The sequence below is a fragment of the Roseburia sp. AF15-21 genome, assembly GCF_003479505.1.
Taxonomy (GTDB): domain Bacteria; phylum Bacillota; class Clostridia; order Lachnospirales; family Lachnospiraceae; genus Roseburia_C; species Roseburia_C amylophila.
This window is the reverse complement of sequence record NZ_QUHG01000008.1, coordinates 1-57,671: the sequence shown is the minus strand read 5'-3', so window position 1 is coordinate 57,671 and position 57,671 is coordinate 1. Positions and strand designations below refer to the sequence as shown.

At 39.3% G+C, this 57,671-nt stretch carries 60 protein-coding genes (1 of these 60 running past the window's edge); 7 read left to right on the top strand and 53 right to left on the bottom strand.

Annotated elements, in window-relative coordinates; translation table 11 throughout:
• On the bottom strand, positions 1-561 hold the 5' portion of the coding sequence (locus DWW33_RS11420) for a peptidoglycan recognition protein family protein (protein ID WP_117947436.1). The gene continues 228 nt to the left of window position 1, outside the view; 561 of the gene's 789 nt are visible here — the first part of the coding sequence; it begins with the start codon at positions 559-561; the stop codon falls past the left edge of the window.
• A gap of 222 nt (positions 562-783) precedes the next feature.
• Between DWW33_RS11420 and DWW33_RS16155 the strand changes: the two genes are divergently transcribed.
• A complete protein-coding gene (locus DWW33_RS16155; RefSeq protein ID WP_022244007.1) occupies positions 784-918 on the top strand; it encodes a hypothetical protein in 135 nt (44 codons plus the stop codon).
• Between the two features lie 21 nt (positions 919-939).
• Here the strand turns inward: DWW33_RS16155 and DWW33_RS11415 are convergent, their stop codons facing one another.
• The 30 genes from DWW33_RS11415 to DWW33_RS11280 all read right to left on the bottom strand — a co-directional run bounded on the left by DWW33_RS11415 (position 940) and on the right by DWW33_RS11280 (position 32,600).
• Positions 940-2,322: an MATE family efflux transporter gene (locus tag DWW33_RS11415; RefSeq protein WP_158577490.1), complete on the bottom strand. Its 1,383-nt coding sequence runs from the start codon at positions 2,320-2,322 to the stop codon at positions 940-942.
• On the bottom strand, positions 2,312-2,761 hold the full coding sequence (locus DWW33_RS11410; RefSeq protein ID WP_117842012.1) for a winged helix-turn-helix domain-containing protein: 450 nt from the start codon (positions 2,759-2,761) through the stop codon (positions 2,312-2,314). The genes DWW33_RS11415 and DWW33_RS11410 overlap by 11 nt, the downstream gene beginning before the upstream one ends.
• A gap of 94 nt (positions 2,762-2,855) precedes the next feature.
• Complete coding sequence (locus tag DWW33_RS11405) at positions 2,856-4,148, bottom strand: C40 family peptidase (protein WP_118639563.1); 1,293 nt, start codon at positions 4,146-4,148, stop codon at positions 2,856-2,858.
• A gap of 124 nt (positions 4,149-4,272) precedes the next feature.
• On the bottom strand, positions 4,273-4,410 hold the full coding sequence (locus tag DWW33_RS15715; RefSeq protein WP_158577489.1) for a hypothetical protein: 138 nt from the start codon (positions 4,408-4,410) through the stop codon (positions 4,273-4,275).
• Positions 4,411-4,628: 218 nt separating this feature from the next.
• Positions 4,629-5,615: a Gfo/Idh/MocA family protein gene (locus DWW33_RS11400; RefSeq protein WP_118639562.1), complete on the bottom strand. Its 987-nt coding sequence runs from the start codon at positions 5,613-5,615 to the stop codon at positions 4,629-4,631.
• Positions 5,612-6,958: an MATE family efflux transporter gene (locus DWW33_RS11395; RefSeq protein WP_118639561.1), complete on the bottom strand. Its 1,347-nt coding sequence runs from the start codon at positions 6,956-6,958 to the stop codon at positions 5,612-5,614. Before DWW33_RS11395 ends, DWW33_RS11400 begins: the two co-directional genes overlap by 4 nt.
• A 27-nt stretch (positions 6,959-6,985) precedes the next feature.
• Positions 6,986-8,266 carry a nickel pincer cofactor biosynthesis protein LarC gene (larC, locus tag DWW33_RS11390; RefSeq protein WP_118639560.1) on the bottom strand — a complete coding sequence of 427 codons (1,281 nt, stop codon included), beginning with the start codon at positions 8,264-8,266 and terminating at the stop codon, positions 6,986-6,988.
• Positions 8,253-9,008 (bottom strand): nickel pincer cofactor biosynthesis protein LarB, encoded by a 756-nt coding sequence (larB, locus tag DWW33_RS11385; protein ID WP_117698045.1) that lies wholly within the window; start codon positions 9,006-9,008, stop codon positions 8,253-8,255. Before larB ends, larC begins: the two co-directional genes overlap by 14 nt.
• A complete protein-coding gene (locus DWW33_RS11380; protein ID WP_118639584.1) occupies positions 8,987-9,871 on the bottom strand; it encodes a phosphatidylserine decarboxylase in 885 nt (294 codons plus the stop codon). The genes larB and DWW33_RS11380 overlap by 22 nt, the downstream gene beginning before the upstream one ends.
• A gap of 49 nt (positions 9,872-9,920) precedes the next feature.
• Complete coding sequence (locus tag DWW33_RS11375; RefSeq protein ID WP_118639559.1) at positions 9,921-10,604, bottom strand: CDP-alcohol phosphatidyltransferase family protein; 684 nt, start codon at positions 10,602-10,604, stop codon at positions 9,921-9,923.
• An 8-nt stretch (positions 10,605-10,612) separates the two neighbouring features.
• Positions 10,613-11,653 carry a lysylphosphatidylglycerol synthase transmembrane domain-containing protein gene (locus tag DWW33_RS11370; protein ID WP_118639558.1) on the bottom strand — a complete coding sequence of 347 codons (1,041 nt, stop codon included), beginning with the start codon at positions 11,651-11,653 and terminating at the stop codon, positions 10,613-10,615.
• Complete coding sequence (locus DWW33_RS11365) at positions 11,643-12,344, bottom strand: phosphatase PAP2 family protein (protein WP_158561831.1); 702 nt, start codon at positions 12,342-12,344, stop codon at positions 11,643-11,645. The genes DWW33_RS11370 and DWW33_RS11365 overlap by 11 nt, the downstream gene beginning before the upstream one ends.
• Positions 12,345-12,501: 157 nt before the next feature.
• The gene (locus DWW33_RS11360; RefSeq protein WP_118639557.1) at positions 12,502-13,860 is read right to left on the bottom strand and encodes an RsmF rRNA methyltransferase first C-terminal domain-containing protein; all 1,359 of its coding nucleotides are present in this window, start codon (positions 13,858-13,860) and stop codon (positions 12,502-12,504) included.
• The gene (locus DWW33_RS11355; RefSeq protein WP_330419826.1) at positions 13,838-14,884 is read right to left on the bottom strand and encodes a class I SAM-dependent methyltransferase; all 1,047 of its coding nucleotides are present in this window, start codon (positions 14,882-14,884) and stop codon (positions 13,838-13,840) included. The genes DWW33_RS11360 and DWW33_RS11355 overlap by 23 nt, the downstream gene beginning before the upstream one ends.
• Positions 14,836-15,009 carry a hypothetical protein gene (locus DWW33_RS16235; RefSeq protein ID WP_330419825.1) on the bottom strand — a complete coding sequence of 58 codons (174 nt, stop codon included), beginning with the start codon at positions 15,007-15,009 and terminating at the stop codon, positions 14,836-14,838. The genes DWW33_RS11355 and DWW33_RS16235 overlap by 49 nt, the downstream gene beginning before the upstream one ends.
• A complete protein-coding gene (locus DWW33_RS11350; protein ID WP_022243993.1) occupies positions 15,009-15,521 on the bottom strand; it encodes a shikimate kinase in 513 nt (170 codons plus the stop codon). Before DWW33_RS11350 ends, DWW33_RS16235 begins: the two co-directional genes overlap by 1 nt.
• Before the next feature lie 61 nt (positions 15,522-15,582).
• Complete coding sequence (gene aroD / locus DWW33_RS11345; protein WP_118173257.1) at positions 15,583-16,356, bottom strand: type I 3-dehydroquinate dehydratase; 774 nt, start codon at positions 16,354-16,356, stop codon at positions 15,583-15,585.
• 15 nt (positions 16,357-16,371) lie between these two features.
• Positions 16,372-17,247, bottom strand: coding sequence for a shikimate dehydrogenase (aroE, locus tag DWW33_RS11340; protein WP_118639556.1), 876 nt, complete (start codon positions 17,245-17,247; stop codon positions 16,372-16,374).
• Positions 17,248-17,848: 601 nt separating this feature from the next.
• Positions 17,849-20,437, bottom strand: coding sequence for a translation factor GTPase family protein (locus DWW33_RS11335; RefSeq protein ID WP_118639555.1), 2,589 nt, complete (start codon positions 20,435-20,437; stop codon positions 17,849-17,851).
• A 41-nt stretch (positions 20,438-20,478) separates the two neighbouring features.
• Positions 20,479-21,807, bottom strand: a complete 1,329-nt coding sequence (locus tag DWW33_RS11330) for an AAA family ATPase (RefSeq protein WP_118087599.1) — start codon at positions 21,805-21,807, stop codon at positions 20,479-20,481.
• A 29-nt stretch (positions 21,808-21,836) separates the two neighbouring features.
• Positions 21,837-23,132, bottom strand: a complete 1,296-nt coding sequence (locus DWW33_RS11325) for a vWA domain-containing protein (protein ID WP_022243988.1) — start codon at positions 23,130-23,132, stop codon at positions 21,837-21,839.
• A 48-nt stretch (positions 23,133-23,180) separates the two neighbouring features.
• Positions 23,181-24,131: a leucine-rich repeat domain-containing protein gene (locus DWW33_RS11320; RefSeq protein ID WP_158577488.1), complete on the bottom strand. Its 951-nt coding sequence runs from the start codon at positions 24,129-24,131 to the stop codon at positions 23,181-23,183.
• A gap of 53 nt (positions 24,132-24,184) precedes the next feature.
• Positions 24,185-25,468: a M14 family metallopeptidase gene (locus tag DWW33_RS11315; protein WP_118639553.1), complete on the bottom strand. Its 1,284-nt coding sequence runs from the start codon at positions 25,466-25,468 to the stop codon at positions 24,185-24,187.
• 220 nt (positions 25,469-25,688) lie between these two features.
• Positions 25,689-26,120, bottom strand: coding sequence for a flavodoxin (locus DWW33_RS11310; RefSeq protein WP_118639552.1), 432 nt, complete (start codon positions 26,118-26,120; stop codon positions 25,689-25,691).
• Between the two features lie 12 nt (positions 26,121-26,132).
• Entirely contained in the window at positions 26,133-26,750 is a 618-nt protein-coding gene (locus DWW33_RS11305) for a DUF3793 family protein (protein ID WP_118639551.1), read from the bottom strand.
• Between the two features lie 215 nt (positions 26,751-26,965).
• On the bottom strand, positions 26,966-29,227 hold the full coding sequence (locus DWW33_RS11300; protein ID WP_334294611.1) for an ABC transporter permease: 2,262 nt from the start codon (positions 29,225-29,227) through the stop codon (positions 26,966-26,968).
• An 8-nt stretch (positions 29,228-29,235) separates the two neighbouring features.
• Entirely contained in the window at positions 29,236-29,934 is a 699-nt protein-coding gene (locus DWW33_RS11295; protein WP_117698032.1) for an ABC transporter ATP-binding protein, read from the bottom strand.
• Positions 29,935-30,123: 189 nt separating this feature from the next.
• On the bottom strand, positions 30,124-31,998 hold the full coding sequence (locus DWW33_RS11290) for a heavy metal translocating P-type ATPase (RefSeq protein WP_118639549.1): 1,875 nt from the start codon (positions 31,996-31,998) through the stop codon (positions 30,124-30,126).
• A 10-nt stretch (positions 31,999-32,008) separates the two neighbouring features.
• Positions 32,009-32,227 (bottom strand): cation transporter, encoded by a 219-nt coding sequence (locus tag DWW33_RS11285; RefSeq protein ID WP_117947447.1) that lies wholly within the window; start codon positions 32,225-32,227, stop codon positions 32,009-32,011.
• A 13-nt stretch (positions 32,228-32,240) separates the two neighbouring features.
• On the bottom strand, positions 32,241-32,600 hold the full coding sequence (locus tag DWW33_RS11280; protein ID WP_117698030.1) for an ArsR/SmtB family transcription factor: 360 nt from the start codon (positions 32,598-32,600) through the stop codon (positions 32,241-32,243).
• Between the two features lie 178 nt (positions 32,601-32,778).
• Here DWW33_RS11280 and DWW33_RS11275 point away from each other — a divergent pair, with 178 nt between their 5' ends.
• Both DWW33_RS11275 and DWW33_RS11270 read left to right on the top strand, forming a co-directional pair.
• Positions 32,779-33,717, top strand: coding sequence for a tyrosine-type recombinase/integrase (locus tag DWW33_RS11275; RefSeq protein WP_118639548.1), 939 nt, complete (start codon positions 32,779-32,781; stop codon positions 33,715-33,717).
• A gap of 280 nt (positions 33,718-33,997) precedes the next feature.
• Positions 33,998-36,928 (top strand): hypothetical protein, encoded by a 2,931-nt coding sequence (locus tag DWW33_RS11270; protein WP_118639547.1) that lies wholly within the window; start codon positions 33,998-34,000, stop codon positions 36,926-36,928.
• On the opposite strand, the gene DWW33_RS11265 is transcribed toward DWW33_RS11270, so the two are convergent.
• The 9 genes from DWW33_RS11265 to DWW33_RS11225 all read right to left on the bottom strand — a co-directional run bounded on the left by DWW33_RS11265 (position 36,925) and on the right by DWW33_RS11225 (position 46,101).
• Positions 36,925-39,147 carry a glycosyltransferase family 4 protein gene (locus DWW33_RS11265; protein WP_158577487.1) on the bottom strand — a complete coding sequence of 741 codons (2,223 nt, stop codon included), beginning with the start codon at positions 39,145-39,147 and terminating at the stop codon, positions 36,925-36,927. The two genes, DWW33_RS11270 and DWW33_RS11265, sit on opposite strands and share 4 nt — an antisense overlap.
• Before the next feature lie 357 nt (positions 39,148-39,504).
• Complete coding sequence (locus tag DWW33_RS11260; RefSeq protein ID WP_118639545.1) at positions 39,505-40,905, bottom strand: hypothetical protein; 1,401 nt, start codon at positions 40,903-40,905, stop codon at positions 39,505-39,507.
• A 24-nt stretch (positions 40,906-40,929) separates the two neighbouring features.
• Positions 40,930-41,442, bottom strand: a complete 513-nt coding sequence (locus tag DWW33_RS11255) for a hypothetical protein (protein WP_118639544.1) — start codon at positions 41,440-41,442, stop codon at positions 40,930-40,932.
• Between the two features lie 4 nt (positions 41,443-41,446).
• The gene (locus tag DWW33_RS11250; protein ID WP_118639543.1) at positions 41,447-42,406 is read right to left on the bottom strand and encodes a hypothetical protein; all 960 of its coding nucleotides are present in this window, start codon (positions 42,404-42,406) and stop codon (positions 41,447-41,449) included.
• A 33-nt stretch (positions 42,407-42,439) separates the two neighbouring features.
• On the bottom strand, positions 42,440-43,732 hold the full coding sequence (locus DWW33_RS15575) for a hypothetical protein (protein ID WP_147404725.1): 1,293 nt from the start codon (positions 43,730-43,732) through the stop codon (positions 42,440-42,442).
• Positions 43,733-43,760: 28 nt separating this feature from the next.
• Positions 43,761-44,228 (bottom strand): hypothetical protein, encoded by a 468-nt coding sequence (locus DWW33_RS11240; RefSeq protein ID WP_118639541.1) that lies wholly within the window; start codon positions 44,226-44,228, stop codon positions 43,761-43,763.
• Between the two features lie 112 nt (positions 44,229-44,340).
• Positions 44,341-44,979 carry a hypothetical protein gene (locus DWW33_RS11235; protein WP_118639540.1) on the bottom strand — a complete coding sequence of 213 codons (639 nt, stop codon included), beginning with the start codon at positions 44,977-44,979 and terminating at the stop codon, positions 44,341-44,343.
• Between the two features lie 138 nt (positions 44,980-45,117).
• The gene (locus tag DWW33_RS11230) at positions 45,118-45,606 is read right to left on the bottom strand and encodes a hypothetical protein (protein ID WP_147404724.1); all 489 of its coding nucleotides are present in this window, start codon (positions 45,604-45,606) and stop codon (positions 45,118-45,120) included.
• A 69-nt stretch (positions 45,607-45,675) separates the two neighbouring features.
• Entirely contained in the window at positions 45,676-46,101 is a 426-nt protein-coding gene (locus DWW33_RS11225; RefSeq protein WP_118639538.1) for a hypothetical protein, read from the bottom strand.
• A gap of 366 nt (positions 46,102-46,467) precedes the next feature.
• On the opposite strand from DWW33_RS11225, the gene DWW33_RS11220 reads away from it, so the two are divergent.
• Positions 46,468-47,571 carry a CPBP family glutamic-type intramembrane protease gene (locus DWW33_RS11220; RefSeq protein ID WP_118639537.1) on the top strand — a complete coding sequence of 368 codons (1,104 nt, stop codon included), beginning with the start codon at positions 46,468-46,470 and terminating at the stop codon, positions 47,569-47,571.
• A gap of 82 nt (positions 47,572-47,653) precedes the next feature.
• Here DWW33_RS11220 and DWW33_RS11215 read toward each other — a convergent pair whose 3' ends face one another.
• The 5 genes from DWW33_RS11215 to DWW33_RS11195 form a co-directional block, all read right to left on the bottom strand.
• Entirely contained in the window at positions 47,654-47,923 is a 270-nt protein-coding gene (locus tag DWW33_RS11215; protein ID WP_118639536.1) for a Fur family transcriptional regulator, read from the bottom strand.
• Between the two features lie 18 nt (positions 47,924-47,941).
• Positions 47,942-48,079, bottom strand: coding sequence for a FeoB-associated Cys-rich membrane protein (locus tag DWW33_RS11210; protein ID WP_117699280.1), 138 nt, complete (start codon positions 48,077-48,079; stop codon positions 47,942-47,944).
• A 28-nt stretch (positions 48,080-48,107) separates the two neighbouring features.
• Entirely contained in the window at positions 48,108-50,273 is a 2,166-nt protein-coding gene (feoB, locus tag DWW33_RS11205; protein WP_118639535.1) for a ferrous iron transport protein B, read from the bottom strand.
• Positions 50,274-50,433: 160 nt separating this feature from the next.
• Positions 50,434-50,655, bottom strand: a complete 222-nt coding sequence (locus tag DWW33_RS11200; RefSeq protein ID WP_022242378.1) for a FeoA family protein — start codon at positions 50,653-50,655, stop codon at positions 50,434-50,436.
• Between the two features lie 19 nt (positions 50,656-50,674).
• Positions 50,675-50,887, bottom strand: a complete 213-nt coding sequence (locus tag DWW33_RS11195) for a FeoA family protein (protein ID WP_117699278.1) — start codon at positions 50,885-50,887, stop codon at positions 50,675-50,677.
• Positions 50,888-51,106: 219 nt separating this feature from the next.
• Between DWW33_RS11195 and DWW33_RS11190 the strand changes: the two genes are divergently transcribed.
• Entirely contained in the window at positions 51,107-51,469 is a 363-nt protein-coding gene (locus tag DWW33_RS11190) for a metal-dependent transcriptional regulator (RefSeq protein ID WP_117699268.1), read from the top strand.
• 2 nt (positions 51,470-51,471) lie between these two features.
• Here DWW33_RS11190 and DWW33_RS11185 read toward each other — a convergent pair whose 3' ends face one another.
• From DWW33_RS11185 to DWW33_RS11160, 6 genes are all read right to left on the bottom strand, one after another.
• Positions 51,472-52,146, bottom strand: a complete 675-nt coding sequence (locus DWW33_RS11185) for a YoaK family protein (RefSeq protein ID WP_118639534.1) — start codon at positions 52,144-52,146, stop codon at positions 51,472-51,474.
• A 66-nt stretch (positions 52,147-52,212) separates the two neighbouring features.
• A complete protein-coding gene (locus DWW33_RS11180; RefSeq protein WP_118639533.1) occupies positions 52,213-53,199 on the bottom strand; it encodes a Panacea domain-containing protein in 987 nt (328 codons plus the stop codon).
• A gap of 458 nt (positions 53,200-53,657) precedes the next feature.
• On the bottom strand, positions 53,658-54,116 hold the full coding sequence (locus DWW33_RS11175; RefSeq protein ID WP_118639532.1) for a DUF600 family protein: 459 nt from the start codon (positions 54,114-54,116) through the stop codon (positions 53,658-53,660).
• A 54-nt stretch (positions 54,117-54,170) separates the two neighbouring features.
• Complete coding sequence (locus DWW33_RS11170; protein ID WP_118639531.1) at positions 54,171-54,509, bottom strand: hypothetical protein; 339 nt, start codon at positions 54,507-54,509, stop codon at positions 54,171-54,173.
• 599 nt (positions 54,510-55,108) lie between these two features.
• A complete protein-coding gene (locus tag DWW33_RS11165) occupies positions 55,109-55,300 on the bottom strand; it encodes a hypothetical protein (RefSeq protein WP_118639530.1) in 192 nt (63 codons plus the stop codon).
• A gap of 120 nt (positions 55,301-55,420) precedes the next feature.
• Positions 55,421-56,128: a PoNi-like cognate immunity protein gene (locus tag DWW33_RS11160; RefSeq protein ID WP_118639529.1), complete on the bottom strand. Its 708-nt coding sequence runs from the start codon at positions 56,126-56,128 to the stop codon at positions 55,421-55,423.
• A 14-nt stretch (positions 56,129-56,142) separates the two neighbouring features.
• Between DWW33_RS11160 and DWW33_RS16010 the strand changes: the two genes are divergently transcribed.
• Together DWW33_RS16010 and DWW33_RS16005 are read left to right on the top strand one after the other, a co-directional pair.
• Entirely contained in the window at positions 56,143-56,412 is a 270-nt protein-coding gene (locus tag DWW33_RS16010; protein ID WP_330419823.1) for an IS110 family transposase, read from the top strand.
• 161 nt (positions 56,413-56,573) lie between these two features.
• On the top strand, positions 56,574-56,855 hold the full coding sequence (locus tag DWW33_RS16005; RefSeq protein ID WP_243088649.1) for a hypothetical protein: 282 nt from the start codon (positions 56,574-56,576) through the stop codon (positions 56,853-56,855).
• Positions 56,856-56,899: 44 nt separating this feature from the next.
• Here the strand turns inward: DWW33_RS16005 and DWW33_RS11150 are convergent, their stop codons facing one another.
• Positions 56,900-57,190 (bottom strand): hypothetical protein, encoded by a 291-nt coding sequence (locus tag DWW33_RS11150; RefSeq protein WP_044927351.1) that lies wholly within the window; start codon positions 57,188-57,190, stop codon positions 56,900-56,902.
• Positions 57,191-57,223: 33 nt separating this feature from the next.
• The coding region (locus tag DWW33_RS11145) for a polymorphic toxin type 30 domain-containing protein (RefSeq protein ID WP_199650775.1) at positions 57,224-57,671 on the bottom strand (448 nt) is incomplete at its 5' end.

The following is a 57,671-nucleotide window of genomic DNA, read 5'->3' as shown; positions in this document are numbered from 1 at the left end:
TCTTCCGGTATCGTCCGGGATACAGCATTCGATGGAAATAGTATCACTGTTCCTGTCATTGGATGCATAGGAAATCTCTTTGCATGGGATGCATTGAATCAGTTCACCATCCAGTCCGATGACAAAATGACTGCTGGCATGTGTTTCATGGCTGTCCTTTAAGCCTTCAAAATAATCACGGTTCTGCTGCGCTGTGGTTCCCGGATTTGCAGTATAATGCACCACAATGCCATTTACCTGATCAATTGCAAGTCCCGGTCTGGAATAATCATTTATCGTAAGAAGCTGCACATCATAATCCGGCGGATTTTCTACCACTTTGGTAACGGCTGCCGGCACATCTGCTGCTGCCAAATGTTTTCCCCTTATCCAGCGGAGCAATTTCCCACCTAATACAAATATGAAAATTACTACAAGAACAATTCCTAAAAGCAGCAGCATTCTCTGAATCCGCACCTGCTGCTGTCTTCTTCTGCGCCGGTATTCTGCTGCTGTATGTGGTTTCTCATATGTATATTTTTTTCTTCCTGTTTTTCTCTTTCCTCTTCCGGTCTGTCTCATTTATTTTTATCTGCTCCTATATGCGTTATCTGTTATTTCATTCCTTATCATCATACACCAAATGTTCCTTACATTTTATTAACAAAAACTTAATTTTCTTTTATGGTAATTTTACACAATTTTTTCACATCTTTTTTGTTGACATTTACCAAAGGTAAGTATATAATACTAAATGAACAAAGAGGTTTGTTCAGATAATAAATTGCATAAGGAGGGATTTGTATGTTCTTAGAGCAGGATGCAGTGCTGGGTCTTTCCAGGTTCGTAGCAAAATACGAAGCATATGTAAGAGAGATGAAAGCACAGAAGAAAGAACCTGTTACCATGTTAGCTTATCTGGTAGAAATGGTTCAGTAGACCAGTTGACCAAACGGCGCTTCATAGCCGCCGCTTTCCGTCACTGGTCTTTTTTTTTGTTCTTTTTTTCTCACTCTTTTGGAAATAACAAAACACAAATGGAATGCTGATGATTGCAGTCAGCCCATCTGACAATGCCTGCGCAATCTCCACTCCCGCCAGTCCGATCCATTCCGGTAGAAGGAAAATCAACGGAAGAAATACAATTCCCTGACGGCACGCTGATAGAAATGCCGCCTTCCCCTGCTGCCCGATTCCCTGAAACAGCATATTACTTAAAATTCCTATCGGAATCAGCGGAAGAATCAGGCACTGGCTTCGAAAAGTAAAAATGCCGATTTGTGCTGCCATATCCTCTTTTAAAAAGAAGTTCATGGTCATCGGTGCGAAAAGGAATCCTGCCAGACCGATTCCTGCCGCCGCTATGGTGCTGCTCCATAAAGTAAAAATAAATGCCTGCTTTAACTTTTTTTTATTTTCAGCTCCAAACTGATACCCTGCCACCGGCTGAAAACCCTGACCATATCCGATAAAAAGGCTGAAAAATACCATAAATAACCGTCCGTCTACAGACATTGCTGCTACTGCCGCATCTCCATATCCTACCGCCTGCCGGTTTAACAATACAGCTGCCACGCTGGCAAATCCCTGCCTGCAAAGCGACGGCAGACCATTTTTTATAATGCTACCATAGTCCTTTATTTTAAAAAAATTTTTACTTTGTTTCTTTCCATTCAGTTTCATTCTGCCATGCCAGAAACAGCCTCCCAGTACCATTGCTGCCACTACCTGTCCGATAAATGCCGCTAATGCGGCTCCTTTTACTCCAAGATTTAAGACAAACAGAAACACCGGTGTCAGTATAATATCAAGAATTCCACCGGTTACCATTCCTGCCATGGATGCTTTCGCCCTGCCTTGTGCCCGAAGAAGCGTACCAAGTACCAGTGTCTCTATGGTAAAGGGTGCCGACAGCAATACAAAGAGGGCATATTCCCTTGCATATGGAAGCAGCTCTGTTGTTGCACCGGAAAGTTTCAGCAAAGGTGTCAAAAAAATCAGACCTGCCACCAGACTTATAAGTCCAAGCAGCAGCCCTGACATAATTGCCGAATTTGCAATCTGCTCTGCCTGCTCTTTTTCTTTCTTTCCAAGGAGCCTTGAAACAAGGCTTCCCGCTCCCATGCCAACAGTATAGCCCACTGCCTGTATCCATGCCACCAGCGCAAACGTAATTCCGACCGCTCCAGTTGCCCTGCTGCCAAGTCTTGTTACAAAGAAGGTATCCACGATACTGTAAGCAGAAATTACCAGCATACTAAGTACCGTAGGTGCCGCCAGTGACAAAATCACACGATGCACCGGTTCTGTTTCCATCCTCTGTTCCAGGCTCTTATTCTCCATGAGTGCCCTCACTGTCTGATGGAACATATTTATATCCGACTCCGTGCACCGTTATGATATAACGCGGCCGTCTGGGATTCTTTTCAATTTTCTTCCGGATACTCTTAATATAGGAATCTATGGTTCTGTCATAGCCATCAAAGGCATCCTCTAACGCATAAGTAATCAACTGGTTTCTGCTATATACCCGGTGGGGAGATTTCACCATGGTATATAAAATTTTATATTCATTAGGTGTCAGATGAATCTTTTTCCTGCCTCTTCTGATACAATGATTGTCTACTTCTAAGATGCAGGCTGTTCCAATTTCAATCTGACTTCCTGCCCGCCTGTCTTCTTCGTATACAATGCGGTAGCCCTCTTCTAAAAGCTGCTGGCAGAGTTCCTGGGGCATCCTTCCTTCTGACTCCTGAATGATAATGGTTCCCTTTGTTCCCATATATCTTCTATCCTTCCTGCTACAATCTTTTCTACTAATTTATAATCTTTTCTATTGTAGTCAGTATCTCCACGGATAAAAATTTTTATTCTCCTTATACAATTCTTCGGATAGAAAGAATCGTCCGGTAGCCTGCATTTGATACTTTAATTCCGGTCTTTGCTGAACTTGCATGCACAATCTGTCCGTTTCCGATATAGATTCCGATATGACCGGAATACCAGATTAAATCTCCCGGCTGTGCCTCTGCCAAAGATGCCACTGCGCTTCCGCAGGCTCCCTGCTCACCGGAGGTTCTTGGCAGATTAATTCCAAAATTCCTATATACACTCTGCACGAAGCCGGAACAATCCGCCCCATTTGTAAGACTGGTTCCACCATATACATATGGATTTCCTACAAACTGCAATCCATAATCTGCAATCTGCCTGCCTAAACCGGCATCAGATACAGACGCCCCTGTTCCGCTGTTTCCGGATGCAGCATTTCCAGATGTTGAAGCTTTAGATGTTGCATTCCCTGCTGTTGTATGATTGGTGCTCTGCTTCGCTGCTGCCTTCTTTTGTGCTGCTGCCTGCTGCTCTGCCGCTTTTCTTCTGGCTTCTGCTTCCTGTGCTGCTCTTCTTGCGGCTTCTTCTCTTGCTAACCGTTCTGCTTCTTCCTGAATGGATTCTGCATGGGGATATTCCGTATAGGTTTCTACATAATCTGCTGCTACATAGCCCTCCCCTTCCTCTGCATCAACCTTTAACCAGCCATCCAGTGTCTCTGTTACCGTTAGTATATCGCCTCCCGGTACCAGTCCTAATACGGCAGCATCTGTGGATGCTTCCGTACGCACTTTTAAAGTTGTTGTAGTTACCCGGGCAAGCTGTGTGCCAATTTCTTCCGCAAGTGCTCTTGCTTCTTCTCCCACACAGACATATTCTGCACTGACAAAGCCGCTGACTGAACCGGAAGTAATATAATACCAGCCCTCTTCTGCTGCCTCTATCACACCTACCGTATTACGGTAAAGTTTTCCAAGCACTTCTCCTTCTATAGACGGTTCTTTTCGAATATTCACATAGTTCGGTGCGATTGCAACCGCAAGTTCCGGCTGGTCTGCTGCCGGCATTTCCTCTTCTGCATTTCCAAGTGAAAGTTCTGCCACATCATTTATTTCTGCTTCGCCTGCTGCTTCACCTTCTGCCAGTTCACCAGCTCCTGTCTGTATCTGCTGCAGTGCATACTGCTCAGATAAAATGCGCTGCTCATTCAGTGCCCGGATTACGCCTGCACCGGATGCAGCTGGTGTCTCCATGGCATTGACATTGGTCCATAATGAAGTTGTGGTTGTCAGGATTGCGGCTGCAAGCCATAATTTTTTTACTGTTTTGTATTTCATATCTGTCTCCTTACCTATGTAATCATCAGGTATTGCAGAAGAGATATTCTATTTATTTTTACAAAGTAAGAAATAGCCGGGCAGCCCGGCAAGTACTAAGGCTGTATCATAACTGCAAGGGGCACTAAGAATTTCGGATTGTATTCTTTTTATCCGGCAAGCGGTGCAAATTCACATCCATGTTCATCTGCGTCTCGCCGGTACTTCCATGTACCGGCGTTGCCTGTTCCCATACGAAATTCCAAGTGCCCCTAACAGCCATGAAAATGCCTCCGCACTTTGCCGGACTGTCTGGCTATTGTTCATTTTCTAAAATAAATTCAAATAATTTTCTCTTCTCGCAATTTCCTATGTAATCATTCGCAAGTTGTTACGAACTTGTTACATCTTATTACATAGATATGGAGATAGTGTGGAGATGGAAGGATTACCTTCGTCAAATACAAATTAGTCAAGTACGATTGACTAAATCATACTTGACTAATTTTCATCACACGGAAATACAATTCCGGCATCCGCTCTTGCCCGGGTCAGTATCCGGCTGACCGCAAGGCTGTGGTCGAGCATTTCGTAGCAGGTTTCAGTGTCCTTTGATGCTATCTCATTTACAAAGGAAACAAACTCTGCATACATCCGGTGTGCATCTCCATTTCCATCATAGGATACCTCTCTTCCATCCCGGTAATGGATGGTCACTGCGCCGCAGACATTACACGGGCTGTTCTGGGCAATGTAGCCTTCACTTCCTTCAATGCGATATTCCGGCTGTCCCTGGCAGTCCTTTGCGCCTATTGCAACTGCCTGAAAGCCGGGATAAGATAAAATTGCAACACCGCTGGTGTCAATTCCTTTTTCCATGTTCGCGGTATAATGCACAGACTGCGGTTCTCCAAAGAAGCCTTCTAAATACTGGATATTATATAAGTTTAAATCCATCAAAGCTCCACCTGCCTGCTTTGCATCAAAAACAGGAATGTTTTCTCCATTCTGGAAACGGTCATATTTTCTGGAATATTGGCTGAAATTGCAGACTGCCATTTTAATTTTGCCAATCGTCGGTAACTGCTCTTTGATAAACTGATAGTTCGACTGATACCGTGTGGTAATAGCTTCAAATAAAAATACTCCCTGCTTCTTTGCAAGGGCACAAAGCTCCTCTGCCTGTCTTTCATTGGCTGTCATGGGTTTTTCTACAATAACATGTTTTCCACGAAGAACTGCTTCTTTTGCCATTTCAAAATGTAAAAGATTTGGCACAGCAATATAGACGGTATCAATTTCCGAATCCAGAAGTTTTTCATAATCACTTACTGCAAGCTTCATCTGATACTGTTCTTTTAGTTTTTCTGCTTTTGCTTCACTGCGCTTTGTTCCACAAATTCCATAGCAGGAAAGCCCTTTTACCTGTTTTAATACCGGAAGCACTTCTTCTACGATAGTTCCTGTTCCTACGATTCCAAGCTTCATTTCTTTTCTTCCTTTCCACGGATATACGGGTCTCTGTAATAAGATATGACAAGCTGTATACACATCAGGCACCAGATAACCGGCTCACAGATAATTACACCAAAATATTTCAAGATTGGGATAAACAATAGAACAAATGCAATTTTTCCTACCAGCTCTATCATGCTTGAAACCAGTGGCACTACCTTTTTGCCAAGTCCCTGTAACACATTTCGAAGTACCATAAGAATTCCAAGCACCGAATAAAACGGTGTATTCCAGCGGATATATCTGGCACCATTTTCAAGAACTACACTTTCGGATGAGCCGGAGAGCAATGCAATCAGGGAAGGTGCGGCAAATGCAACAATAACGGTAATAAATACTGCCCAGCCAACAGACAGTATCATGGCATACCGCACTACCTTAAGGATACGGTCGCGCTGGTCTGCTCCCCGGTTCTGGGATACAAAGGTTGCTGTTGCCATTGCCAGTGGCATTAATGGCAACGAACAAAAACTGTTTAATTTTCGTGCTGCTGTATGTCCCGCAATAATCAGATAACCCAGCTGATTGATGGCATATTGCAGGATTACTGTTCCTGTAGATACAATGGCTAACATAAAGCCCATGGAAAGCCCCTGGCCTGTCAGTTCCCGGTAAAGTGGTCCATCTACTTTAAAATGCTCCCGTGCCGGTATTAAAAGCTTACATTTTTTCATAATATAAAGGGCACATAATACTGCAGAAATTCCCTGTGCTACCACCGTTGCTACTGCTGCACCACGGATTCCCATCTGAAACTGTGTAATAAAAAGAACATCCAGTACAATATTGATAGCGGACGAAATAATCAAAAATGCCAGCGGCATAAAACTGTTTCCAATTGCACGAAGCAATCCGGACAACAGATTATATGCAAACATTACTCCAACACAGATTGTTACAATATAAATATAAGAATAGGATTCCTCAATGATTTCTGATGGTGTATGTAACAAAACCAGAAGCGGACGAAGTCCAATCTGTGCAATCAGCATTACACCAACCGTCACCGCTGCTCCAATTACCAAAGAGCCTGCAACTGCACGCTTTAACAAGTCTTTATCTCCTACACCAAAGCTTCTTGCCACTACCATGCTAAGTCCATTTCCAAAACCCAGTGCAAATCCTACCAGCAGTTCATAAACCGCTGCACATGCACCGATTGCTGCCAGCGATTCATCACACAGAAAATGGCCTACTATCATGGTATCTGCCGCATTATAGAGCTGCTGAAATAAATTGGAAATAATAAGTGGAATTGCAAATAAAATCAAAGATTTTAAAATATTACCCTCTAATAAATCTGTTTTTGTATGCATCCTTTTAACCTCATCCTTTTCATATCCTTATTTCAACTCCTGCAATACATCATCATATACCTTCTGAAAAGGAAGTCCTCTCTCTCTGCATACCTCCCGGATGGATTCATACTCCGGAGTAATACGCACTTCTCCTTCACCCTCACATATTTTAACCGCCACCTCACCATAGGAGGTCTGCCGCTTTTCTGTCCTTCTTGGCAGAATCGTCCGCACCATTTCTACATAGCGGATTCCAATGGTTGTTGTCTCACGAAATATAATTGCTTCTAATTTTTCCCGGTCTTCTTTCCTGCAGATTACTGTCAACTGATATGCCGGGCGGTTTTTCTTCATATAGACCGGTATATAATGGACATCTCTTGCGCCATTTTCCAGTAAAAGCTCCATGGCATAGCCCAGTGCTTCCCCGGTACAGTCATCGATATTACATTCCAGTTTTAAAATAGAATCACTTTCATAGACCGGTTCTTCTGTTTCCAGCAACAATGCCCGGAGCAGTCCCGGCCGCTTATAGTCCCGCTTTCCGGCGCCCAGTCCGTTTCCCACAATCCGGTAACATTCCGGCAGCTCTCCTGACGTACAGATAGCCGCTGCAATTGCAGCCCCTGTCGGAGTCACATATTCTCCCGGTTCACCGATTTTTCCAAGCAGGATTCCATATTCCATCACTATGTTAGTCACTGCCGGAACCGGAACCGGCAGGATTCCATGCTGACAGCGCACCGTTCCTTCCCCTTCCCACAGGGCAGGAATAATGACCTCATCTACTCCAAGATTATCAACACAAACTGCCGCTGCAATAATATCTACGATTGAATCCAAGGCTCCCACTTCATGAAAATGTACTTCTTCCACCGGAACACCATGGGCTTTTGCTTCTGCTTCTGCTAAAATCCTAAATATTTTCTTAGCAAGTGCCCTGGCACTCTCTATCATATTCGTACCATCGATTATGGAATAAATTTCCGCCAGACCGCGGTGTTCGTGATGATGATGTTCCCCATGGGTATGGGATTCTTCCGAATGGAAATGCCCTCCATGTGCGTGCGATTCTTCCTTCCCATATAAATACTTCATATCATGATCATGATTCTCATGGGCGGCATCTAGGATGACCTTAAAATCACATGCCGACAGGGCCGTCTTTTGTACTCTGCTGATTGCAATCCCAAAGCCGGATACCGGAATGCTCCTTAAAACAGTTTCTAAGACTTCTCTGTCTGCTCCTGCATCCAGTAAAGCTGCCACTACCATATCACCACTGATTCCGGTATGGCAGTCCAGATATAAACTACGCTTCTTCATCATGCACCCCCAGTCTGTTTATCTGTGTTGCAAGACAGCCTGCACCATAACCATTATCAATATTTACCACTGCGACACCGTTCGCACAGGAATTAATCATGGTAAGCAATGCAGAAATGCCTCCCATATTCGCTCCATAGCCTACGGAGGTTGGTACACCGATTACCGGTCTGCTTACCAGTCCGCCTAAAACGCTTGCCAGTGCTCCTTCCATGCCAGCCACTGCAACAACACAGTTGGCTTTCTGGATTACCTCAAGCCGTGAAAGGAGACGGTGAATTCCACTGACTCCCACATCATAAATACGTTCCACATTGGCTCCGAAAAACTCTGCCGTCTGCGCAGCCTCTTCTGCCACTGCAATATCTGCCGTTCCAGCCGTACATACCGCTATCAGTCCACTGCGTTTTTTATCCTTTTTTTCAATTTTTAATATACGAGAAACAGGGTCATAGGTAACCTGCGGTAATTCCTTGTGCAACAGCTCATACTGTGCCAAAGACGCCCTGGTTCCCATGACCTCGCCTTCATCCTTGTATATTCTCTGAAAGATTTCAAGAAGAAACTCATCCCGTTTTCCCTGACAGAATACCACTTCTGCAAAACCGGAACGCACTTTCCGATGGCTGTCTATCTTTGCATAGCCCATCTCTTCAAATGGTTCCCTTTTAAAAAACTGCTCCGCTTCTTCTACGGTCATCTTTCCGCTTTTCACCTGTTCTAATACTTCATGCGCTTCCATTCTGACATCCTTCCAATCTTTTCCCCCTGCCGGACTTTCGTCTCGACTCCTTTATTGGAATTATACACAATATCTGCGTCCAGTTCTACCCTGTCTTTTTCCAGACACAAAATTACCGTAGAACCGCCAAATTCAAATTTACCTTTTTCTTCTCCACGGTGCACCGGGCAGTTTTCTTTCTCATTACAGATTCTGCCTACCATAAGTGCGCCCACTTCCATCATTAAAATATTTCCAAAATGCTGACTTTTCAGCACAGAAAATTCTCTGGTATTTTCCTTATAAATCGGATATATTTCTCCCGCCAGCGGATTTACCGTATGAAAAACACCCGGAATCCTATAGATGTACCCCATTCTGCCATCATCCACAAAGCTGTAATGATGATAATCATCTACCGTCAGGCGGAAAATGCAAAGGGTTCCGCCCTCATAATGACGGGCGATTTTCCTGCTACGGAAAAGACTCTCCATGGTATATTCCGTATCCTTGACGCAGACTTTTCCCTCTGCTGTAATGGGATATATACTGAGCCTGCTATCGCAGGGTGCACAGAAATTCTCCTTAACACGGTCAAATTTCCGGTGTCCCGGCTTGATTTTTCTGGTAAAAAAATCATTATAGGAACGGTATTCCCGTTCCTCATAATCTGTCATATCTATATGATTCTTTTTTATAAATGGTGCAATTGCAGCCTTTGATACCGACTGGTTCAAAAGGAATCCACCTACTTTGGAAACAAAAGGTTTCACCAGAATTCCAAGTAAAATTCTTCCGGCAGCAGTCTCATACAATGCCTTTAACACTCTGCCCTGTGCTGCATTCTCACCAATTTCATTTCCCTTCCGGTCTACACAACGCATCTTCGTTTCCTCCTCATTTTTCCTCATCACAGGAAATGTTACACAATTTCTACCTCATCAGACGGTCTAAAATGGAATTCTCCAGTCCTGGAAAGCACAGTGAAATATGATATTTTGAGAATAAGAAGATTGCAACTACTGCACATGCCACAAGGATAACCAAAACTGCAAGAAATGCATTAGATGGCTTTCTCAATTTAAAATCTACAATGAATAATGTGCCAACTACTGCCAAAACAAAGAGTAGTAACACACTGAATTCACGCTCTGCAATTACAAAGTTCAGCATAAATGCCAGTGGCAGTACGATTGCCATCGTTGTAATCGGCAGTCCGTGATAATATTTATTGGCACCCTCTTCTACTCTCTGGCGGTTGGTTTCCAACACATTGAAGAATCCAAGACGAATCACGGAGCAGACACAATAATATGCCAGAACAATGGTTCCAAGAATACCTCTTACACCAAGCACATAACAGATTACTGCCGGGAACGCACCAAAGCAGACTACATCGCAAAGGGAATCAATCTGAACGCCAAATAATTTTTCATCATCAGTACGGTTCTTTTTGGTTCTTGCAATCTTTCCATCAAACATATCAAATAATCCGGATAATGCCAGACAGATAATTGCTGTTCTGTAATGTCCTCCAATTGCCTGAGTAATTCCAAAAACAGAACACATCAGACTAATATATGTAAGTACTACTGTATAATCATAAAAACCTATCATTTTTCCCTCTACCTTTCTTCCCTCTTCTGTTTATGCGGTCTTCCTATCGTAAAATGTGCTACGACTGTCATAACTGCGCTTAAAATTAATTCTGTGTAATAACTGAGTCCCCTGCTTACCACCATCGCCGGCAATGTCAGTGTGCCGCAGATTGGTGCAAAAATAGATAAAAACAGTGATTCACTGATTCCCATTCCTCCCGGTAACGGAAGCATATCCACCGCAACGGAAATCATTCCCTGTAATACAACAATGGTTACCATCCCTGTTCCATTGATTCCGAAGGAACGGCAGGTCAGATATGTTACAAAAAAGAGTAACAGTCTTTGTACTACGGTAATCAGAAATACATTGGTTACGACCAATTTATGGGTACGGAAATATCCTGCCACATCCTGATACTGCTTCATGGCATTTGCCATTTTTTCCCGGTAATATTCAGTACGCTTCATCAGATGAATTTTGCCAAGTCCTCTTATGATGGCATCCATCATATTAGCTGCCAGTGTCGGATGGAAAACCAGAAACATCATAAATGCCACACAAAAGACATTTAATAAAAGTCCCAGATAACACCATCCCAGCACAGGTTCAAGATAATGCATAATCTGTGCCGGACGAATGATTACAACCAATGTGCCGAGTACCACAAGTACCAGCTTATAGGTAACGGTTACAATCATTAAAACCAGTGTCGATACCGGTATGGACAGCTTATCCTTTTTCATATAATAAATCTGTGCCGGCTGTCCTCCGGTTGCCGATGGTGTAATACAGCTGAAAAAGAATCCAACAAAGGAATACAGGAAACAATGCATAAGTTTTATCTTCTGCCGGATGCTTCGCATCATATAATATATGATAACAGATTCACTGCAGATAAAGAATACCACGCAGACCACCGCAACAAGCCAGTACCGGTAATCCGTATTCCGGATATAGCCGAACAATTCACCTAAATCCTGTCCATGAAAGATTGCATATATGGTAATTGCAAATACGGTAATAAGAAAAACTGCATTTAGTATTCCTTTTTTCTTACTCATCATAATGCTTCACCCCGAATATCTTTCTTCCGATTTTATCAAAAACTTTCATTACCGGACGGTACATTCCGGTATGCTTTGATACAAACCAGCAGAATTCTGCCAGAAAAATGCCTGCTACCAGGTCAATCATGTAATGCTGTTTGGTAAACTGGGTGGATGCACAAATTAATGCTGCCATCACAAAAGAACATCCTTTGTACCAGCCCGGTATCTTACGGCTCTTTCTTACCCCGATGAAGCAGAACCAGCTTACCAGACAATGGATGGATGGAAAGAGATTCGTCGGTGCATCCGATGCATAGATAAAACGCACCAGCCAGCTGCAGAAATCATGCCCTGTCACTTCCGGTCTGATATTCGTGGTTGGAAGCAATATAAAGAAGATACAGCAGATTACTCTTGACAACATATCCGCTGTTGCAAAACGGAAAAATGTTTCCTTATCTTCTCTCGATACCAGAATATAATTTATTAAACTGAACGCAAAAAATAAAACATACAGAATAATCCACTCTTTTACAAAAGGAATACTCCTGTCCAGATTGCTGGTCAGGTCATAATGCTTTGCATTTGCCATCAGCCTCTGGGTGCCCCAATAAATAATGGTATTAAAAATGGCACACCATGCCAATGGCAGTGGTCCGTATGATGGTATCCATTTTGCTATGTATTTTTGATAAAATTTTCCCAACTTTGTCTCTTCACACATAATTTTCTAACTTTCTATTTTTTCCGACTTAATAATCATATTCGATTTTCCTTTAAATCACAAGCAGATATTCCCGGTGTTTATTAATATTTCCTTAATTTTGTTTTATTTTAAGCAGCTTTTTTCAGATTCTCTCTTTTCAGATAATATCCACCATACGAAGCCCTTTCGGATAATGATTCTTCATGATTCCACCTGCCAGCTTGCCCCAACCGATGCTGTAGCCATCTACGCAGATTAAATACCAGCCCTTTTCTCCTCCCCATGAAAAAGTCTGTCCCATCAGATACTGTCTGATTTCCTGACTGTCAGAAGAAAGCATGGCAACATGAAATGCCTCTTGTGGCTGCATGGCAAGTGCCAGTGCATGGGATGGTTCAAAACGGTTCTTTTTTAAGGTGCCAAGATGCAGTCCCGGCCGTAATACCTTCAGCCCCTTTAAAGCAGGAAATCCTTCCGGCATCAGATAGAGCTGCTCTCCAAATTTAAGCAATGCTCCCTGAGGTTTTTCTTTTAAACTCTCTTTTACAAAAGAAAGATATTCCGGGCAGTCTTTTTCCTTTATGCCCTTTTCCGTCAGTCCAAAGCCGCCATAACCTTCGCCTGCTTTCGTTATCACTGCTGCAAAATGTCCTTCGCCTTCGATTTTATGCGGAAACAGTCGGATGCAGCCTTCTTTGTCATGAATGAAGCCTTCACTGTCAATTCCTTCTGCAATCTGGCAGTCCGGATGACGTTCTAAGAAACGGTGCACGCTCCCTTCATCCTCTTCCGGTGCAAAGGTGCAGGTGGAATATACCATCCTGCCGCCGGGTCTTAACATCTCATACGCACAGTCTAAGATACCGTCCTGCCGGTCGGCACACAGCTTCACATTGTCAAGGCTCCACTCATTTCCGGCCTCTTCATTCTTCCGGAACATGCCTTCCCCGGAACATGGTGCATCCACCATGATTTTATCAAAGCAGCCTGGAAAACGCTCTGACAGATGCTCCGGTGTCTCATTTAATACCAGTGCGTTTTTGATTCCCATCCGCTCTATATTTTCAGATAAAATCTTCGCTCTCGCCGGATGAATCTCATTACAGATTAAGATTCCTTCCCCTTTCATAGCTGCCGCAATCTGGGTGCTCTTTCCACCGGGAGCTGCACAGAGGTCTAAGATGATATCCCCCGGCTGTGCCTTAAGACATTCTGCCGGTACCATTGCCGACGGCTCCTGAATATAATACACACCAGCATTGTGATAAGGATGTTTTCCCGGCCGAATCTCTTTTCCATAATAAAAACCGGTCTCACACCATGGAACCGGTTTTAGCTTCCAATCTGTCTGTTGTAAAAATTCTGATACACTGGTTTTCCCTGTATTAATCCGGAACGACTGCTGCCGCTCCTGCCCTAAGCTTTCAAAAAATGCAGGATACTCTGCCCCTAACATTTCCTTCATTCTCTCTAAAAACTCTGCCGGGAAACTATTATTTTCCTGTTCTGAATGCATCCGTATTTCTCCCTTCATCCACTTGCAGTAATCCGTAGAGTAACGGTTTTAACTGGAATTCTTCGCACATGGCATTCACTTCTTTTAAAAGCTTCTGCTTATGCTCCTTTGAAATCTTTGCCTTTCTCGCCCGGATCAGAAGATTCTTTGGCGTATGGGACAAATCCACAAATTCTAAGACCTGGCTCTTGTATCCGCAGCACTCTAAGAGGTTGGCACGGATTGCATCCGTTGTCAGTGCTGCAAAACGCTCTTTGATAATGCCATAACGGGTCATCAGATGCAGCTTTTCGCTCTCCATCTGCTCATTTAATTCATGCTGGCAGCATGGCACGGAGAAAATCATTTCCGCATCCCAGCTGATAGCATTGTATAAGGCAAAATCCGTTGCGGTATCGCAGGCATGCAAAGATACTACAATATCCACCGGAAACGGTGCTTTGTAGCCATTGATATCTCCCAGTTCAAAATGCAGGGTGTCATATCCGTATTTTTTTGCTGCCTGATTACATTTTTCTATGACATCTTTCTTTAAATCCAGTCCTACAATCTCTACCGGAATCTTGCGCACTTCCGTAAAGTAGTAGTACATAATAAAAGTAAGATAGGACTTACCGCAGCCGAAATCAATGATATGAAGCTTCTCCTTTTTGCAGTCCTTCACATAATCATCGATGATTTCAACAAAACGGTTAATCTGCTTAAACTTATCATACATGGTGCGGACGATTTTGCCCTCTGCAGTAAAAATTCCCATATCCACCAACGGCGGAATGACCTTACCTTCTTCTAAAAGATAATTTTTCTTCCGGTTATGGGTTGCAGTCTCATTTACTGCATTCTGCAGCTTTTTCTTTTTATAAGACGGCACTCCTTTTTTGGATACCAGAAGAATATGCTCTGCTTCTATATCAAATCCATTGAGCTGGCGAAAATGATTCTGCATCAGTTCTTCCAATGCTGTCTCTAATTCTTCTACAGATAGATTCTCATGAAATACCTGCTTGTCCGTATATTTTTCCATCTGGAAAAAGGCTTCCTTTTCTGTACGATAATTTTACGATACTCTTCCTGCTTTGTGGCAGGCTTACTGATAATCAGCTTCCTGCAGCTTTCTGCGATTGCTTCTATATACTCTCTCATTTCCATTATGCTTCTCTTAACTTTGCAATAATCTCATCTGCGATTGTCTCTGCACTCCTGCCGTCTGTTGCCACCGCAAGGTCTGCAACACTTTCATAACGGCTGCGGCGTTTCTCCATCAGTTCACGGATGTACTCCACATTCATATGGCCATTTAAAATCGGGCGGTCCTTGCTGTAGCGGACTCTCTCATAAATGGTTTCCGGTGTAGCAGATAACAGAACGATTCTGCCATTTTCTTTCATAAAAGATACATTTTCTTCCCGCAGCACTGCACCGCCACCGCAGGATACGATGACACCGTCTTTTTCTGAAATATCTTTTACAAGCTGTGTCTCCAAATCTCTGAAATGTGTTTCACCATACTGTGCAAAAATGTCAGAGATAGCCATTTTCTGCTGCTCTGCAATCATTTCATCCATTTCGCAAAGAGGAACATTTAATTTCTCTTTTAATACTTTTGCTATGGTGCTTTTCCCGGCTCCCATAAATCCAATCAGAAAAATATTCTCTGCCATTTTCTAATTCCTTTCCATATGTATGATTCCAAATATCGATTGAAATTCTTCTCTATTATTTTTACTGTCTATTGCTATTCTGATGTATGATTTCCAATATCCGCCGCAGTTCTTCTGCATCTATCTGTCCCGGTGCGCTGCTCTTTCCGGCTGCACCAAAGGTAACTGCCGAGCCAAAGATTTCTCCGCAAAGACGGCTGATTAAGCCCTCTCCTGCCATAGACATAGTAATAACAGGTGTCTTCCCTGTTTCCTTCCAGCTTTCCGTTACCGTAAGCAGTGTTAAAACATCCTTGCTGCTTTGTGGCATAACGGCAATCTTTGGAATATCTGCGCCAAGTGCTTCCATTTTCTGAAGTCTGGCAAGGAGTTCTTCTGCTGCCGGTGTTTTTTCAAAATCATGATTGGATGCAATGACTTTTACATTATTGCTATGTGCTGCCTCTACTACTGCCTTTACAACAGCATCCCCGGAAAATAATTCCACATCCACGCAGTCCACAAAGCCGGATGCAATTGCTGCTTCATTTAAGCTTTGATATGCGCCGTCGCTTAAGGCAGCTTCTCCGCCTTCCCTGCTGCTTCGGAAGGTAAATAAAACTGGAAGTTCTCCCAAACATTTACGAAGCTTTTCTAACAGTGCTACTACTTTTTTACTGTCTGCAACTTCTTCATACCAGTCCACACGAAATTCCACCAGATCCGGTTTTGCAGCCTTCGCCCGCTCTGCGCCCTCTAATATTTCTTTTTCCGTCTTTCCTACAACCGGAACACAAATCTTTGGCATTCCGCTTCCGATTTCCAATGTCCTGATTCTGACTACCGTCTGCTCCATTTCTTACTCCTTATCCTACTGGAAAAACTTCTCTTTTACTTCCCGTACCGGCATCTCTTCTCCGGTGTACAGGTGGAATGCAGCAACACCCTGCCACAGTAACATTCCTTTTCCATTGAGGCAGGTGCAACCTGCTTCTTTTGCTTCCCGGAGTAATCTTGTCTCTTCCGGATTATAAACGGCATCTGCAACCACCAGTCCCGGACGGAATGCGGATGTATCTTTCACAACGCTTTCTTTTTCCATCGGTTTCATTCCAACAATGGTTGCATTGGCAAAAATGTCAGAGCTTTGAATCTCTTCTGTCATCTTTGCAGTGTCTGCAATGTCATACACATTTACCACAATGCCCGGCACTTCTTTTCTAATCTTCTCTGCTGTTTCCAGTGTTCTTTCAAAGAAGTCATCTTTGATATTGAAAATGCTGATTTCTCTTGCCCCGTCCAGCGCACACTGTACCTGAATGGCAGTGGCTGCTCCGCCGCCTCCTGCTACTGTGATTTTCTTTCCTTTTATCTCAATTCCATGGTCTCTTAAATTGCCTACAAATCCTTCACCGTCTGTCATATGTCCGATTAATTTTCCATCTTCATTTACTATGGTATTGACTGCTCCGATAATCCGGGCTGCCGGTGAAAGCTCATCCATATATTTTGCAGCTTCTGTCTTACATGGCATCGTTACATTGCAGCCACGCATGTGGAAAAGGCGCATGGCATCCACGGCTGCCTTTACTTCTTCTACTTTTATATCGAATGCTACGTATGCATAATCTAATCCTAATTTTTCAAAGCTATAGTTATACATTGCCGGGGAGCCTGAGTGTCCTACCGGGGAACCGATCAATGCCAATAATCCTGTATGTCCTGTTATTCTTCCTTTTCCTTCCATATCCTTTCTCCTTCTGCTAAAAATGATTCTGTTCGGGTGATTAGAAAAGACTGAACAAAAATAAATCTATCGTTGCCGTCATTGGCGGTGTTCCTTTTGTAACAGGAAATGCCATCGTTCTAAGACACTGCATTTTGCTTTTGTGATTTAGCCGGTCTTTCCAATGTTTGACAAGATATCTGTGCTGTGCGCCGGAATGCGGATGCATGAAGCAGGCTGTTAGGGGCACTTAGAATTTCGTCGGCAAACCGGCAACACTGGCACAGGGATGTGCCAGTGAGGCGCATCTTAAGCATGGATGTGAATATGCGCCGGTTGCCGGACGAATTCGTAACTTTATCGAAATTCTTAGTGCCCCTTGCAGGCTTGCTGTGGCATCCGCCTCCGGCGGACAGTGCAGATATCCCGTCAAAGCAGGCGGAAAGACAGTCTCCTACAAGCAAAATGCGTATCTAAGAACGATAGGACATTTCCTGTTCATCAAAAGAAAACATCCCCCAATGGCAGCAACAATACCATTTATCTGATTTTATCTTTTCTAATCACCCGAGTGAAACTCTTTTTCTATCATAGCTTTTTTTCCATGCCATGGCAATATTTATCAGAAAATATTCTGTCCATTCCGGTAATTATCCCACATGGCGCTGTTCGCCCGTTTTACTTCCTGTTCAAACTCCCGGGCAGATATCAGCTTGCAGTCCTGGCCGCGGATAATCATCTGCTCTAAGCCATCGGAGGTTGCAACTGTTACATCATAATGATTGTGATGTTCGTGGGCAAAGCGTTCAATGTACTGGTCTGCCGTTTCTGCTTCCTTCGTAAAGACAATATGGATATTGTGATAGTCCAACTGTTCTGTCTTATGTCCGGTCAGGCGGTATGCATCAAACACCACAATGACTTCGCCACCAAAGATGCCCTGATAGTTGCAGAGAATGTCCTGCAATTTGCCTCTGGCTCCATCCAGATTCACTTCTGCCAGTTCATGTAAATCCTTCCATGCATAAATTACATTGTAGCCATCCACCAGTAGATAGCGTTCCAGTTTTTCCGGCTTGTGGTAAGTACGGACGGTTGGTGCATTGTTTTCTGCTTTGCGTTTTCGCACGACACCGTTTTTGCGTTTTCCTTCCTGTCGGTTGGCATAGAAGGTCTTTTCTAAAATAACATCGATTTCATCGGTATCTACCCAGTCCTCTACTACGCCGGGACGGTGGACTTTTATCCGTTCTTCTTTTGTGCCGCCATCTTCTTCTAAAACAGATGGCATATGCATGTGCTCTTTTACTTCATACCACGGCACCAGATATCCCGCTCCGTGGGCACAGAATACAGAATCTGATGTATTATATAAATCTGCCTCCGGCTGATAACCGATAGCTTCTACCACCTCATCCTGATTCTGGCACACCTCGTAGCCCTGCAATGTGCAGAAGAATTTGCCACGCCCTTTGGCATAGGTATTTAATTCCTTCTGATAATCCGAAAGCTTCGATACCGGGCCGCTTCCGGTGAGCAGTGCCATTCCATTTTCTATCTGCGGAGCGTCCATTCTGCTGTTACGCTGCTCCATATCATGCATTGCACGACCCAGACATTCTTCCGGTATTTCCAGACAAAATGCATAATAAGGCTCAAGCAGTACAGAATCTGCTTCCATCAGTCCCTGCCTTATAGCACGGTAAGTTGCCTGCCTGAAATCGCCGCCTTCGGTATGCTTTGGATGTGCCCGGCCGGACACTACGGTAATCTTCATATCAGTAATGGCAGAACCGGTTAATACGCCCTTATGTTCCCGCTCTGCAAGATGGGTCAGTATCAGCCGCTGCCAGTTTTTATCTAAAATATCTTCACTGCAGTCTGTCTGAAAACACAGTCCGCTTCCGCGCTCCCCCGGCTCTAACAGAAGATGCACTTCCGCATAATGGCGCAGTGGTTCAAAATGTCCGACTCCTTCTACAGTATTGCGGATGGTTTCTTTATAAATAATCTTCTCTTCTCCAAATTCCGCCACAACTCCGTAACGTTCTTTGATTAATTTCTGCAGGATTTCAAGCTGCACTTCACCCATCAGCTTTACGATAATCTCTCCGGTTTCTTCCCTGTATACAATATGCAGTTCCGGATTTTCTTCCTCTAACTGCTTTAATTTTGGCAGCATAACCGCCACCGGAACTTCCTTCGGCAAAACCAGTTTTACACTGCGTACCGGCTCTAAGACCGGAAGTATGGACTCTTCTTCAATGCCAAGTCCTTCTCCCGGATAAGTCTTTGTCAGTCCGGTAACAGCACAGACTGTACCTGCTGCCGCCTCGGATACTGCCTCATATTTTTCTCCGGAATAAATACGGATCTGATTGACCTTTTCCGCCCACTCTTCTTCTCCGGCTTTGCCATTAAGCATGTCCTTTACACGAAGAGTTCCTCCGGTCACTTTAAGATAAGTCAGCCGGTTTCCCTGTTCTTCTCTTGCAATCTTAAAGATTTTAGCACCAAATTTATCCGGATACTGCGGTATCCTGCCATATTCGTAAAGTCCGTCTAACAGTTCTTCCACACCCTGCACCTTTAATGCAGAGCCAAAATAGCAGGGGAAAAGTTCCCGCTTTGCAATCATTTGTGAAAGGTCATTGGATGCAAGACTTCCTTCCGATAAGAATTTCTCCATGGCTGCTTCTTCGCACATAGCCGCCTCTTCATAGAAGCCTTCGTTCTGCTCCTGTGTAAAGTCAATGCAGTTGCTGTCCAAATGCTCCTTAATTTCCCATAAAAGAGCCTCTTTATCCGCTCCCAGCTGATCCATTTTATTGATAAATAAGAATACCGGAACCTGATAAAGTTTTAACAGACGCCACAGCGTTCTGGTATGTCCCTGCACACCATCGGCTCCGCTGATGACCAGCACTGCATAATCAAGCACTTTAAGGGTCCGCTCCATCTCCGCAGAAAAGTCCACATGCCCCGGTGTATCCAATAAAGTGATTGCCATATCTTTCCAGGAAAATTCTGCCTGCTTTGAGAAAATCGTAATTCCACGCTCCCGCTCCATGGCATTATTGTCAAGATATGCATCCTTATTATCCACTCTTCCCAGATGGCGTATGCTTCCGCTTGTATACAACATACTTTCCGATAATGTTGTCTTTCCTGCATCTACATGTGCAAGAATTCCGATTACCAGCTTCTTCATGTTTAAAGGTATCCTTTCTGACATTTTTTTACGCTGTACAACTAGTCCCGGTTCAGCTCGGCTAAAAGCTCTGCCCGCTTGCTTCCAATCAGCAGCTCCTGATTATACTGTAAATAGCGGTCGCAGTTGTGCTCGGCTAAGAATCTTGCGGATTCTGCCACGGTAGCAAGATCTGTTACAAATACCACCATTTCCTGGCCGCCCTCAAATGCCTGCTCCATAAAATCAAACGCATGCTCTAAGGCTGCTGCGGTCTTTTCTTCGATTGTTTCTAATGTCTTTCTCTGGATATCAAAGGCTGCCTTTTTTTCCTCAAAAACTTCTTTCTTTGCCCCTTCGGAATTACGGTACTCTTTCAAGGCTGCAAAGTCGCGGTCTGTCTTAGCCTTTTCTTTTCCATAGCTTCGGAACAGATTCTGTAATCCGTCCAACAAAAGATTGACCACGCTGAGTCTTTCATCAAAAGCTGCATCATAAATCCGGGCAAATACTTCCGGCCGAATCTTTCCTTCCAATATTAACGGAATTCCATAGTCATCCTTATATTTCTGGTATAAATCAAAATATGCTGCCGCATCCTCTGCCACATCCTTATGGTGTAAAAATTCTCCTACAACGGTTTCATCTACCGGAAGCCCCATTTCTTCATAGGTCTGCATCAAAATGCTTAAGTCCTCCCAGCCTCTTGCTGTGACAAACTGCAAGCCGTCTACATCTGCTTCCACCCGGTAGAAATTCTTTGGACGAAGCTCAAGATAGCTTAAAATTGCACCATGGATATGTCTTGATCTGGCATAAGCTTTCCAAACACCAAGGTCTGCCTCTACCTGCATACAGCGGACACGGTCCAAGGTTACCATATCAAATTCCCGCACCGATTTATTGTATTCCGGCGGATTGCCTGCTGCAACAATAATCCAGCCCTCCGGCACTGCCTGATTACCAAAGGTCTTGCACTGCAAAAACTGTAACATGGTCGGTGCCAGTGTCTCTGACACACAGTTAATCTCATCAATGAAAAGGATTCCTTCCGGACAGCCTTCCTCGATTTTCCGGTATACGCTGGCAATAATCTCACTCATGGTATATTCCGTTATGGAATACTCTTTGCCTGCAAATTCCATTTCTTTGATAAAAGGAAGTCCCACTGCACTCTGTCTGGTATGATGGGTAATCGTATATGCTACCAGTCCGATTTTGCACTCCTCTGCAATCTGCTCCATAATCTGGGTCTTGCCGATTCCCGGCGGTCCCATTAATAAGACCGGTCTCTGACGAATCAGAGGAATCTTATATCTGCCCTCATCATCCTTTTTCAAATATGCTGTTACGGTATGTTTGATTTCTTCCTTTGCCTGTTTGATATTCATCTGTTTTCTTCCAATCTATATTATTTCTCTCATGCATTCTGTTCCAGCTCTTCCGGCTCCAGCTGCAGCCGCATTGCCCATGGTGGTACTGCCGTCTCATCATAGGCTCCCAAGAATAAAAATGCGGTCTTATATTCCGGCTTCTTTACCGGATAAATGCCCTTGCCATCGGTAAAGTACAAGAGTCCATCCAGATGCCGGATGCTTCCTTCTTTGATTAGTTGGTTTACATAAGTAAACGCCGGACGAAAATCCGTATTACCGCCGCCCACTACCTGAAAGCTTTTTAGCAGCCGCTCCATTTCTTCCTGACTGCTGATTACCTCATCCATTTCCACTTTATCATCGCACTGGATAATCCGGATTCTGCATCTTCGAAAGAAGCTGTTCTGCTGGGATAAAATGCCAAATGTCTCATTTAAAAAGCCTTTGATTAAACTGCCGCTGGTGGAATAACTGGTGTCTACCACCACTACAAATTCCCGGATTTTCTTTACTTCCCGGCTCTCCACCGGTTCTATCAGGGGCATATTCTTATAAAGCCGCAGCCCATAGGTATAATAATTCAAATCATACTCATCGGGATTGCATTTTAATTCTTCCTGTAGTATGGAAAATTTCTGTAAAAATTCCTTATAACTCCGGCGGCTTTTCGCAGCACTGATCTGTGTCATCAGAAGTTCTTCTCCCTTTTCCGGCTCATCTCCATGCCGCTTCTTTGCCATACTGGTCTGCCTTGCTATCTTATTCCATTTATTTCTGGCCGCAGATGCCGCGCCATTGCCGGTTTCCTCTTTCCAGAAACGGTGGTCATCCGTATAAAATTCATGATTTAAGGTAAGAAGCTCTTCCATGGATTTTCCCCGCAGCCAGCGGTATACCACTGCTGCAGAAATCCGCCCTTCACCCTTCAATGCTTCATAGGTCTGCTGCCGCAGAAAGCTTAATGCACGCCTGGTACAGGGCTTGTCCATGCCGTCAATGGTCTGCTCCACTACAATATCGCAGGCAAGATTCCAAAGCTTCGTATCTCTGTTTCCTTTTAAAAATAAGTGTGAAAAAATACAGTGCAATATCGTGTGCAGGTACGCCCGGTTCATAAATGCCGGATTATTCCGGAATACGCGTATTACCTGTCCTGCTGAGAAAAAGAGACTCTCTCCGTCCGTAGCCATTGTCTCTAAGCCTTCCATTGCCTGAGGCTTCAATGCAGAAAGTGCCACATCAAGATATCGCAAATCCAGATAGATTTCACTTCTTGCATGCTGCAAGATTTTTACAGACATATCATTTTCCCATTCGGTCTGGGTCTTAATATGCGCCATCTTCTGCTCCTTTCTGTCACTGCATATTTTCTTAATTTTCTGCTGTTTTTACCACTCAATATCATAACAGGAAGAAGCTGCTTCTTCCTTATAATATTTCTGCTGCCAGCTGCTTAAGCTGACACTGCCTTCTGCCCAGCCGGCTTCTGCTGCCTGCTCGATTAATACAGTGATTCCACTCCGCTCCATCACCTGAAGCCGGCATATCAGCTCTAATAATGCTAAATCTTTTTTCTGAATCAAAACATCGCATACCTCACTGGCATGTTCTTCTAAATAAGAAAGATAACGTTCACGGGCTTCTTCCTTTAATTCCGCCGGATATGCCAGTCTGCAAAGTGCCATTCTGGCTGCAGTCCACATCTTCTCCTCAATGCAGATCCGCTCAAATATCATATCGTATGCGGCGGCATCTACCATCCGCTCGTGAAAACACTGTCTTGCCCGGAAACCTTCCCCCGCAATATTCAGTGCAAATATATGTGCCGGTCCGATTTCTTCATAGGAATCGTAATATTCCGGATAGAAAAATAAGGCTTCCTTAAATTCCACTTCCAAATCAGCCCGAACCTGATTTAAGATAAGCTGTGCGCCACTGGCTTCTTCCATGGAAGAACGAAGCACCAGCCGCTTTAAGCTCCGGCAGTTCATAAAGGCATCGCTTCCTAATTCTTTTAAGAAACGCCCCAAGGTAAGTGTTCGTAATTTGCGGCAATTATAAAATGCCAGATTCCCGATTTGTTCCACGGAATCCGGCAAAGAAATTTCTTCGATATCATTTCCGCATAATGCCTTCATAAAACTGTCCACTTCGCCGATGGTAACGGCATCTGCCGGAACATGTTTGCTTTCCGAAAAACAATATGCGCCTATTCTCTTTACTGTGAATCCATCTATCTGATCTGGAATTACAACAACCGGTGTCGTCCCATATACACGCTCTATGCTTATGGAATGTTCATCCAGCGGCTGTATCTCATAGCTGTATGCTGTGTTCATCTTACGCTCCAGTTTCCTCATCTTTTCTCTGCTACAATATAACACATCCCCGGTTATCGCACAAGTTCCGTCATTCCGCCTTCTAAAATCAGACGGTTATTTTCATAGATTCCGGCAAACTGACTCATTGGAAGCGGGCTTACCCCCATTCCCACCTCAATGGTATAGCCGGGACGATTGTATTCCTGAATAAACCAGTCTTTGAAACCGGCATAACCAGATGTAGAGGGTGTCTCTTCCACCCGGTATCCGCTGACCTCGCCAAAGTATTCTGCAATTCTTCTGGAATCTGCCGGTTCATAGTCAAGATACCGCCAGTAAATCACTTCTCCCTGGGCATGATATGCCAGAATTAACGAAAAATTATGGGCTCTTGTAAATTCATAGACACTGCGGCTTTCCGGTGCCACAAGGGGAGCCTCTCCCACATAATCTCTTGGTGCCGGTGTTGTAAATCCCATGGCAAATTTAATGTTTCTGGCATTTTCCCAGCCCGCCGGAAATTGCAGATTCAAATCAATTCCTTCTATATTGGCTTTCCATCCATTCGGAAATGGAATCTTCGGATAATCAGCTGCAATGCGCTCTGCCTCTTCTAAGGATGCACCCTCTTCTAATACTCCATTCACTAAATCCACGCCATCCGGGTTTACCATGGGAACAAGATACAGGGAAAATCCATAAAAAAGCCACGCTGCCTGCACAGTATAAAGCATGCGTCCCGCTGCAAATGCATGGGCATATTCTTCCGCAAATTTAAGCAGGACCGGTGTGGTAATCCATTCGTTGGCATGATATGCTCCACTGTAAAAGACTTCCCGCTCTCCTGTTCCAATCCGAAGATAGGGAATTTCCTTTCCCATCGCACTTTTTCCAATATTTCCCTGAACCAAGAAAGGATAGCGTACCGTAAGCCCTTCCAATATCCAGTCATTGAGATAAGAAGTGTAAGCCACATCTTCTGCTACAAGCGAAAAAGAGAATGGAATTGCAAGAATACTTCCGGTCCGCAGTGCCAGCGGATTTACTGTTGGATTGGCTGTCATAATCGCTGATACACTGGTGTCATAATTGGCCGCAATACCCCATAATGTATCACCTGATTTTATTTCATGCATCGTATATCCTTTTAAATAGGGAAAAAGCTTTCCCCACACTACATCATCTATTTTACAGTTAAATTCTTCCCCGCTCTTTTTCCTTAAAAACTGCCGCAATGCCCTGCAGGTATTCTCTCCCAAAATTCCATCTTTCCTTATGTCATATCCCGCACGGTTTAATGCCAGCTGCACATACTGTACCAGCACGGAGCGTTCTCCCGGATTCAATACTTTCATTCTTTCACCTGTTTCCAGTCCTTCTTATCAGTATATGCAGATGTTTTCAAAACGGAACAAAGAATGTACACTGGCACATCCTCGCGGAGCGTTTTTCACTTTACAGGAAAGCAATTTCCTGTAAAGTGAAAAAGCCTTGCAGACTCTGCAAGACTTCTTCTGGTTATGATATATAATACAATTTGTTTGTACCCTACGGAAATGATTTTGTTTTTGGAATTTACATTCCTGCTAACTGTTTGCCTAAGCTTTCGCATGCAGCAACTGCATCGTCATCCGGTGCTTCCTGACAAATCACACCTTCGCCATTTACAACGGTTGCTCCTGCGCTTGTCATACGGTCTACCCAGTCACGCATCCACTGTCCATCGCCCCATCCGTAAGAACCGAATAATGCGATTTTCTTTCCTGCTGCAAAGCCTTCTACTTCTTCAACGAATGGCTCCATCTCGCCTTCTTCTAAGACTTCTGCACCCATTGCAGGACATCCCATTGCAAATACGGAAGAAGCTTTTAATGCATCCATATCAGCTGTACTTACATCAACAACCTCTGCTTCTTTGCCAGCTGCTTCAATTCCTCTTCCAACAGCCTCAGCCATTTCCTGTGTGTTTCCTGACTGTGTCCAATAAACTACCTGAATCTTACTCATTTTTTCTACCTCCTAAACAGCCGCTTTCTGCGGCATGCTGTCATTATAAATACCAATGATGTCCCGCATTCCCACTCCATTGGAGAGAAGCTGGATGATGGTCTCTTTTTCCATATCATAGCGTGCGAAAAGACGTTTCTTTTCCGGAACATGTGCATACACTTTCCAGTAACCCTGATAGAGTGCATTCTGTCCATTCTGTTCCATAAACCCTCTTACATCTTCTACCGGATAGCCAAGCAGCAATCCCATTTCATGAGGAAAGCCAGGTTCTCCGCACATATAACCCTGGTAACGTTTCTGAAACGTACTGAGAATATTTCCGAGCGTAAAGTCCTGATAACCGGACTCCTGCAGCAGCTCTCGTATCTCTTTACGCATCAGATACGCCTCCAACGGTTTCTTCCGAAAAAGAAGGTAACGAGCTTTTTCCCTGGTCCTGAGCAGTAGCAGGAATGAAATTCCGGATTTTCTCAGGCACTGTTTTACCGCATCCTCCATGCCTGTTGAAACGACTAAGAGATTGGATATCTTTACTCCTGCGATCAATGGGGCACATTGTAACGCTAACTGCGTCTCTGCATTGTGTAAATCCATCTGTTGTACAATTTCCAGAATCTCTGTACTCATAGCTTCTTTTCCTTTCGTTCTAGTTAGTTATTTCTAACTTATGTTTATCATAACTAATTGTATTTCTGTTGTCAACACAAAATGTGCATGGTGAGAATTCTTTATCATATTAAGAATTTCAGTTAGTCTGATATGGTTTAGTTTGGCTGGATGGAATGAAAATATACTTGTATAAAAATACCAGCAGTTTCTCTGCAATATTACATTTTCAAGTTCTACTCTACATTCTTCAAAGCTTCGTCCATCGGTATCTTCCGAATCTTCCGAAGGCAGAACAATGCCACTACGAAGTATGCTGTCAGTACCATAAGCAGTATTTTCCAGTAGATGTTCGGGTCATAGTAAATGCTCAGCCAGCCGGAGTAATCACTCATCATTGCCCGGTAGATAACATTGATGGTTTCTGTAGCAATTGCTTCACCCAGGATAACGGATATCACCACAATCCAGGTGGTGGCTGTCAGATATAATTTCCCTATTTCTCGGGTGTTGTAACCCAATATCTTAACCATGGATATGGATGAAGCATTCCGCTCGATAATCAGCTTTGTCATCAGGTAAATAAGGATTGCTGCCAGTGCAACAGAAAATACATTCATCAGATAGAACATGTCGCCCATAGATACATCAAGCTGTCTTGATACCTTGGTGAGGTCATCTTCTGTAATGGTCGTCATGATATAGGCATCCTCAATATCGGTAATCTTCTTATCGGAGAAATATCCATTGAAATAATCCTCCTCTTTGTCAAATACATCCCGATATTCCTCTTCCGGCATAAAAATTGCCACTGCTGCCGGATACTCATAGATTCCAGCCACCTTAAACTTGTATTTCTTATCTCCATAAGTTTCCTTTAACTCAATGGTATCGCCTTCTGCAAGCCGGTATTTTTCTGCATAACTATCCGAAATGTAGACACCTTCTTTTGGGAAATCAATATCAACATAAGCACTGTCTTTTTCAACTCCATAGACGCTGACCTCTTCGCTGCTGAATTCTGTCGGCATTGTCTTTAAACTACCGGCAAGATAAGTCTCTGCGCCATCTGTTTCCGTTGGAACCGGTGCTTTTAATACATACTGATAATCTGCAAGCATGTGGGACAGCACTTCATCCTGATAATGGTCTAAAAGTGGTGACATCATCATGCCGAAAACCAGCAGAATTTCTGCAAAAGCAATACCGATAAATAAAGTCAGGTAGCCCGCACGGTTCTGTAAAATAATACGGATACGGAACCGGTTAAAGAATTTGAAATGCGGCAGTTTTACTGCTTTTTTCCGCTTTCTTCTGCTCAAATCCCTGCGCAGGAAATTCAGTGGTGAAATACGCAGTTTGGAAGAAATCAAAAGCAGATTAATAACAATCATTATGATTGCCGGAATCACCGTTGTCAGGATAAATGCATCCCCATTCCAGATGGTATGGTAGGTCGGCAGACTATAGCTTCCATAGTACAAACCTGCTACCATATTTTTAAATACGGTATAGCCAAGTATATTTCCAATAATTGCTGCTACGATTGTCACCAGTACCGGAAGATGCAGATAATGCCGCAGCAGTTCTCCTCTGGTATAGCCGGATGCACGCAGCGTTCCGATGACTGCCGCTTCTTTTGTAATCGTATTATTGGTGGTAACTGCAAAGACAAATGCCATAATCGCTATCAGGATATATAACAACGTCATTACCATTGTTTTGTCTCCACCCATATCATCTCCCGTAAAATGAATTGCCTGATTGGAAAATGCCGGTATGTATGCTGCTATTGCCGCCTTACTGCCCAGCACTTTCATAAAATCTTCTGCTTTCTCTTTTGCTTCCGTATCATCAGCCGGAGTTTTTTCATATTTCCAGGAATAGCTGTAATGGAGATTTCCGGTACCATAAGCATCAAAGGCATCCTCTGTGGCAATGGCAACGCCAAATTTTATGGCATCAAACATCAGATCCTTGCTATCGGAAAACAGCGCACTGTAATCCGATAATGCCACCAGACCACTGATGGTCTTTTTCTCACCGCCTACTTTAATGGTATCTCCTACTTTTAAGGAATTATTGTCCGCATACATCCGGTCAATTGCAATTTCATCTTCCTGCTGCGGCATTTCTCCATCCATCAGACATACTTTATCCACTTCGTTTCTTGGTTTAAAAATGCGGAGGGTACTGTCTGACTTTCCATTTACCACCTCTTCTTCCAGATAGTAATTCTCATAAATTGTTACGCCTTCTTTTTCCAGTTCTGTAAGCAGGGTATCGTCAGCTTCTTCCATCAGTTCGAAATTACCATCTTCAATATTGTACTTTTCAAAACTCTCATCATAGGCAGTTATCATACTGCTTCCTGCCACCAGAAATCCCGATACAAATCCGATAGTAGCTGTCAGGAACAGGAAAATCACAAGATATTTTCCAAAATCTGTTTTCAATTCCCTTGGAATTCGTTTTCTTAATGGACTCTTCACTTTCATCACCGCCTTTACCAGTCAAGTTCCTGTGCAGGAATCTTCACTTCATTGGTGTAATCCTTTCGAATCTGTCCATCACGCAGCTTAATGACACGGTCTGCCATGTTTTTGATGGCATCATTATGGGTAACCATAATAACGGTATTTCCATATTTCTGATTTACATCCTCAATCAGCTTCAAAATCTCTTTGGATGTATTGTAATCCAGTGCTCCGGTCGGCTCATCACAGAGCAGAATATCCGGGTTCTTTACAATGGCACGGCCAATGGCTGTACGCTGCTGCTGTCCACCAGATAACTGGTTTGGCAGCTTATGACGATGCTCATAAAGTCCCAGTGTCTTAAGCAATTCGTCAATGTCTAATGATTTATCACTCAGATATGCTCCTACCTCGATATTTTCCTTCACATTGAGGTTTGGGATCAGATTATACATCTGAAATACATATCCTAAATGGCGGCGGCGGTAATTCGTCAGTGCCTTTTCGTTCATATCTGCTGTTTTCTCTCCATTGATGGAAATATAGCCGCTGTCTGCACTGTCAATTCCTCCGATAATATTCAAAAGTGTTGATTTACCGGAACCGGACGGTCCTAACAATACGCAAATCTCACCCTTTTCAACAGAGAAATTAATTCCTTTCAAAACTTCTGTTTTTGCCTCTCCCTGTCCAAAACTTTTTTTCAAATCCTGAATCTCCAGAAACATATTCATCCTCCTCTTTCTTTTCTGACTCTTTTTTCAGTTCTTTTATTTTGTTACTCCTGCTTCCCTCTTTCCCAATGTTGTACTATTTCCAACTTCACGTTAGCTATTTGTAACTTTTGTTAGTATAGCCTATCCATTTGGTAAAAGAAAGGCGTTTACTGATTCTTTTTCTCAATAAACGCCTTTATACTATTTCTTTGCAATGTGCAGTGTCCGCATGGAATTTAAAATTGCAATGACAGATACACCTACATCTGCAAATACTGCTTCCCACATATTGGCAATACCAAATGCACCGAGTATCAGCACAATTGCTTTTACGCCAAGTGCAAATACGATATTCTGGTGCACGATGGAAAGTGTCTTTCTTGCAATCTTCACAAGAGATGCAATCTTTCGCACATCATCATCCATAAGAACTACATCTGCAGCTTCGATTGCCGCATCAGAACCCATACTTCCCATTGCAATTCCAATGTCTGCTCTGGTCAGTACCGGTGCATCGTTGATGCCATCACCCACAAATGCAAGTTTATCTTTCTCATGCTGTTCTTTCAGAAGTGCCTCAACTTGACTTACCTTGTCACCCGGCAGTAATTCTGCATGCACTTCATCCAGTCCCAGTTCATCTGCTACTGCCTGTGCTGCTGCCTTACGGTCTCCGGTCAGCATAACGCATTTCTTCACGCCTACCTTCTTCATGCTATGGATAGCTTCTTTTACGCCCTCCTTAATGGAATCGGAAATTACAATGGTTCCGGCAAATACTCCATCTACCGCAACATAAATTACGGTTCCAGCACTGCTGTTTTCGGTATAGGAAATATTCCGGGCTGCCATCATTTTGGCATTTCCAAGCCATACTTCTTTTCCATCTACAAATGTATGAATTCCATGTCCGGCAATTTCTTCTGTTCCATTTACCCGGTTCATATCCAGTTCTTTGCCATAGGCTTCACGCACGGAATTAGCAATTGGATGATTGGAATATCCTTCTACATGGGCTGCAAGCTCTAAGAGTTCCTCTTTACTTCCATTTACCGGAAGTACCTCAGATACCTTGAACTCGCCTTTGGTCAGTGTACCGGTTTTGTCAAATACGATAGTGGTCATCTCAGCCACTGCCTCTAAATAGTTACTTCCTTTTACCAGAACACCTAAGTTAGAAGATGCTCCGATACCACCGAAGAATCCCAATGGGACGGAGATTACAAGGGCACACGGGCAGGAAATAACAAGGAAAATGCAGGCTCTCTGAATCCACTCAGCCCAGCCGCCGCCTAAAATAATCGGTGGCAGGATTGCAAGAATTACTGCTCCAATGGTAACAACCGGAGTGTAATATTTTGCAAATCTGGTGATAAAGTTCTCCACTCTTGCTTTCTTGCTGCTTGCATTCTCCACCAGTTCCAGAATCTTAGATACTGTGGAATCTTCGAATGCTTTTGTTACTTTTACCTTTAAAGTACCGCTTCCATTGACACAGCCGCTGATGATTTCATCACCTTCTGCTGCTCTTCTTGGAACAGATTCTCCGGTCAGTGCCGCGGTATCGACCATGGACTCACCTTCTACTACAATTCCATCCAGCGGAATACGCTCGCCCGGTTTTACCACGATGACAGTGCCGATTTCCACATCATCCGGATCTGCCTGGACTAATTTGCCATCCTCTTCCACATTGGCATATTCCGGACAAATGTCCATCATATCTGCAATGGACTGTCTGGATTTTCCAACTGCATAACCCTGGAAAAGTTCCCCAATCTGATAGAACAGCATAACTGCAACACCTTCGGAATACTCCTGTACTCCAAATGCTCCAAACGTTGCAATCATCATCAGAAAGTTCTCATCAAATACCTGTCCATGACTGATATTCCGGAACGCTTTAAAAATAATATCATAGCCAATCAGAAGATACGGCACAAGATAAATAATAAAAATCAGGACTGGCTGTGTAATCTGTTCTAAGATACCAACGTGTTCCAATACCAGAAGTGCTACAAATAACACACCCGTAACCAGAATACGCTCCAGCATTTTTTTCTGATTCTTTGTCATAAGCTATCTCCTATCGCAGAATCCGGCAGTCCGGTTCTACCTTTGCACAAGTTTTGGCTACTTCATCCATAATTTCTTCAAAACGCTCATCTTCTGCATCGATGGTCATTTTCTGTGTCATGAAGCTTACTACTGCATCATTGACTCCCGGGATTTTCTTGATTGCTTCTTCCATTTTTGCTGCACAGTTTGCACAGTCTAAGTCTTCCAATTTAAATTTTTTCTTCATTATAATATCCTCCTCATTCTTCAATATGTTCTCTGCCCTGGTCGATAATGGTTCTTACATGTTCATCTGCCAGTGAATAAAATACGGATTTACCTTCCCGCCTGCTGCTGACCAGCTTCGCCTGTTTTAAAATCTTAAGCTGATGGGATACTGCTGACTGCGTCATGTTCAACGTCTCTGCCAGATCACACACACATACTTCCGAGCCAAATAATACAAACAGGATCCGGATTCTGGTAGAATCACCAAATACTTTAAAAAGCTCTGCCAGATCATATAATTCATCTTCATCCGGCATCTTCTCCCGTGCCTTCTTAAGAAGCTCTGCATGAATGCAGTTTTCTTCGCAGCATTCTACATCGTTCATTGCCATCTTCTCACCTCCAGGTCGTTTTAACATATGAGCATTTGTTCATATGTTCATAATACGCTTGGGATTTCAAATTGTCAATATGAAGTTGGAAATTTTTATAAAAAATTTTTCTATGATATACTCTTATATCTATATTCAGGCAGGACAGCCTCCTGCCACATACAAAGGAGTATTTATTATGCATGATTTTAACTTTGAAATGAACCAGTATTTAACCTACTGCCGCACCCAGAAACGCCTTGATGGCAAAACCTTAAAAGCATACCGCATCGACCTTACACAGTTTGGTGTCAGCCTTGCGGCTGCTTTTCCTTCTCTCTCCAGCATATCCGAACTTTCTCCCGCCATATTAGAATCCTATATTGCAACTCTTCACGAACAATTCAAACCGAAAACTGTGAAACGAAAGCTTGCCTCCCTCAAAGCCTTTTTCCACTACCTCGACTACCGCGACCGCATTGTCTCCAACCCTTTTAACAAATTGCATATCAAATTCCGGGAACCGGTGATTCTGCCTAAAACCATTCCGCTTCCTACGATTGAACTGCTTTTATCTTCTATCTATCACCAGTACGCCCACGCCGCTACCGATTTCCAGCGTAAAAATGCTCTCCGGGATGCTGCTGTTATCGAGCTGCTCTTCGCCACCGGCATCCGAATCTCTGAGCTGTGTTCCATCACACCGGATGACATCAACCTTTCCAACCGGACTCTGCTTATCTTCGGCAAAGGTTCCAAAGAGCGGCTCCTCCAGATTGGCAATGACGATGTTGTCCACACCCTGCTGGAATACCGGAAATGTTACCTTCCTGATATTAAGCGTACCAACCGCTTCTTCGTCAACCAGGCAGGACGCCCTCTCTCCGACCAGTACGTCCGCCGAACCATCCGTAAATACTGCAGCCTTGCTTCCATTGATATGCACATCACTCCGCATATGTTCCGCCACACCTTCGCCACCAGCCTCTTAGAAGCCGATGTGGATATCCGCTACATCCAGGAAATGCTTGGTCACAGTTCCATCCACATCACGGAAATCTACACCCATGTTTCCACAGCAAAGCAGCGGGACATTCTGATGAACAAGCATCCGAGGAAGGATTTCAGGGTGGGGTAAACTAAAAAAAGGACTGCTAGAATTGGCAATATTGCTTTTCTGGCAGTTCTTTTATTCATATACTTATTCATTCTTTTGTTTTCTTTGTTTCATTCTTGGAAGAAATGTTGTCATTGTTTGTATAACAGGATTTAAATGAACTATAACTGATGGATAATCAAGTATTATCTATTGTTTTTATTAGACCGCAAATTAAATAATGACTGTCAAAGAGTGATTTGCAAGGAATGAAAACAGGTGTAGACAATACTCTGTTGTTATTTATAGGAGAACATTTTATATGGGATTTGCTCAAGATTATTGGAAAGATTTTGAAGAATTATCGATAGATCTTCTAAAATTACTTTTTAAAGAGTATCATTTTAATAAACACATTGAAAAAACCCAAAACAGCAAAGATGGGGGATATGACGGAATAGTTATTATTTCAGACAATGAACATAATGTATATAAAGCGATTTCTGAATCCAAACTCAGAAAATTATCAAGAAAAGATCTACCATTGTCTGATTTCGCTAAAACTTTGATTATTTCTGTTAATCTTTGTGCAGATAAAGTGTACATTTTTACAAATTTACATTTTTCGAATGAGACTGAAAATCGAATCAAAAAATTTTCAAGAGGAACAAATATTGATGTGAAGTTGCTGGGTATAGTTGAGATTGTTAAGTTAATTCCCAAATTAGCAGATGATATACTAAAAAATTATCCAACAGACTTTATTGAAGTATTACAGAATTCTGTAGCTGATCATCCTAAAAAGTTATCATTAAATTCTGAACCCAAAATTAATTTTAAAAAAGAGTTTGAATTATTAGGAACAGAAAGAGAACAACAGTTTGCAGAAACTATAAAAAATATAGATAACAAGACAGGAATATATATTATTTGTGGAAGGCAAGGAAGTGGAAAATCTTTTTTTATAAATAACTTAATATTAAAGTTGAATCCTACAGAATATGAATATATAGATATAGCAAAAATTTCAGATGTAAACACATTTTTTATATATTTATTATCGATTATTTGGCATGTGGATATTTTAACAATTTCTCAATTTTCACCTGAAGATATCAGTAATATAACTGAGTATATTAATGATAATGAAGAAAGAGAAAAATTGAAAAATATTTTGTCCAAAATTCTTGTAAATAATTGCTTAATAGACATGGATGTTGAACTAGTACAATTTTTCTTGTTACAATATTTAGTTAAAATATATACGCCAATGTTGAAACAAAAAAATGTTATTTTGATTTTTCAAAATTTAGAATATGCTTCTTCTCAAATCCGAAATTTTTTGTTGAAATTTATGAAACAATTTTATGATAAAAACATTTTATTGCTATTAGAAATTCGTGACGAACATATCGTTTTGCAAGAATTTTTAAGTAAATGTCAATCTGAAATTAAAATTATAGGTACAACAAAACTTCAGAATTTGTCAAAGATTGATGCCAAAATATATATTAAGAAAAAATATGGAAAACTATTAGATGTTAAAGACAGAGAAAAATTAGTCAATTTATGTCCAGGAGTACCTCTTTATATAGATCAAATAATAGATTTGTTGAAGAGGGATGTTTATGGAAAAGATGTGTTACATAATGACACACTTTTCTATAAATATATGTATGAAAATTGGAAATATACAAAAGGAGTGAACGAAGAATACATAAAAAGGGTATTGAGCGATTGCTGTGATGAAACAAAAATATGTACAATTCTTATTGCATTTATGGATGGTAGCTTAAAACTCGCCGATTTAAGTTATATATTTGAAAACAAAATATGCAGAGAGAAAGTTATAGAAGAATTGGTAAATTCACAATTATTTATTATTGGTTCAAATTCAGTTGAAACATTTCATATTTCTATTTTGGACGCTTTGAGAAGGATAAGTGAATCTGCTTTTAAAAAGTATGCTATAAAAGCTTATAAAAAATTATGGGAAAATATCGACTTGCTTGATGTAATTCCAAAGAGAAAAGAAAAGAAAAAATTTAAGCTGGCACTGGAATTAGATGAAATAGATTATATACACAAGAATTGGAAAGGATTATCTGTAGCTTACATTGCTGATCAAGAGTATGATGTTGTTATTCCAATACTGGAAAAAATATATGAGAAATATTACGAATCATTAGATAACTCCAATAAATATCAATTAGTTATTTACTTGATACAGAGTTATGTATGTATTAATGAGTTTGGAGAAAAAATTGAAATATGTATAGATGAACTTGAGACATTTACGTTATCTGCTGAAGCTAACTGTGAATTTTTATTTTGGAAAGCAAAATATTACCTGGTCAAGGGGGATTATGAAAAAATAACAAAGGAATTGAATAATCACATCAAAGAAGATCCAAGATTATATTATATGTATGCTTTAGGAATTAAACATCTATATGGAATTGATAAATGTATAGAGGAATTAAGTGCTGCACAGATTTTATATCCAGATAATTGGTTGATAAAATATTCTTATTATGATCATAATTTGTCAAAAGTATTTAAAACGGATATTAAACTAGCTTTAGAATATATTCGTCAAATGCATGTATTTACCTCTAAATTACCATTAGAAGATTTTTTTCACTATGAATACAATAAATTAGTTGTTGCATTTTATAACAAGCAATTGAAATCTTCACAGGAGTTAGAATATTTAATGCAAAATTGTTATAAAAATAATTTATCAGTAGAGCAATCGCGAGTGTGCAATTTGTTAGGTCAATTTTATTGGTGTAATAACGATATAAAGAAAGCAATTCATTATTTCGAAATTGGTAAAATGATACAGCATCAAACTGATCATCATACCTATTGGTGGATTTCGAATACTAATCTTGCATTATTATATTTTGAACAGAACAGGTATGATGAATGTTTGCAATCTATAAACTGTATTGTAAATAAATATTGTGAAAACAAATGGAAAAAAATAGTCCGTTTTTTTTCCCAGAAAAATATTATTTCATCGCAATTAATTGATGATAAGGAAATTACTTCGTTTATGCTTATTTTATGGATTGCATATTCCATAGATAAAGAGGAGGGGCATAGAATTATAAAAAACATAAACTTACAAAATTCAACTTCGTTGTATCAAGCCTATTTTGACTTGAACTTTCTTGATAATTTTGTAAATGAAACTCTTAAACAAACAAATTACTTTTTTGAAAGCCATTATATGATTAAATGTTAAAACAATTTGGTAAAATGCATCTGTATAATTTTTGAAAGTTCCGTGATGTTAATGGAATCTTCGATGAACAAAATGTGATCACGGATATATTTTTGCAGCAATATGCAACAAATCCAATAAATAACATTGATGTTTTGTATTTCGTCGTTCAAAAGGGCGAATAAATCTGTAAGATCATAATATTCCAGATATGTATATGCGTAATCAAAACCAATTTCACCATAAAACATGTCGCCAGAAGGTAGTAAATATAATTGCCCATTATAGCGAACAATATGATTTATAACACTTTTTCCGTAATTAATAGAATAATAAGCATCATATTTATATGCTTTTAAAAGTTGGAGAAGATGTTTCACCATCAGAAAAATTTCATTGTCAAAAAGAGCATAATTTTTATCTAGTACGTAATGTAACTCATTTAACATATTAGAAAAAGTGTATGGTTTATGATTTTTTTGAAAGCTGGCATTTATTCGTCGAAAATCTTTTTCCTCATAGATAGGTGTTAACTTTTTTAAGAAAGTCTCACCTTCTTTATATAGAAGAGATAATAATTCCTTCATATTTTCAAAGCATTGCTTTATATTAAGCCTCTCACCAAAAGGCATTATATAGGTAAACAGTTTGTCAGAATACTCTTTGATAGGCAATATATTTTTAAAATGATTTGAATATATACTACATAGATAGAGATCTTTTAGACATATTACTTTTTTAGTATCTGATTCGTTCCAGAGTTGCTGTACATTGAATCGATTAAAATATTGCTTTATTAAAAAAGATTCAGATTTCCAAAGATAACTGTCAGTTGTTCCATATTTTTTTAAATCTGAAGTCAAATGAAATTCTATACGGATGGTATCCGTATCATTTTCTATATCACAGTATGGAAATGTATTTATTAAAAAATTTTTATGTATGCCTTCGGATTCGGGACAATGCAACCTCAGTTTGTTATAAAAGGTACCGTGATATATAGAATCTAGTGTTTGAAAATAATTCCATGTTTTTTCTAGAGAATAAAAGGTATGTTGTGCCTGAATTCCTAACATATTTGATAAATATTCGTTTTTTAAAAAAAAGTTCATAAAATGTGCTAAATGAATAATATCCTTATAGGGAACAATAAATCCATTTAACCAATTAGTAATACTGTCTCTCGAAAATCCGCATGGTGTAGAAATAACCGGAGTGCCCGTTGCAAAAGCTTCTAACATAACGCGCCCACCAGGTTCGAAAGCAGAATGCATTATCATGACACTACATTTAGACAAAATAGTTGCTAATCCCTCTGACGTCGAATAACCCCACCAATAAATTTTATGCTCGTTTTCGTATTTCATAAGTGATGGAACATAAGAAAGTACTGCTTTTCTATAAATAGAAATATCATCGACATTTCCACCGAGTAACCATAAAGGAGGTGTTTTTTCATGATGTTTATTATAAAGAATCTCCCATGCTGACAATATTTCTTTTATACCTTTGTAGTCAGCCATTCTTCCTATATAGCAAAAAGCAGATTTATTCCACCATTCATAAGATTCTAAAGCAGTACTGTCTTTGTAAAGAGTAATAATTTTTGAAAGAGTAATATCTTCGGAAATTTCAAACCGAATATTTTGAAAGCATGGCTCCACTATTCTTCCAATTATATATATTTTTTTGTGACTAATATTATATTCTTTATGCAATATATCTGCCTCTTCTTTTGTAATCACGAGAATAAGTGATGCAAATGTAAAACAGACATCTTCGGCATATCGTTGATATTTCGATCTAGGTGGAAATCCATGATTTATTTTTTCAAAAGAGGTGCTGATAGGATAGTGTATTTGCATACAATTAAATTTTTTGGTGATGATTGTTCCAAGCAGACCAGAAATCCAATAAGTAGAATGAATCAGATTAACAGTATGCATATTTTCTATAATAGAATATATTTGCCCGAGAAGATAATCTTGATGTTCATATAGTAAATCTTGAACATCTACCCATTTCTGAGGAATTCCAATTTCGTAATATGTTATATTGCCAAACAAATGTTTGCAAGAATATCCTTGAGTATCACTAATTTTTGATGTAATAATTGAAAAATTTAAGTCGGAATGATCTTTGAAATGTTGAATTATTTCCATAATTGTACGCTGATGACCGCCATGAATTAAATCATATGGATTTCCAAGTATACATAATATTAAAATATATTTTTTCATCATATATCTCCTTATGTTACTAAATGAAGGATAATACTTGATTATCCACCTATTTGTAGCAACTACCATTCTCTCTTTAAACTATATTTGCCTACTAAATCATCAACTTACATAAGAAATTTTTTATGTAAGTTAGATTTTCATAATTTTTTTGATATGCAAATAAAAGCTTTCCTTATTCTAAGCCTATAGATTTCCTTACCTGCATACACTAACTAGTCTCAAATGGGATTACTGCTGGAGAATTCCAACATATCTGAATTATGTGATATTTGTACTAGCTATCACTTATAACTCATACTCCCATTCATCAAATTACTTTTTCTGTTAATAGATTACTCTCTTTGTCATTTCTTGTCAATTATTTTGTTGGAAATCTTTCTCAAAGGACTGCATTTCCCGGAGCATTTCCTTGTCTACATAGCAGCCGGCTTTCTCATGCTCCGTCAGATTGATGGCACAGTCAAACTGGTCGATGATTCCTTCTATCGACTGTACCATTCCTTTCCAGCCATCTCCCATAGCATCCTGCAGCCGCTTCCAGTCCGTATACATTCTGACCGCTGCATTATTATGCTTTCCTTCTATGGTCGGAAGTGAAATCTGCATATCCTTTTTCAGTACCGTCTTGCCATTTTCATCCGGCTCCGGAAAATCTTCTGACGTTTTGGTTGGAATAATAAATCTGGCTTTTGTCATTTCTACGGATAGAAATCTAAAATATAATTTGTAAATAAGTTTCTGCTCGTCTGTTGCCGGGTGTCCAAGCTGGGCAATCAGAAGCATCCATCTTACCAGGTCAGGGTTGGTAACCGGAATGCTAATTTCCGGTATGTTGCTGTAGTCCGGCTCCGGAACAAATTCCGGTGCTGCTATTGCCGTATTTTCATTTACCACTTTGACTCCACAGGCACCATTCATATAAAAACAGTATCCAAGGAAATTGTAAATTGCCTTATGGGAATCATCGTTTTTAATCTCTCTGATTTCATACCGTTCTTCCGGAAATCTGACTTTAAATATATCCTTATATGCCTTAGTCAGAATCCAGATGTCAGGTGGTGTACACATATATGTGCCATCCTGTCGGTCTACCGTCTGGGAAAAAAGTGCCGGCTCACCTGTGATTTTACTGTATACGCAATAAATAGCAGATGCTTCCAATACCTTTTGAACAAGGGATTTTGCAATTACACCAATCCGCTTTCGGACTTCTTCTTTCTCAGCATCATCCTTTGCCGGAATTACTTTCGTTTTATACCACGCATACAAACGCCATATTTCTGAGCAATCTGTAATGCTTAATTCATCAATTTCTTTCTGTGAAAGTACCAGTTGTTTTGATGATACGTAAGTATCTCCCAAACCGGAAATATAGGCATCATGTACTTCTGCAACTGTTGTGGCTCTTGAATATACCATTGTTCCGCATTTTATCGGATAAGTTCCAGCCTGCTCCAGTTTCAATCCTACCCGGCAGTTTTCTTCTTCACGCACAGCTTTTCCCGGACCAACTTCTATTCCGAGCACTACTGTCACCAGTATTTCTCCATCATCATCCGAAAAATTACTCATGTAGACAGCATCACCTACCTGTATTTTTCCCTTCAGTTCACCTACAACCACGATATCATCTGTATTTCTAAGGCGGAACTTATCCTGTACTTTTAATACACACTTTCTTGCTGCTTCTTTGGAACTATTTTCCACTGCATTATCTTTATTCTTAAAAAGATGTAACTTTTCCCTGATTCCCATTGCAACCGGCTCCTTTTCGTTCTTCTAATTGTTCTGCTGTCTATCTATGATATATTCCAGCATTTTTCTCGCATTAGCTTTTTTCATTTGAAGTTCAAACAGTCTTTCCTTTTTTTCGTTAAAAAACAGATATGCCACATTTCCCGGCATTGCACTAACCCCGGTGATTTGCCCGATTGGGATATTTTTTAGTTTTCTTTCTGCATAGTAAAATACTTCATTTTTCTTTATAAATACTGCCGAATATGTAAAATGCTGACACAAAAATGTTGCAAAACCAAGTTGAACCATACAGCAACAAAAAAGAAATAGAAATAGTGACGCTATTTCTATTGAAAATAACAGAATCACCCATTCCAAAACGCTAATTATATAAAACAGAATTCCAAATATCCATATTATTTTTTTATCCCCTACATAGATAAATGCTTCTGCTTTATTATTTTTCTGCTCTTTCTTACATTCAAGCATAAACTTTAAATCAAAAATTCCTATCACAAATGCTAAAATTATTAATATAATTAAAATATATTTCATGCTATCACCTCATCTGTAAAAACTCTACTACCTTATTTCGTTTTTCTAAAAAAAATCGATATTCCGTTCCATCCCTTTTAACTATGGTCATCTGGTTTGGGAAAATGCCAAACAACTTTTCCTTTCTGACTTCTGCAATATCTTTATATAAAATTTTTATTTTTTCACTATTTGGATATACATATTTTTCGCCAAACAGCAATTCCTTTTCTTTAAAATCAAGAAATCCTTTCTTTTTCCAATTTTCCGCACATAAATTTGCCCATACTATATGATTTAAAAACTGGGTTTCCAATTGCATTTTCCTTTGTTCGCCTTTACTCATATCGCTGGTAATATATTTTCTTGATTTATATTCCTTTGGATCTAATATAACAGTTGTTATGCTCATTGTAGCTATAAAAAACAAAATAGTCGGAAATATTAAGGATATATATTCAACTCCTTTTGTAGCATTCTCCTGACTGCCAAACATTTTCATTATCACGCGTCCACGTGTGCCTAACATATTTTTCATTACACTTGCCAAAAACAATGCTCCAAAACCAAACAATGTAAAAAAATATATCCCTATTTCTTTTATATGCCTATTTTTTATTTCAATCTTTTTCGTTCCAATCAGTGTAGTCAAAATTCCAAGTAATCCTGCTAAAATACAACTGAAAAAACAGATAAATACTCTCTTTTCTCCCATTGCTTCTCCCTGCAATGCAATCTGAATTATTAAAGCCACAGATATAACCCCAGAAATATATGCCGCATACTTTCTGTAGTCATACTCCTTATGCACCATCGCTATCACTCCCCCACATAAGAGAAGAAAAACTACTCCTAATGCCATCTTCAAATTATTTTCTATATCTTTTCCTTTACTAAAAATATCTAATGTAAATATCAGCCACGCCACAAAATATATACAAAGAAGTGTACTACCCCAAATTAATATTTCCTTACTCTTTTTCATCACTGCCTCCACTACTGTATGGAATGATTTGCTCTAATCCAATTCCAATATCTCTTTCACATTTTTACATCTTGCCATTATTTCCTGTGTTATATCATCATTCATTGCATATGAAAATAAATACTCCTTCTTTCGGTCAAAAACATCTGTAAATGCACCATAATCTTTGCGTAACTTTTCAGGTGTCTTTCCAAAAATAGTCCTATGAGGGCAATTATTGCCAGTCATTATGTATCCTATCTTTGAATATTCTATTTTTTCACTAACAAATGCTGTTCCTTCATATCCCGTTACCAGCATATAATCCCTGTTAAAAATGATATAAAAGGATTTATCATATGTTCTTTTTATCACCAGAAGTGCTGGATAATATAATAATGCCAAAAGCCACATCACAATCATTACAACTTTACTTGCAAAAAAAACATAAAATAAAACTCCAAGTACAACAAGTGCTGCTCCTACTGAAATTGCGATTGTTCTGCATGTCCGTTCATTTCTCTTAGTACTTTTCATATAATGAATTTTCTTTCCAGTCACTTTTGCATCTGATTTCACTTCCTCATCATTCTTTTTTCCATAGTTTTTCAGTAACTGATCAATATTAAAAAATGCTGTCTCTAATACTTCTTCATCATCTACATATAATCTTGCTTTATTCGCTTTCTTATGGTCTCTTTCAAAATAAAATTTATTGCCGTATCCCCGTTTTAATAATGTAGAATATGTTATCGTTCCATTCTGGTATATACAAATTTTCTCACTGTAAAACAATTTTTCAAATGCAATCAATATTACCTTCCCTACAATTCCGGCTTTCCATGCATTTAAGACAGCCGGATGTATATTTCCTGTCATAACACACAATATTGCCTGTAGTAAATATATATCAAAGACCGTGCTTATCGTTAAAGTTAATACTACACCACGACCATTTGTTAATATACTTTGGGAAAATTTGTTTTTTATTACTTCTGTTTTCAGATGTATTAAAATTCGTTTTATATTGCACCCTACATTAATTATTAAAATACCAATAATGACTATTCTGCACAGACATTTGCCCCACACCAATTTTTCCGAATTATCAAACAGTTTCCACAGGTTAAATATATCATCTTTCCATGCCCACAAACCTATCATGATACTAAACAAAGCGCATATACTTAGCAGTCTTACATATATTAATACCCAACCAACTACTACTCCCCCGCCTTGGTTAAAATTTGTTCTAACCCCAAATAAATTTGCAAAACACTCTCTAAATAATATTCGAATTCCATATATAAATAGCAAAATAAAAAATAATGTATATATGTATATCATCTTTTCCATTCCTTAACTTTAAAATGAACTATACTCCTGTTCCACATGCAATTTTATATACTCTGTCATTTTCATCAAAATAGAATGATGTTGAATAAATACCATTTTGAACCGCATATTCATTTTCTTCCTCATTACTTAAAGTTTCCTTTAATCCATATGCCAGCATAACTTCTTTTTTTGATGAGCCTACCCCAATTTGCAGTATTCCAAATCGAATATCAGGATCCGTAATTCTAACACTTTCCATATAATTTCCAATAAAGGTATATTCTATATCTTCAAATTTAATATCCTCGCAACTTCCATATAATTTTTCTCTGCTAACAGGGTCACCTTCTTTTTCTAAAATTTCCTGTTTGCTTTGACGGAAAAAACAATTAAAATCGTGTAATCCATATGTACCGTATTTCACTTTAAGAAATATAACTAATACTATAAAAATAAGAATAATAATACCTATAACTGCCTTTGCTCTTCTTTTACTCTTTACCATCTTTTTTCCCCCATTTTATAATAGTAATGTTTCTACTTTTTTGTCAGCCTGTTCATATTTTCTGAAATAGTAATATATCCTTTTCCTCCTCACCAAAGAAAAAACTTCCGGTTTATTTACTATTTTCATTTCTGGATTTATAAAAGTCTGGTCTCACAATTATATCTACTCTTACAAATGCACTCATAAATGCAAAAAGCATCGTTGCAATCATAATACAACACAAAAAAAATACTGAACTTTTTTGTTTTCCTAATGCATTGAATAATACTGCTCCTCTGCGTCCAAAAAATCGTCTTCCTACCACACACAAACACGTTAATAAAAATAAACTCATTGTTTCTATAATTTTTAACGTACTTCTTACATTTTTATTTTTTATTTCTATTTTTCCAGTTGTTAATAATGCCCCCCAAATTCCCAATATTATAGAAATCACATAACTTATAATACAAATTGCTGTGCTTTTTTCAGGCGGCAAATTTCCCTGCACCATTATTTGTATCGTAAGTCCTAGGGAAACAAATAAGCATATATGTGCATTGTATTTTCTATAATCGTATTCCTTTCTTATAAATGAAACTATTGCCCCCAAAATAATAAAAGCTATTACACACACTGCTATACATGCTGTAAAACCCATATCGGCTCCACGATAATAACTCTCATATGCTCCCAGTAACCCCAACACACTATATACAAAAATTCTTGCCCCTGTTTGTTTTAAAATTGCTTTACCCTTTTTCACCATAGCCTCATCTCCATATTGAAGTCTGCAACTGACCAAGTCACCTTTTTACATCAGCGATGAAATAATGCCATATGTTCTTTTTATTTTTCTGATAGAGCATACTTCGCATCTGCCATGCATATCTCCATATATCATAATTCAAATAATATGTATTGACTTTGTTGCTGCTCCTTCATCTATTTCATTTTTAAAATTTAGATATAGCGACTTTGTAATATATATATTTCCTGTGTATTTTTCCATTATTTCATCAATTACATCTTTCTGGTAGATAAAGCCCACTTTTTGCTTAGATTTAAATATTTTATTCTCTATTTCAATGGAAGTCACTTTATCTGGATATAACCCCACCTCCATTGGATCTATTTTTTCAAAAAATAAAGTAAACCATGGACAAGGAATTATTTTTCCATTTTTCCACATATTAATTGGATTTGTTCCATGAAAATATATGTATGCATTCGATATCACAACAGCTTCCATTTTCTTCAATTTTTTTCTGTTCTTTTTGAATTTATGAAAAAATACGATTTCATCATGTCGAATAATATATCCATCTTGAAAAAACTGAACAGAAAATGTCACTGCCAAAAACGCTTCTATTAAAAGCAAATCCACAAATAACAATGTTAGTTGCTCTTTTGCATTTGTTCTCCTAACCTCTCTGCATGCAATTTTTCAGTTTACCGGCTCTAATTATTCACATATTTCCATTACTAAATAAATAATAGATGCAATCATAAAACAAATGGATAATATAAAGTATTTGATTTTTTCTTTCATTTCTTCTTGTTTTTTCCACTCTGCAAAGCATTCCACTGTCGCAGCCACACATGCAAAAAATATTTGAAAAGCTCCCCAAAAAAAGCATACAATTGATGCTTTTGCATTAAGCAAATAGATAGAAAATAATGCCAAACCAATTAGCATTTCATAACTCACACAAACAACCATGGAAAAAATTGTCGTTTGATTGTAAACTGCTACTGGAAATAGAAATAAATTCCTTATTTTCCCATTAATCACTATTCTCCTAAATCTCTCATCACAGTTTCTCACTCTACATGCTAAAATCATTCCAATTGTTGTAATTGTTAACATAATAATATATCTATTCGGCATTACTTAATTTTTCTCCCTTGAATTTATACACCTTTATACTCTCTTTGAATATCGTCCAAATATTTTTTATAAATTATTTGGGATACTTGCCGGAGAATTCCGACATATATGAACTTCCTTATTCTATAAAAGATGTAAGTGTTATTTTCATAGCCCACACTCCCATTGTTTACTCAACAATCATTTAATAGCTTAAACATTTTACTTTTTTCTGTCAATTAACATTTTAGATAAAACACACTATTGTATTTATATGATTTTCACAAAAGCGAATTATATAACTTTTACATTTCATTATGTACTTCCGGGAATATATGCTATAATGGACGCATATTTGATTCATTTACTAAGGAGAGGTATTTTACAATGAAAGAAAAATTTAAAAATCTGTCAACACCCGTTGGAATTGTGCTGTCTATTGTAGCGGTTATTCTTTTTACCGGGTTATTGTTGGGACTTGGCTTTGTTTTAGGAAAAATTCCGGGATTAAATGAACAAAACGACTACCTGCTTCAGGCAATCGCAGAATTTATCATTCTGATTGTTTTCCTGATTATAACCTTTGTGATTGGTTATACCCGCATCTTTACGGAAAATGTTGCCGGCTGGCTCAGAAGTTTATATACCGGCGGTTTCTTTGTGGTTTACTGTCTGTTCAGCCTTATTGCACAGATTTATCTTTGCGGTATGTCAAAAGCGGGAAATGTAAGACCTGCTTTGGAAATTATATTCTATATAGTTGCTATTTTTCTGGTTGGACTGGTAGAAGAACTGGTCTTTCGAGGTGTCATTTTTAATCTGTTACTGAACAGTTTTCCAAAAACAAGAAAAGGCATTACCGGTGCCATTGTTTTAGGCGGCGTCCTCTTTGGTCTGATGCATTTTGTAAATATCCTTTCCGGAGTGAAATTTACAAGTGCACTGATTCAGGTTATCTCTGCTGCTCTGATGGGTATTTTATTCTGTACGATATATGCATCTACCCGCAATTTCTGGATGCTTGTCATTTTCCATGCCCTTGTTGATTTTGCCAGCCTGCTTTCCACCGGAATTTTCGATGCCGGAAATATTGTGTCCCAGATCAATACTTTCTCTGCAATTAATTCCCTGTCATTTATCATGCTGGCAATTCCAATGTTTGTTATGCTGCGCAAATCAAGACGTATCCGCTTAGAGATGCTCTACAACAACATTCCGATTTATGATGATGAACACGAAGCTAAGATGCTTTCCATCGTATCTCTTGTTCTTGGCATCATCAGTCTGGTACTTTCCTGCATCGGCTATCTGATTGGGCTTGGTATTGTAGGCATTTTTGCAGCAATTCTTTCCAAGAAAGCCAAACCATATAATAACTCTATGGCTACTGCCGGAATGATTACTTCCATCATAGGAATTATCCTTTCTGCCATTGCTGTGGTTCTTCTCAGCGTGGTCTACTCCAGCGATATGATGGCACAGTTTATGTAAAAGTTCAACATGAAAAGCCCGGATTGCTCCGGGCTTTTCTTATACATTGTCTACATTGTTTAAATTTTTTCGGATACGAGGGCTATGCTTCTTCCTTGTCATCCAGATTTACTACGATTATATTTTTTCTTGTAACTGCGCCAATCTCTTCCAATGCATTGAGCATACGGTATACGGTTGCTGTTCCAATGCTTTTGTCTTTCTTGGACGCTCTGTAATAAATTTCCTTACAACTGGAGCAGTTATCTTCTAAGATAATATCCAAAAGAATACGACGCTGCTTTGTCATCCGGCATCCCCGGTCTTTCAGCATCTTGATTATCTTGTCTCTGGTCTGTGTCGTCTGCGTCATGCCTGCCTCCAATCTAGATTAATGGCAATGTCCATCACAGTGCTTGCAGTTCACACCACACTGCAGTGATTTTCCTGCCTTTTTGTCTTTTACCATGCTTCGAATTATAAGTGCAACGACTGCTACAACTACAGTTCCAACAATAACTGTACCCATCGTAATCACTCCTTTCTGTTATGGCGGATTATTTTGCTTTTACTGTTACATTTAATGTCTGGCTTTCCTTATAAGGACGGAACAAAAGATAAATGAATCCGATGATTAAAAGGAATGCGACTACTGTTCCAATACCAAATGTTCCTGCTGTAATTAAGGAACCAATCTGGAAGATACATAAGGATACAACATATGCAAGGATACACTGATATCCGATTGCGAACCAGAACCATTTTGTATTGTTCATCTCACGTTTGATTGCACCCATAGCTGCAAAACATGGTGCACACAGTAAGTTGAATACTAAGTAAGAATATGCTGCAAGTGCAGTCATGCTGCTTGCAAGGTTACCCCAGATTTCTGCTCCGTCTTCTGCAACTTCTGCAAATCCGAATAACTGTCCGATTGTTCCTACTACGTTCTCTTTTGCGATTAATCCGGTAATCGCTGCAACTGTCATCTTCCAGTTACCCCATCCAAGAGGTGCGAAGATCCAGGCAACTGCATTACCAATCTTAGCTAAGATACATTCTGCCTGAGCAGCTTCCAGCGCGGTTCCTTCCAGTCCGTCAAAGCTTAACATTCCGAAGCTTCCGTCTGTCCATCCAAAGTTCATTAAGAACCAGACTACGATAGTTGATAAGAGGATGATGGTACCAGCCTTCTTAATAAAGGACCAGCCTCTCTCCCACATGCTTCTTAATACGTTTCCAACTGTTGGCCAGTGATATGCCGGTAACTCCATAACGAATGGTGCCGGATCTCCAGCGAACATCTTTGTTTTCTTTAAGATAATACCGGAACAGATGATTGCTGCGATACCAACGAAATATGCACTTGGTGCAACCCATGAAGCTCCATCAAACAATGCACCAGCGATTAATGCGATGATTGGAAGTTTTGCTCCACATGGGATAAATGTTGTTGTCATGATTGTCATCTTACGGTCTCTGTCATTTTCAATGGTTCTGGATGCCATAACTCCAGGAACTCCACAACCACTACCGATTAACATCGGGATAAATGATTTTCCGGAAAGACCGAATTTACGGAAGATACGGTCCATGATAAATGCGACACGAGCCATATAACCGCAGGACTCTAAGAATGCCAGGAAGATAAATAATACCAGCATCTGAGGTACGAATCCGAGAACCGCACCAACACCAGAGATAATACCATCTACGATAAGACCTGTCAGCCAGTCTGCACATCCGATATTTTCAAAGAAGTTCTGTGCTGCCGGGATAATCCACTCACCAAATAAGGTATCATTGGTCCAGTCTGTCAGAATAGAACCTACTGTTGTTACAGATACATAATATACAACCCACATAACTACTGCGAAGATTGGCAGTGCCAGCCAACGGTTTGTTACGATACGGTCAATCTTATCGGAAGTAGAAAGTGCTTTCTTGCCATTCTTGGTAATACACTCACCAATAATGCTTGAAATATATACATATCTTTCATTTGTGATAATACTTTCGGTATCATCATCAAATGCATCTTCCATTTCTTTGATTTCTGCAGATACATCTGCTTTCTGTTTCATCTGCTCTGCAATCTTATCATCCTTCTCAAGAAGTTTGATTGCGAAGAAACGTTTCTGTTCTTCCGGAATGTCACTTCCTAATTTTTCTTCTGCCTTGCGGATAATCTCTTCTGCTTCTGCTGAGAATTCATGTACCGGAGCTCCGGCTTTCTGCTTTGCAGCTTCAATTGCTTTCTCTGCTGCTGCCATGATTCCGGTTCCTTTTAATGCAGAAATCTCAACTACTTCGCATCCTAATTTTTTAGAAAGCTTGTCGATATGTATCTGGTCTCCGGATTTCTTTACCAAGTCCATCATGTTTACAGCCATGATAACCGGAATTCCCAGTTCCATTAACTGTGTAGAAAGATAAAGGTTTCTCTCGATGTTGGTTCCATCTACAATATTTAAGATTGCATCCGGACGTTCGTTAATCAGATAATTTCTTGCAACAACTTCTTCCAGTGTATATGGTGATAAGGAATAGATACCTGGTAAGTCCATGATTGTTACATCCTTATGACCTTTTAACTTTCCTTCTTTTTTCTCTACAGTTACGCCCGGCCAGTTACCTACGAACTGGTTAGAACCTGTCAGAGCATTAAATAATGTGGTTTTTCCACTGTTGGGATTTCCTGCTAATGCAATTTTAATCGCCATCTTTTTTACTCCTCTTTTCTTCTTTCTTTTATCATTTTTGAATTTCCTGCATAGATCCTTTCTATGCTGTTAGTCCAATGTTTCTTTTGTTAGTCGGACTGTTTCGATGTTAGCTTAGTATTCCTTATGTTAGTGTTTGCTAACCTATGTGCAAAAAAATTTACTCTACTTCAATCATTTCTGCATCTGCTTTACGAAGAGAAAGCTCATAGCCTCGAACTGTCACCTCTACCGGATCACCGAGTGGAGCAACCTTTCTTACATAAACGTCCACGCCCTTGGTAATACCCATGTCCATGATACGTCTCTTTACCGGTCCCTCTCCGGACAGTTTTTTCACCTTTACGGTCTGACCGCAGGCTACTTCTTTTAATGTCTTCATAATTTCCTCCTTCTGGCTGTTACACCATAATCTTATTTGCCATGTCTTTTCCAATTGCTACTCTGGATTCTTTGACATTTACAATCATATTTCCATTTACCTCAGATACCACTGTTACTGTACCACCGGCAACAAAGCCAAGGTTCTCAAGAAATCTTCTTGTTTCTTCTTTACCGCCGACTTTCTTAATTACGTTCGGCTCTCCTTCTTTTACCATAGATAAAGGCATCATACTCTCCTCTTTTCTATTGTGCTATTGTTAATTTTTTCTCATTTCATTGGTTAGTATATTCTAACCATCATTAGTTGTCAAGAACGTTTTTGAGAATTTTTTCTCATTAAGAAGCATTTTTTAGATTCACTTTATGATTTGATATGTTCGGCTTAATATGTTATACTTACCTAAATTCATGTATTATTATAGAAAAAACGTTAATGGGGGTGTTGTTATATGGCAACAAATGAATCAGCAGAAAATTATCTTGAGACTATTCTTATGCTGAGCAAAAAGCTTCCTGTGGTTCGTTCTGTAGATATTGCCAATGAACTTGGCTTTAAGAAATCCAGTGTCAGCATTGCAATGAAGAATTTAAGAGAAAAGAATCATATTACGGTAACCGATTCCGGTTTCATCTATCTTACCGATTCCGGTCGTGAAATTGCAGAAATGATTTATGAACGTCATGAATTCCTTTCTACCTGGTTAGAAAGTCTTGGTGTACCAAAGGAAATCGCAACAGAAGATGCATGCAAAATGGAACATGTTATCAGTAAAGAAAGCTTTACCGCAATCAAAAAAGCTCTGAAGCAGTAATACTACTGCTCCAAAGCTTTTTCTTTGTCTACAAACATCATAATGAATGCCATGAACAACACGGCTGCACATATCAGAATTGCTTTCTCTGCCAATAATTTCACAAAGGCATTTCCAATAATTGCTCCAATAATAAACATTAAGATGATTCCATAATACAGCATTCCTTTAAACGCGGATTCTTTATTCTTCGTATAATGGAAATCACACCAGTTCTGTGTCCCGCTTCTTAAGTTTCCAATGCACATTGTCGTTGCAATTCCATTGCCATGAATCTTCCGGAAGCTCTCCACCTGTATGCCACATGCCAGTGAAGTCAGACTGTTGGCTGCCAGATTCATGCTCTGTGGAAAAAAGCATACCACAAATAGCACCAGTGCTTCACATAATACAGAAAGCTGCCGCCAATGAAACAGGCTCTTATCTTTTGCATGTACCCGTACTACATCTGCCAGCGCTATTCCCACCGCAAATGCCAGCACCGGGAACAGATAATGTAATGCCATTCCCCAATTTCTCTCCGATAAATTGATTCCGAGCAATAACATATTTCCCGTCTGCGCATTAGCAAATACTTCATCCCTGCACATATAGGAATACGCATCCATAAATCCTCCAGCCAACGCCAGCACGATTCCAAGTTCTATTGATTCCGACATCTGTCTGGAACGCCTCATAATTATCATCCTCTCATCCTTGGTTTTCTTCTTATTATACTATGGGTGTCAAGGGGTGGGGTCAAACTATATCTTTAACGTAGCCATAATATACGAAACTATTTTTTCTTCTGTATTCAGTTGCTTATCTACAAAATATTTTTTTAAAGATGTTTCATCTATTACTTCATTCCCCGGCTCATCATCTTTATATGCAATTCTTTTTTCAATCCAGGGGGTTTGCGAATGACTGATTAATTCAAGTGTTTTTGGTGAATAAACTCCAAATGTTTTAATTACTAAATCTATTGCTTTTATTTCATCAGCAGTAAGCTTCGATAACATGCATCCATGCGTACTATTTATTCCATTATCAATCGGATTAAATTTATATTTTTTGTACTTATTATATATCTCCGGATACACATAGCCATGTTGCCATGCCTGACACTCCTCTAATAATAATCTCTTTCCATTTAACGCATAATTAACGCCATTCGAAAATGCTAATAATTTTTCTAATGCAAGAGGGGTAACCTCCCCCAAATTTGTAATAATATAATTGGCAACCTGTTCAATTTTCGATTCTGAAATGTCTTTTAATTTCGAATATCTGGCAATAAGTCTCTTGTATGCACTGTCTTTTAATTTATGCCTGTTTTCCTCAACTTTACTATAGAAAAATCTTTCATCATTTAAAAATTTGCTTAAAATATCGGAATATTTTTTTGTAGGAATATATCCCTCAAAATATCTCTTTATGGTTGCTTTTCCAAATCCGGCTATATCTGCTAACGCCTCTTTTCCCACATCATATTTCTCTAATATTTCAACTATATCATCCTGTAAAATGATTCCCTTTAGTCTCTTATATGCTTCTATTTTTTCTTCAGACCTTCTTGTATTATAGTCTATATCTGTTGCGACTTCATGCCCGCACTCTTTGCAACGCCCAACTTTAAATCTAAACCGAACCAATTCTCCCCTATAATATTCCTCAACTATCTCCTCTTGCTCTGTAAATTCTACCAAATCCTCACATTCGTTACAGTAAGCCAAATTCATCTTATCCATAATTCCACCTACTTTCTTCTCTTTGTCTCTGTTCTCTTCTTGTTTCTTTCCTTATTCTCTTACTATGTATTGTGATATACAGCATATGGAACCTTTCGCAGTTCATGTTGATACGATTTTTATATTTTATCATTTTCGTATCATATATTTATGTATAACATGATTTGAGCAATTGTCAATTAGAGAAAATATAATTAAATAAATGGATAGACTCCTTATTTCCAGCACAAAAAAGAGTATCTGTATTCACCATTTTGGTTTAACAAATACTCTCTCTATCAAAATATTTTTTAATTCCGGTGTGCTATTTCATCATACCATTTCATAAACACTTCCCCTTTATCAGTAGCATATATAAATGTTTTATTCTTGTATTGACTTACAACAATGGAAAACAGTTTACAATATCTTTGGGGGATCAAGAGGATTGTCCATTTTTCCGTGCCAACTTTCCAGAATTATTCCTCTTTACTTTTTTCTAACTGATACCATTCTTCTAAAACATCATATGCGGTCTTCTTTTTATCATTGCTAAATATTATGTCATATTTATAATCTGCATTTAATCTATTAGCTGCAACATCATATACCAGTTTAATCTGCGTTGGCATTTCCTTTTGATGTTCCTGACATACCTTTTTGAGAGCCACGATATCATCATTAATAATATTAACTGCTTGCGATTGTCTAGGTATCGAAACATCGTATTCTTTTTGCCCCTCTACTATAACATCATTTAGCCGATTCTTCTTTACAATTTTACCATTAACTAAAAAAAAGAAACCACTTGATAGCATACCTTTTTCGCAAGAACAATAAATATAAATCCTCTCTGCTCTTTTTTCCACATATTCCAGGCATATTGCCACCATATCCGCCTGTATTTCTGAAAAATAATCTTCAAACACTTTTTTCATTGCTTTTCCTCCCTTATATTTAAAAATTTTAAGATACCTCTGCTGTTTCGTTTTCTATTTCGTTATTTTTCTATTTATAATTTGACCAGTGTCTGCTTCAATCAAAAAATTTAATCCAGTAAATGTTATGATGCTTACATATTGGCAATCTTTTTTTCCAATAGACACAACAGTCTGTGGAGTCAATGGCTTAATAACATCATCTATTTTCCATATCTTATTACCACTAAAGTCATATGCTGCTAAATTATTTGTAGGATGAGCCGTTGAATACTTATTTCTTATTACCACACATTTTTCAAATTCTATTACCTGTGCAATCTTTTCACTGAATATAATTTGTTTTTCACCCAAGCATATTATATTCTCTTTATATGAATAATCTTTTTTCATTTTAGTATACCAATTAACCTTTTATTTACTAAATCCGACCGTTTCATCTGTTTCATATTCCACAAAAAATACAATCCAACATTTCTTCAATTTTATTTCCATATTTTACAAGGCAACCATTGCATCTGACTAAAATTTTACCACATATTTGCTATTTTCTCTACCCATCTCCATCTGTTGCATGCCATTGTAACATGGGTGTTTTAAAGCGTTAAGGAAAATATCAAAAAATTATTACTCTCACATAATTAAAATTATATTGTTTCATAATAATTTTTCTCTAAAATGAAATCATCAGGAAAAATAGGACATACTATCTCCTTACTTAACAGCCCACATAAAAAGTCTTCCATACTCATTATCTCAACCGAAAAAATATAGGTTCATACCAGCAGTAATATCAATCTGCTTGGCAAGGTATCTCCTGAGTTTTCGCAGGAACAGCTTTACATCCAGAAAGGCTTGTTTCGTATTCCCACCTCGGCAAAATTTTACTAGCAACTCCAACATACGGGGACTTGTTCCGCAAATCTTTATAGAACATTTATTATCGCTTACTGGAACAAATTCCTTACACAAATCTTCCACGGTCTTACCCTTTAGATACTTTCTGGCTGGGTAATGCTCCCGGAAATATACTCTTCTGCCAAATCGATATCTTTTGTTATGTCCAAATCAGGAAATTTCTCCTTATATTTTATGGTTGCGACGTAGCATCTGGAAATATTGTATTCCAGTCCATTAGTTTCTAAAAACTCAATATTGGCTTGTCCATGCCCTCTACCCTTCATTTTAAATATAGCACCTGTCTTTGGATTGGGGCAATACTCAGAATAATACCAACTATATTAATTATTTCACTATATGATTTACACAAAAGTTGAAACTGTCTTGTACAACCATAATAAATTTTATTTTTTATAGCGAACCAAGTCATAGGGATAATATGGTACATCCTTTAAGCTACTATCATCCAGATTTAGTATTTTAGCAATAGCACCTGCTTCAAAACTCCAATACCCATAATACACATTTTTGCTTGATTTATGACTATCATACCAAGCACATTCCCTATGTATTTCGTACCATTTTTCCTGTAAATACTCTTTCAATGCTTCACAAGCTATTATTTCATCATTATCCAAAATTTGTTTTAAGCATTCGTATACTTCAAATTCAAACTCAACTCCTTCTCGCTCCCAAGTAGAATCAATTTCTTTAATCAAGGTATTTACTAAATAGTCATCAAACTTTTCAGATATAAGCCTCTGCTCTAATTCAAATATGTCACTCCTATTAACTTTGAACAATACCCCCAATGAAAGCACTTTTACCAACTCAATATAGCCATATTTTCTGTCCCACATCTTGCTATAATAAAACAATAATTTTTTGTAACATTCTTCAATCGTTTCCAAATTTTCTCCTAAAGAATATAATAAATTGATTTCTTTTTCATAGGAATTAATTAAAATACTATATCCATTACAAGTACCTCTATCTAATTCTCCTTTTTCAAGAGCTGTTTTTTTTACGGCATCTTCAAACATTATTATATATTTTCTTTCCTTTTGGATTAAAGTGTTAAAATAATGTTCATCTTTCATTCTAGCTCTCATTTTTCATTCTCCTATTGTTTGATTCCATCAATTCTTTTCTGATTTCAGAAATAATACGCTTGGGGCAGTTTGAGGCTACTTCCATGGCAGATGAAAACATACTTGCCATGCGGCAGTTATGCCGTTACCGGGATTCTGTTGTTTCCTCCAGAACAAAAATCAAGCTTCGCATCAGTACGATTATGGAACAGATTTTCCCGGAATACGAAAAACAGTTTTCCTCTCTATGGCTCGGCACATCCATGGACATTCTTGAAAAGTACCTTATCCCTAAAAACATTTAGAACACCACAATAGATGAGCTCTTTGAAATTATAAAAGATAAGAGCCACAACAAACTTACCATAAAAAAACTGTTTCTATCAAAGATGTTGCGGCTGATACCTTTGGTATTAAGATAGCACAAGATGCGTCCGCTTTTCAGTTAAAACAGCTGATTGACCGATTGAATTTCCTTAATGAACAGCTGAAAGCTCTTGACCATGAAATTCTCAGTTACTATGAGAAGTTTGATTGTTACCTCCATACACTTCCGGGAATCGGCATGATTGCTGCTGCAACCACCTGTTCTTTTTACAACAGTCCTTTAAATGCCTATTACAAAAAGAAGCGTGAACAGGGCAAACACCATCTGACTGCCACTGGCGCAGTAGCAAGAAAGCTTACCACCGTAATCTATGCTGTATTACGGGATGGTAAGCCCTATGAACCTAAGAAATTCTGTTAATATATGGTAGTGAGACTACTAATTAAGCCTGCCGGTGGGGAGGCTTAGTTGTGGTGCATAGAAATAATCTCATCAACATATTCTTTCAAATCATCTTCCAAATCTTCCCTTATAGCAATAATTGATTCCCAATTTAAATCTTTTCCTATATCATAATAATTCACAGCATCACATATCATATTCAATATTGCCTCTCTTGTCTGATACTTCATACCTTGAAAATTAATTGTTACATAGTCTTCAATTAACAACAAAAGTTGTTCTTTGGAATAATCATGCATTCTAATTCTATCATCCATATTGGAGACCAACTCCTCTAATTTTTTTTCATCCAATATCCTTAACACCTCCATTAATCACCCACTAATTCAATTTTGATATGGATCCAAGATTGGTATATGTGTATCATTAATAATAACCTCATCATAATCCGGACCATTGGGATTAAAATACTTTGCTTCACGAAAATCATTTATTGTAGGGTCAAAATATCTTCTACCACGTTGAACTCTAACAACCCAACCATTATAAGCATTAGAGCCAACCGGGGCACTTGGGTCCGCATTGTGTACTCTAACTCTATATGTCTGCCCATTCTGAACCCACTTAAACTCAAATCCTTCTGTAGCTCCTCCCTGTACTGGATATAACTCTCTCAAAACTGCTTCATCTGGAATTCTATCCAATATCTCGTCTACAGTACTTCCTTCTAATTCTGTAAAATCACCAATTTTTTCACTTGACGTTCCATAGCTAGTCTCCCCTACATTTCCCAACTGCTGCGGTCTTTTTACGTTATTTACTACTTCCAGCTCT

Excerpts from the sequence above, each read along its gene's own strand:
- DWW33_RS16235 (WP_330419825.1), bottom strand. The coding sequence starts at position 15,009 with ATGGAAATGAGAGAGTATATAGAAGCAATCGCAGAAAGCTGCAGGAAG.
- DWW33_RS11275 (WP_118639548.1), top strand. The coding sequence starts at position 32,779 with ATGCATGATTTTAACTTTGAAATGAACCAGTATTTAACCTACTGCCGC.
- DWW33_RS11250 (WP_118639543.1), bottom strand. The coding sequence starts at position 42,406 with ATGAAAAAGAGTAAGGAAATATTAATTTGGGGTAGTACACTTCTTTGT.
- DWW33_RS11200 (WP_022242378.1), bottom strand. The coding sequence starts at position 50,655 with ATGAAGACATTAAAAGAAGTAGCCTGCGGTCAGACCGTAAAGGTGAAA.
- DWW33_RS11160 (WP_118639529.1), bottom strand. The coding sequence starts at position 56,128 with ATGAGAGCTAGAATGAAAGATGAACATTATTTTAACACTTTAATCCAA.
- DWW33_RS11310 (WP_118639552.1), bottom strand. The coding sequence starts at position 26,120 with ATGAGTAAGATTCAGGTAGTTTATTGGACACAGTCAGGAAACACACAG.
- DWW33_RS11360 (WP_118639557.1), bottom strand. The coding sequence starts at position 13,860 with ATGCATTCAGAACAGGAAAATAATAGTTTCCCGGCAGAGTTTTTAGAG.
- DWW33_RS11290 (WP_118639549.1), bottom strand. The coding sequence starts at position 31,998 with ATGACAAAGAATCAGAAAAAAATGCTGGAGCGTATTCTGGTTACGGGT.
- DWW33_RS11315 (WP_118639553.1), bottom strand. The coding sequence starts at position 25,468 with ATGAAAGTATTGAATCCGGGAGAACGCTCCGTGCTGGTACAGTATGTG.
- DWW33_RS11325 (WP_022243988.1), bottom strand. The coding sequence starts at position 23,132 with ATGGCGCATATTAAGACCCAGACCGAATGGGAAAATGATATGTCTGTA.
- DWW33_RS11405 (WP_118639563.1), bottom strand. The coding sequence starts at position 4,148 with ATGAAATACAAAACAGTAAAAAAATTATGGCTTGCAGCCGCAATCCTG.
- DWW33_RS15715 (WP_158577489.1), bottom strand. The coding sequence starts at position 4,410 with ATGGCTGTTAGGGGCACTTGGAATTTCGTATGGGAACAGGCAACGCCG.
- DWW33_RS11215 (WP_118639536.1), bottom strand. The coding sequence starts at position 47,923 with ATGACGCAGACGACACAGACCAGAGACAAGATAATCAAGATGCTGAAA.
- DWW33_RS11235 (WP_118639540.1), bottom strand. The coding sequence starts at position 44,979 with ATGGTGAAAAAGGGTAAAGCAATTTTAAAACAAACAGGGGCAAGAATT.
- DWW33_RS11165 (WP_118639530.1), bottom strand. The coding sequence starts at position 55,300 with ATGAAGGGTAGAGGGCATGGACAAGCCAATATTGAGTTTTTAGAAACT.
- DWW33_RS11350 (WP_022243993.1), bottom strand. The coding sequence starts at position 15,521 with ATGGCAGAGAATATTTTTCTGATTGGATTTATGGGAGCCGGGAAAAGC.
- aroE (WP_118639556.1), bottom strand. The coding sequence starts at position 17,247 with ATGGAAGGAAAAGGAAGAATAACAGGACATACAGGATTATTGGCATTG.
- DWW33_RS11305 (WP_118639551.1), bottom strand. The coding sequence starts at position 26,750 with ATGAGTACAGAGATTCTGGAAATTGTACAACAGATGGATTTACACAAT.
- DWW33_RS11270 (WP_118639547.1), top strand. The coding sequence starts at position 33,998 with ATGGGATTTGCTCAAGATTATTGGAAAGATTTTGAAGAATTATCGATA.
- DWW33_RS11280 (WP_117698030.1), bottom strand. The coding sequence starts at position 32,600 with ATGGCAATGAACGATGTAGAATGCTGCGAAGAAAACTGCATTCATGCA.
- DWW33_RS11370 (WP_118639558.1), bottom strand. The coding sequence starts at position 11,653 with ATGATGAGTAAGAAAAAAGGAATACTAAATGCAGTTTTTCTTATTACC.
- DWW33_RS11295 (WP_117698032.1), bottom strand. The coding sequence starts at position 29,934 with ATGTTTCTGGAGATTCAGGATTTGAAAAAAAGTTTTGGACAGGGAGAG.
- DWW33_RS11170 (WP_118639531.1), bottom strand. The coding sequence starts at position 54,509 with ATGAAAAAAGATTATTCATATAAAGAGAATATAATATGCTTGGGTGAA.
- DWW33_RS11335 (WP_118639555.1), bottom strand. The coding sequence starts at position 20,437 with ATGAAGAAGCTGGTAATCGGAATTCTTGCACATGTAGATGCAGGAAAG.
- DWW33_RS11240 (WP_118639541.1), bottom strand. The coding sequence starts at position 44,228 with ATGGTAAAGAGTAAAAGAAGAGCAAAGGCAGTTATAGGTATTATTATT.
- DWW33_RS11175 (WP_118639532.1), bottom strand. The coding sequence starts at position 54,116 with ATGAAAAAAGTGTTTGAAGATTATTTTTCAGAAATACAGGCGGATATG.
- DWW33_RS11355 (WP_330419826.1), bottom strand. The coding sequence starts at position 14,884 with ATGGAAAAATATACGGACAAGCAGGTATTTCATGAGAATCTATCTGTA.
- DWW33_RS16155 (WP_022244007.1), top strand. The coding sequence starts at position 784 with ATGTTCTTAGAGCAGGATGCAGTGCTGGGTCTTTCCAGGTTCGTAGCA.
- DWW33_RS11220 (WP_118639537.1), top strand. The coding sequence starts at position 46,468 with ATGAAAGAAAAATTTAAAAATCTGTCAACACCCGTTGGAATTGTGCTG.
- larC (WP_118639560.1), bottom strand. The coding sequence starts at position 8,266 with ATGAAGAAGCGTAGTTTATATCTGGACTGCCATACCGGAATCAGTGGT.
- aroD (WP_118173257.1), bottom strand. The coding sequence starts at position 16,356 with ATGGAGCAGACGGTAGTCAGAATCAGGACATTGGAAATCGGAAGCGGA.
- DWW33_RS11180 (WP_118639533.1), bottom strand. The coding sequence starts at position 53,199 with ATGGATAAGATGAATTTGGCTTACTGTAACGAATGTGAGGATTTGGTA.
- DWW33_RS11285 (WP_117947447.1), bottom strand. The coding sequence starts at position 32,227 with ATGAAGAAAAAATTTAAATTGGAAGACTTAGACTGTGCAAACTGTGCA.
- feoB (WP_118639535.1), bottom strand. The coding sequence starts at position 50,273 with ATGGCGATTAAAATTGCATTAGCAGGAAATCCCAACAGTGGAAAAACC.
- DWW33_RS11225 (WP_118639538.1), bottom strand. The coding sequence starts at position 46,101 with ATGCCGAATAGATATATTATTATGTTAACAATTACAACAATTGGAATG.
- DWW33_RS11255 (WP_118639544.1), bottom strand. The coding sequence starts at position 41,442 with ATGAAATATATTTTAATTATATTAATAATTTTAGCATTTGTGATAGGA.
- DWW33_RS11260 (WP_118639545.1), bottom strand. The coding sequence starts at position 40,905 with ATGGGAATCAGGGAAAAGTTACATCTTTTTAAGAATAAAGATAATGCA.
- DWW33_RS11300 (WP_334294611.1), bottom strand. The coding sequence starts at position 29,227 with ATGAAAGTGAAGAGTCCATTAAGAAAACGAATTCCAAGGGAATTGAAA.
- DWW33_RS11395 (WP_118639561.1), bottom strand. The coding sequence starts at position 6,958 with ATGCATACAAAAACAGATTTATTAGAGGGTAATATTTTAAAATCTTTG.
- DWW33_RS11375 (WP_118639559.1), bottom strand. The coding sequence starts at position 10,604 with ATGATAGGTTTTTATGATTATACAGTAGTACTTACATATATTAGTCTG.
- DWW33_RS11415 (WP_158577490.1), bottom strand. The coding sequence starts at position 2,322 with ATGGAGAATAAGAGCCTGGAACAGAGGATGGAAACAGAACCGGTGCAT.
- DWW33_RS11210 (WP_117699280.1), bottom strand. The coding sequence starts at position 48,079 with ATGGGTACAGTTATTGTTGGAACTGTAGTTGTAGCAGTCGTTGCACTT.
- DWW33_RS11190 (WP_117699268.1), top strand. The coding sequence starts at position 51,107 with ATGGCAACAAATGAATCAGCAGAAAATTATCTTGAGACTATTCTTATG.
- DWW33_RS11380 (WP_118639584.1), bottom strand. The coding sequence starts at position 9,871 with ATGCGTTGTGTAGACCGGAAGGGAAATGAAATTGGTGAGAATGCAGCA.
- larB (WP_117698045.1), bottom strand. The coding sequence starts at position 9,008 with ATGGAAGCGCATGAAGTATTAGAACAGGTGAAAAGCGGAAAGATGACC.
- DWW33_RS11195 (WP_117699278.1), bottom strand. The coding sequence starts at position 50,887 with ATGATGCCTTTATCTATGGTAAAAGAAGGAGAGCCGAACGTAATTAAG.
- DWW33_RS11185 (WP_118639534.1), bottom strand. The coding sequence starts at position 52,146 with ATGAGGCGTTCCAGACAGATGTCGGAATCAATAGAACTTGGAATCGTG.
- DWW33_RS15575 (WP_147404725.1), bottom strand. The coding sequence starts at position 43,732 with ATGATATACATATATACATTATTTTTTATTTTGCTATTTATATATGGA.
- DWW33_RS11265 (WP_158577487.1), bottom strand. The coding sequence starts at position 39,147 with ATGAAAAAATATATTTTAATATTATGTATACTTGGAAATCCATATGAT.
- DWW33_RS11330 (WP_118087599.1), bottom strand. The coding sequence starts at position 21,807 with ATGAATATCAAACAGGCAAAGGAAGAAATCAAACATACCGTAACAGCA.
- DWW33_RS11320 (WP_158577488.1), bottom strand. The coding sequence starts at position 24,131 with ATGAACACAGCATACAGCTATGAGATACAGCCGCTGGATGAACATTCC.
- DWW33_RS11410 (WP_117842012.1), bottom strand. The coding sequence starts at position 2,761 with ATGGGAACAAAGGGAACCATTATCATTCAGGAGTCAGAAGGAAGGATG.
- DWW33_RS11400 (WP_118639562.1), bottom strand. The coding sequence starts at position 5,615 with ATGAAGCTTGGAATCGTAGGAACAGGAACTATCGTAGAAGAAGTGCTT.